A 57,671-nucleotide genomic window follows, 5' to 3' on the forward strand; every position below is an offset into this window, starting at 1 on the left:
CGGCCACGGCATGGACATGATGCGGCCCGATCCGTCGGCTGAGCGGCACCATGGCGAAAGCGGCGAGGAAGGCGACGGCATTGTAGAGCGCGCCCGCCTGGCCGGTGAGCAGCACCGCCTGGCGGAAGCCGCCGCTCGTCGGATCGGCGGTGTCGAAAATTGCACGGGCCAGCGCGAAACTGATGAACTGCCAATAGGCGAACATGGCGAACCATTGCAGCAGCATCGACAGGGCAAGCTGGCGCATGGCGACGGGCATGTCGCGCACAGCCGCCATGAAGTCGCGCAGCGCCGTGCCGAAGGACAAGCGCTCGCCGCTCATGCGTGCAATCTCCTCCGCCGGCAGCGGCAGTTCGGGCACGCGCAGCACGGACCACAGGATCGTCGAGATGGAAATGACCGCGCCGATCAGAAAGGCGATCCGGGTCACGTCCGGTATGCCGTTCGCATCGACCAGATCGGCATCGAAGCCCCACCACACCAGCAGCGTCGGCGCCAGATAGGACAGCGTCTGGGCGAGGCCGGTAAAGGCGCTCTGCGTCAGGAAGCCGACCGATCGCTGGCTCTCATTCAGTCGATCGCTGACATAGGCGCGATAGGGCTCCATGGTGATGTTGTTTGCCGCATCCAGCATCCAGAGCAGGCTGGCCGCAAACCAGAGCGTCGGGCTGTAGGGCATCATCAGCAGGCCTAGGCTGCACAATATGGCGCCGATCAGGAAGTAGGGCGTGCGCCGCCCCCAGCGGCTGACCGTCCGGTCGCTTAATGCGCCCACGATCGGTTGCACGAGCAGGCCGGTAACCGGCCCCGCCAGCCAGAGCAGCGGCAAATGCGCCTCATCCGCGCCAAGATAGCGATAGATCGGCCCCATATTGGCCTGTTGCAGGCCAAAGGAGAATTGGATGCCGAGAAAACCGAGATTCATTTCGACGATGCGTGACAGATGCATTCGTGGTTTGCTGGCTCTGTCCCGCATAGATCCTCTCCGTCGCCCTTGCGACCTTTCTGTCGTCGATCATACAGAGTGATGATGAATATGCAAACGTTTGCTTAAGGAGGGCAAATCGACTAAGGGCGAGTGTGCGGCAGATAGATCGTCGGGATGGCCGACCTTCCGACCGGGCGTCAGCCGTCAATACCGATCGTCATGCCCGTAAGCGCTTGCAGTGCCGTGAGCAGGCGATCTCCATGATCGGCGCTAGCTGCGGGAACTGCCGGCTCTTCGCGCCGCATGGCATGCCAATAGCCACCACTGGTCCGCGCTGCCTCGTCGTTGCTTGCGGCGAGCCAGCTCTGCGTCGCCTGTCCGGTCGCGATGTCGACCGGCGCGGACGCGCCGCCCATGCGTGTGCGCACCCAGCCTGGATCGACGGCGTTGCTCAGCACGTCACGCCATCGCCGTGCTATCGCCATGGCAAACGCGACGATTTGAAGCTTGCTATCGGCGTAGGCCTGTTCCGGCTGCCAGCGACGCCGGGTCCAGTCGAGATCATCCACGCCGGCATTGCCGCCCCGGTGAAGCCCGCTGCTCATGTAGACAAGGCGCTCGGGCCGTTCGATGCAGGCGGTCAGGACATAAGGCGCCAGCAGATTGACCGCGGTCATAACACTGTGGCCGTCCGCCGTCCGACCGCTGCCACTCGCGCCATATAGTGCGGCATTGTGGATCACTGCGTCCATGCGACCGATTGCATTCACCGCATCGGCCAAATCTCGTGTTTCCGACAGCAGGCTGAGATCGCCGGTCACTATTGCCAAAGCTTGCGGCATTTGCGCTGCCAGAGCCGCAGCCCGTTCGGCATTGCGGGCGTGGAGAACGACATCATGTCCGCCGGCAAGCAACGACTGCGCAGCGGCCAGCCCAAGGCCGGTCGAACTGCCAGTGATGAAAATTCTCGCCATATCGACTCCTTGCTCGGCGCATGGCCAGCGCCCAGAGGGCCAAAACGCATCGGGTCTATCTACGCTGCCAACTATCGCGTTCGGCGAAGATCCTCTGCATTTCCACCATATTCTCGGTGCCCCAGCTGCATAAAGGCTCGAGCGCCTGAGCGAGGCTTTGGCCGAGGGGTGTCAGCGTATAGTCCACGCGCGGCGGCACTTCCTTGTAATCAGTGCGCAGCAGAATCCCATCTGCTTCCAGTTCCTTCAACTGCTGGATCAGAACCTTGTCGCTCACGTCGCGGATCGCGCGTTTGAGCGCGCCGTAGCGATTGGGCCCCTGGAGCAGGAAGTAGAGGATCAACGGCTTCCACTTGCCGGCAATGACCTTGAGCGTCGCATCGAGGCCGCAGGTGAAATTAGGAGCAACGGTTCCAACTGAACACGCCCCTGCAGGCGTCGGAGCATCAAACAGGGATTTGGGCTCTGCAGACATTTTCGATACTTACCAAAAGGTGCATACTTGCCGATAGGTAGGTACGCCTCCAGCTACGTGCAACCTTAGTTTGGAGGAATTCATGAAAAGACTGGAAGGCAAGACTGCCATCATCACCGGCGGCGGTACAGGCATCGGCCTAGCATCAGCCCGGCGCTTCATCGCAGAAGGCGCGTTCGTCTATATTTTCGGACGTCGACAGGAAAAACTCGATGCTGCCCTAAGCGAACTAGGGGCAAACGCCCGCGCAGTGGCGGGTTCGGTTGCCGATCCTGCCGATCTCGATCGCCTGTTCGAGACAGTGAAGGCAGAGCGCGGATCGATAGACATCCTTTTCGCCAATGCCGGAACAGGCGCGCTGGTGCCGCTGCCGGACATTACTGCCGACCATTATGTTGAAACCTTCGACGTCAATGTGAAGGGCACGATCCTCACAGTGCAAAAGGGACTGAAGCTCATGGACACAGGCGGCTCGATCATTCTGACCGGGTCGACCACGGGTGTGATGGGGACACCGGCCTTCAGTATTTACAGCGCCTCCAAGGCTGCCGTGCGCAATCTTGCGCGCAGTTGGGCGCAGGATCTGCGGGGCACGGGAATCCGCATCAATGTGCTTTCACCCGGGCCAACGCTGACCGAACTGGCGGCCGAGGTCGTCGGCAAGGAGGCGATGATCGAAATGGGGGCAACTACACCGATCGGTCATGTCGGTGATCCATCCGAAGTGGCGGCAGCCGCTGCCTTCCTTGCCTCATCCGACAGCAGCTTCATGACCGGAAGCGAGCTGTTCACCGATGGCGGACTGGCGCAAATCTAAGCTGCATGCTGTTCGTTACGCGCCGACTTGCTTTAGGGCAAGCCGGCGCGAAGTCGCTGATAGGTGGATGATGCACAGACTGCCAGTCCACCTGCATTATGACCGTTAGCGCATCCTGTTCAGAATGGTTTTTGGACTGAACGTTTGACACAGCTAACATGCGATAACGAAGAGACCGAAGTTGGGTCCAGCAAATGGTCCGCTAAATGGTAAAAATAGGTCACGACCGCTGATGGCCCCGCGCAGCGACCGGCAGCTTTCGCACCTTAACCTCTCCGAGCGCGACATTCGTCTTGCCGTTGGCTACCGTGGTGAGGTGCGGAAATTTCGATTAACCGAAACAACTACACGTCTCATCACATATTGATCTTTATGGGGGTACTGCAGGGGGATCATTCAGCAACTTTCGAAACAATATAACGCAAAATCATTGCCTTAGATCGATGCTTAGGTCTGTGTGAGATCCTACTCCCGCAACCATACACACCAGCACCGCACACACGCCGCCTCGGATCATTCCCAAGGCGGCTCTTTTGCGTCCAAACAACATCAACGCCCTCAATCTCAGTGAAAATCCCGCGATTTTGGCAGGATGCGCACGTCGCGGGGGTGACGGGCGGCGGGGGCGGCCTGTTTCGGCGGTCCGGATTGCGACAATCGGTTGAGGTCGGCGGTGCGGTCATGGATGCGGCTCGCCATCAGATGGACGACGCCCTCCTTGCTGCGCTGCACCTCGCCCTCGACCAGCATCAGACGGCTGGCCATGACCGGGCGGCGCTGCAACTCGAACAGACGCGCCCAAAGCAGAATATTGGCGATGCCGGTCTCATCCTCAATGGTGAGGAAAACCGCATTGCACGCGCAAAAGGCCCGGCAAAACGCCGGGCCTTTTGCGTTGGAAAACATTTGCGCGATCAAGGGGCAGCCCATCCGTCATCGCAGGCGCGCGACCGCGATCCGTGCGCATGCCTCGTCCAGTCCCTGAACGCCGACAGACGCGCGCCAAGGCCAATTGGCGGGCTTTCCCGCTGCCGACAAGGGCTGTCGGCAACAGGAAAGCGCGCCTGTCGACAGGCTCCGGTCAGGCCTCAAAGGCCGCCATCTGCCTGTCGCTGCGAAGACCTCATGGTAGCGTAGAGGCCTCCGCATTCTCGATCGTCATGATGCCCGGTGGCATGCCGCGCTCGGCCTTCTGCCGGGCGACCATGGCGCGGATTTCCGCCCGCAACGCCTTTGCATCATAGATGATGCCGTCCTTGATCGTGTAATCGACGCCGCCGACCCGATCGACCTTGCCGGTCGCGTCATTGAGCCTGATCGATCCGGTGCCGAACAGCAGCCTCATGTTGGCCAGCGGGTTGCCCTTGATGACCACCAGGTCCGCCTTGCGGCCGACGCGGATGGTGCCGATCTGGTCCTCATGGCCGAGCAGCCGCGCGCCTTCCTGCGTCGCGGCGTGTATCACCTCCAGCGGGCTGAAGCCGGCCTCGCGCAGCAACTCCATCTCCTGGATATAGCCGAAACCGTAGAGATTGTAGATATAGCCGGCATCGCTGCCCACGGTGACGCGGCCGCCACGGTTCTTGTACTCGTTCACGAACCGCATCCAGCGGCGATAATTGTCCTTCCACGCCATTTCATGCTCGGTGGTCCAGTCGAACCAGTAGGCGCCATGATTGGTGCGGCTGGGGCGATAATAGTCCCACAGCGCCGGCATGGTGTAATCGGCATGCCATTGTGCCCGGCTCATCCGCATGAAGTCCCGGCTGGTGAGATAGGCGGTGAAGGTGGGGTCGAGGGTGAAGCCGCGTTCCAGCAGCCTGTCCATCACCTTGTTCCACTGGTCTGACCCCGGTTCGGCCGCCTGCGCCCACAGCCGCCCGGCTTCGCCAAAGCGCATCTGCTCGTCATTGTTGATGAAGTCGGTGGGGAAGGCCTGGATGCGCTGGTTGGTGAACATCGCCTCGGGCAGGCCATACCAATGTTCCATGCTTTCCAGGCCCGCGCCCGACGTACCGAGCACATTGGCATAGGCGACCAGTTGCTGGGCATGGTGCATGGTGCTGTGCAGGCCGAGCTTCTTCGTCTCGTCGAGCGCGGCATAGAGCACATCCTCCGGCGCGCCGCCGATGAACTTGATGCCGTCGGCGCCGCGCTTCTTGGCTTCCTGTATCACCGCGCGGGCGGTGGCGGCGTCGTTCACCGGGCCGCGTATCTGGTGGAACATCGGGTAGATGTCGATGCGCGGGGCGACGATCTCGTTGCGGGCGCTGCGCGCCTTGATGTCGGCCAGCCATTCGATCGGATGGCCGCTGCCCAGATCGCGCACGGAGGTGATGCCATGCGCCATCCAGAGCTTGAGAATATAGTCGGACGGCACTTTCTGTGCGTCGCTCAGCGAATGAAGATGGACATGGGCATCGACGAAGCCCGGCATGACATAGGCACCGGCCAGGTCGATCTCATGGTCGCCGGGCGCCGCGCGCAACGCCGGATTGATCGCGCCGGGCGCGCCGATCGACTTGATCTCGGCGATGCGGTCGTTCGACAGGACGATGTCGAACGGCCCCTGGGCCGGGGCACCGGTGCCGTCGATCATATAGACATGGCGCAGCACCGTGCGCTGGAACGGCCCTACGCCCTGGTTGCGGGCGGGAATGGGATCGGCCGCCTGTGTCGCCGGCGCACGGGATGCTTCTGGTGCCGCGAGCGCGCTGCCGCTCAGGAGCAGCGCGGCCAGGGCGAGAATGGGACGGGACCGGACGGCCATGCGGCGCTCTCCTTTATCGCTGTTGTGAAAGGCGGGCCGGAGCATCACTGCCCCGGCCCGCCTGCACGTCGGATCAGAACTTCATCCGCGCGCCGATGAAGTAGCGGCGACCCAGCGTGTCATAGAGCGACACGTCGGTATTGGCGTCGCCGACCAGCGTCGTGCCCAGGATCGGCGGTTGCCGGTCGAGCAGATTGTTGACCCCGCCGAAGAAGGAGAAGGTCTCCGTCGCGTCGATCGAGAAGCTGGTGTCGAGATACCAGACCGGGTCCACCGACTTCACCACATTGGTCGCGGTCGGATAGAGTTTCAGGTCGCCGATCATCCGGCCCTGCAGGCGGAAGCTTAAGGGGCCGCTGGCATAGGTGGCGCCCAGGTTCAGCTTGAAGTCCGGGGTGATGAAGCCGCCGGTGCCGACCGAACAGCCCGCGCCATAATAGCCGGCGCAATCCTGCGGGGCGGAGGTGGCGAGCACCTGCGTCGTGCGCTCGAACAGCCAGCTGGCGATCGCCTGCAGCGACAGGCTGGCATCGTCGCCCAGCGACAGAGCGCCGGGCAGCGGCACGCGATAATCGACCTGCGCGTCGATGCCGTTGACCTTGAGCGAGCCGATATTGTTGCTCGACACGCTGACATAGTCGAGCTGGCCATTGCCCAGGCGCGTGATCGCCCGGCAGGTGGCGCTGCCGGCATCCATCATCGTGTAGCAGTCATTCATCGTCTGCTGCGCGTTGACGGTCATGATCGCGTCGTCGACCTTCACGTTGAAATAGTCGACCGTGATGTTGAGGCGCGGGATGAAGGGCGGCGAGATCACGGCGCCGATCGTGTAGGTCTTCGACTTTTCCTCATGCAGGTTCGGGTTGCCGCCGCTGTCCTGGTTGAGGCCCAGCGTCGCCTGGGTGAAGTTGGCGATTTCGCCCGCCGGTACGCCGGTGGCGACGCAGAAACTCTTGAGCGCGTCGCTGCGATTGTCCCCGCCCGAGGTCGGGATGGCGCAGGGATCGGTGCCGCTGGAATAGCCGCGCGTCACAGCCGTATAGAGTTCGGCGATATTGGGGGCGCGGATCGCGCTGTTATAGGCGCCACGGATGCGGATCCAGCTGACCGGGGCATATTCGCCACCCAGCTTCCAGGTAAAGACCTTGCCGACCGAGCTGTAATCCGAATAGCGGGCCGCGCCCTCGATCGCCAGCGTCTCGAAGAACGGTATGTCTGCGAGGATCGGGATGCGCAGTTCGCCGAACAGTTCCTTGACGTCATAGGCACCGGCCAGTGCCTTCTGCGACACCGCGCCATATTCATTGGCCAGGTCGAGCGGACTGGGGCTGAACGTATATTTGTCCTTGCGATATTCGGCACCCAGCGCGACCGACACCGGGCCGGCGGGCAGTTCGAACAGGGTGCCGGCAATGCTGGCGCCCGCCACCTGGCGGGTGAAGATGTCATGGCTTTCGCGCACCGGGGTCAGGAAGGCGCCGGCTGCCGGACTGATCGAATTGAGGCCCAGGATCGACACGGGAACGCAGCCCAGCGACTGGTTGCGACAGACGACATTGCCTGAGGAATCGATGACCGCGTCCAGACCCATCGACAGGCGGGTCTGCGAGATCAGGCCCTCGTTTCGGGTGTCGGTGCGGTTGCGCATATATTGGTAGAAGGCGTCCCACTTCCAATCGCTGCCCAGCAGCGATACGTCACCGCGCAGGCCGGTGGTGATCTGGTAGGATTGCCGTTCATAGCGATAGTTGCGCGTGCCCAGTTCGTCCGCGCGACGGCCGCCGCCGACGATTTCCGCCGTGCCGTCGCCATTGGTGTCGAAGATGGCGGCATTGTTGGCGAAGAACTGGCGCAGGCTTTCGGGCAGTACCGGGTTGCTGGCATAATTGGGGATCAGCAATGTCGAGGAGGCGGCACCGGGCGTCAGCGGTGTAAAGCTGTCGGGCGCCAGGATCATGTCATTCTTGGCGTTGACGAAATAGGCCTCGGCATAGGCGGTGATCTTGTCAGCCACCTCATAATGGGCGTTGGCAGCGACGTTGAACCGATCGAGCGGGCGCTGTAGCAGATTATAGGGCGCGTAGTTGTAAGTATCTTCGGGCTGGCAATAGGGCAGCACGGCCCCATTCTCGCCAAAACGAATGCCGGTGACGGACGTACAGCTGCCGCCGGGGGTCAGGTTGACGCCGGTCAGGGCTGCGCGCTGCGCCGCACTCAGCGGGACGCGGGTGCCGGGGATGCTGCCCGAACCCGAATAGACCAGCTTGCCATTGACTTCGCCCAGCGGCGTTCGGCTGAAGCCACGGTCATTCTGGGTGATCGACGACTGGCGCGTCCAGCTGCCCGACAGGGTGACATTGCCCCGGCCATCGGCGGTGCTGGTGCCAAAGGTCAGGTCGAGCTTCTTCGATTCGGCGTCGCCGCGATCAGAAATGCCATATTGGGCGCTGGCTTCGACGCCCTCGAACTTGTCGTCGAGGATGAAGTTGACCGCGCCGGCGATCGCATCGGAGCCATAGACGGCCGACGCACCACCGGTGATGATCTCGACCCGCTTGATCAGGGCGTCGGGAATGGAGGCAAGGTCGACATTGCCGTTGGAATCGGCGGGGATGAAGCGGCGACCGTTGACCAGCACCAGCGTGCGGGTGTTGCCAAGGCCGCGCAGATTGGCGGTCAGCACGCCCGACCCGCCGCCATTATTGACGGTGGAGGTGTTGCCCGACGCCAGCTGCGGCATCTCGTTCAGGGTCTTTTCCAGCGTGACGTTGCCCGACAGCTTCACATCCTCGCTGCCCATGACCGAGATCGGGCTGGGCGCGGTCAAATCGGTGCGGACGAGGCGCGACCCGGTGACGACGATATCGGTGGGCGGCTGTATGTGCTCCTGGGCCTCCTGCGCGTGGGCGACCGAACCAAAGGCGGCGCCGGCCAGGATGGTCGACAGCAACAAACGGCTATTGCGGCGGCCATATAGGCCAGCCGGTCGGATCGTCATCATTAGTCTATCCCCTTGTAATCGCTAGGATTCAATTCATTCGACACAGATTATGATTGTGTGCGCGCACCGTGATGGATGCTGCGCCGATGTCGGCTCCTGCGTGCCCGACCGGCTGACGGCCGCCCGAACGGGTTTTCAGCTCCTCTCTCTGTCTTTGCGGCTCTTTGACCGCTTCAATGTATATTGAATATCGTATACTTTAATCATGCTGAGACCGCATGGCGCTGTCAAGATTGCAGTTAAATGTCAGTCCGCAGAGGCCCGGAAAAACCGTCAAAAGGGGAGTTAGTGATATGAAAACAATGGAAAAGATTGTTCGCTCTCTGCTGCTTTCCGCAGCATTTTCAGGGCTGTTCCTGCCGAGAAATGTTGCGGCTGAAACAATATGGATACGCGACGTAACCATCATCGACGGCACCGGGGCCGCAGCAAAGGCGGGGCAGGACGTGCTCATCGCGGATGGGAAGGTTGCAGCGGTCGGCGCAAAGCTGAAGGCGCCGGCGTCGGCCAGGCAGGTCGATGGCCGCGGGCATTATCTGCTGCCCGGCTTCATCGACTCCAATGTTCATGCGACCGTCTATGGCAACCCGGCGCGCCGCGACACCTCATCGCGCTATGCGGATCGGAATGAGGAACTGGCGCTCGAATTTGCCCAGCGCCAGTTGCGCGCGGGCGTCACCACCATGCGCGACAGCTATGGCGTGCTGCCGCCGCTGCTGGCGGTGCGTGATCGGATCGCCAGCGGCCAGGCGATCGGCGCGCGCATGCTGGTGGCGGGCAATATATTGGGCTGGGGCGGCCCATTTTCGCTGACCTATTCACTGACCGGCGATCGCGACCTGACCCTGTTCCAGGAACAGTGGAACGACATGCTGGCCCAGGGCATGGGTGAGGAACTGATGGACATGACGCCGGAACAATTGCGCGCCGCTGTCAGCGCCTATCTCGATCGGGGCGTTGATTTCCTCAAATATGGCGGCACCAGCCATTTCATGATGCCCTCGCTGATCGGCTTTTCGCCGCGCCAGCAGGCGGTGATCGTGGCGGAGGCGCACAGGCGTGGCAAGATGGCCGAAACCCATGCCACCAGTTCGGAAGGGCTGCGCCTGGCGGTCGAGGCGGGAATCGACCTGATCCAGCATCCCGAGATATTGAGCCGCGACTATCCCGACGATCTGATCGCCCTGATCCTGTCAAAGGGAACGCTGTGCGCGATGCGCTCCAACATGGTCACCGGCGCGGTGCGACAGAAGCAGATTGCCAGGCGAACCAAGGCGGTGGCGGACATTGCGCAGATGCCGCCGGCGCTGACCAGCACCGAACTGCGTCGCCGGGCAGCGATGCGCGGCGACGATGCGGAGATCGAGCGGCGCAATGCCGAGCGGCTGGTCGCGGCCGGATGCCCCGTCACGATCGCGACCGACAATTATCTGGGCGATGCGCCCGAGTTTCGCCGCGGCCCCAAATCGCCGGAGCAGGAGCCGGGCGAGGGGAGCCTGTTGGCGATCGAGGGGCTGGTGGAACTGGGCATGACGCCGATGCAGGCGATCGTCGCGGCAACCCGCAACGGGGCACGGGCGGCCGGGCGACTACAGGATCTGGGCACGGTGGAGCCGGGCAAGATCGCCGACCTGCTGCTGCTCGATGCCGATCCGCTGGCCGACATTCATAATATCCGCCGCCTCGGCCGGCTGTTCGTCGGGGGCAAGGAGGTCGATCTTCAGGCCCTGCCGCAGACGCACCTGTTCGTGGTGGATCAGCCAATGCCCTGAGGACGTTACCTGCCGTCTGCAAGCGGCCAAAGCCGGATGTTCATTCCTCCCCTGCAAGGGGAGGGGGACCGGCGAAGCCGGTGGAGGGGTGTTCCGCTATCGAATGGGTGACGCCCCTCGGCCAGGCGCTGGCAGGGAGGATGATAGGCAGACCATCCCCCCGTCCTGCCGCCTATTCCGTCGCGCTGTCGTAGAAGGCCAGCAGGTCGCGGCGCAGGCCCTTCATGGACTCCGGGTGGATGTAGATCATGTGCCCGGATTCATAATAGCGATAGCTGATATTGGCCTGCAGCGCCTTGTCGAGCTGCATGTGCTTCAGGTCATATTCGGCGCCGGCAAAGGGTGTCGCCATGTCATAATAGCCGTTGAGCGACAGCACTTTCAAATGGCTGTTGGTGCGTATCGCGCGGGCCAGGTCCAGCGCGGTGTCGGCCGCCGGCATCGGCCGGCCGCCGCCGCCCGGTGCGCGATGGCGCTGGTCCCAGGCCGGGCTGATCTCCTTGTAGAAATTCGGGCGGTAGCTGAGCGGCGTCTTGTAGCCGAGCGTGCCGAACAGATAGGAATTGAGCGCCGCGATATAGGCGCCGCTGATCGACGTGTCGGCCGCGTCAAATTCGGGATCGGCGGCGCTGTCGTCGACATCGATGCCGACGAAGCGCGAATCCAGCCGGCCGACGGTGCGGCTGCTGTCGCGCATCAGCTCCTTGCGGAACCGGCCGAGGTCGATGCGCAGCTTGTTCTGCAGGATGAAGCCCTTGGACAGGCTGGTATAGGCGGCGAGTTGGGTCGCGATCGCATCGCGCTCGCCATCGGGCAGGTCGTCGCCCTTGGCCAGCGCAGAGAGATAGGGGCCCAGGGCAAAGGCGCGCACTTCGCTCAGGAACGGCTCCAGCGTCGCCGGCCGGTTGGGCAGGCGGTTATGATACCAGGCGGTGGCCGCATAGCTGGGCAGATAGGTGACGTTGATCTGGTCATAGCCCGGATTGCGGATGCCATAGTTCAGGATCGACGACAGCAGCACCACGCCGTTCATCTGCACGCCGCGTTCCTGCAACGTGTTGACCAGGCCCGCGGCGCGCAGCGTGCCATAGCTTTCGCCGAGCAGGAATTTGGGCGCATTCCAGCGATTGTTGATCGTCAGATAGCGCTGGATGGCGCTGGCAAAGGCATCGATGTCCGGATCGACGCCCCAGAAATCCTTGCCCTGCGCCTTGCCGAGCGGGCGCGACAGGCCAGTGCCGATCGCGTCGATGAAGACCAGGTCGCTGCGGTCGATCAGGCTGTCGGGATTGGGTCCGATGGCGAAGGGGGCGGGGCGGGCAGTATCGGGCGTCGGCGTATCCACCCGGACGGGGCCAAAGGAGCCGATGTGCAGCCACATGGTCGACGAACCCGGACCGCCGTTGAACAGGAAGGTGACGGGGCGTTCCTTCGCGCCCTTGGCCCGATCGGCGACATAGGCGGTGTAGAACATGCTCGCGATCGGCTCGCCGGCATCGTTGCGGATCGTCAGTGTGCCGGGCGTCGCGCTATAGTGGATTAGCTTGCCGGCGACCGTCACCGACGCGCGGCTGGGCATCGCCTGTTCCTCGACCGGGGCGACGGCGCTATCGTCTTTCTTGGCCTCTTCCTTCTCCGCCGGGACAGGCTTGTCGGCGGCGATCGACGGCGCAGCCAGTGCCGCCAGCAGCAGGGGAAGGGCGGAATATGCGATGTTTTTCGGGATCATGACTCTGCCTGTTGCCTAAATTTGCGGCAAACCGTACATCGTATACCAAATCTGTCAAATGCGCATAGGCGTCATCTTCGTAAAGTTCCAAGGGAGGACCAGATATATGAAAAACCGTTGGCCCCGGCTCGCCGCCGCTGCCGCACTGCTGCTCGCCACGCCGGCACTGGCGCAGGGCTTCGATGCCGCGCAGGTCAAGCAGGGCGACCATGTCATCCGCGACTTCGCCTTTCGCTCCGGTGAGACGCTGCCGGAACTGCGGATGCATTATCGCACCATCGGCACGCCGCATCGTGATGCCAAGGGGCGGATCGACAATGCGGTGATGATCCTGCACGGCACCGGCGGATCAGGCGCGCAATTCCTGCAGCCGCAATTTGCCGACGAGTTGTACGGCCCCGGCCAGCCGCTGGACGTGCGCCGCTATTTCATCATCCTGCCCGACAATATCGGCCATGGCGATTCTTCCAAGCCCAGCGACGGCCTGCGCATGGCCTTCCCCCATTATGATTATGACGACATGGTCGAGGCGCAGCGCCGCATGCTGGTCGACGGGCTGAAGATCGATCATCTGCGGCTGACCTTCGGCACCTCGATGGGCTGCATGCACATCTTCGTCTGGGGCGAGAAGCATCCCGGCTTTGCCAGTGCGCTGATGCCGATGGCGTGCCAGGCGGCGCCGATCGCCGGGCGCAACCGGATGTGGCGCAAGGCAGCGATGGACGGCATCCGCGCCGATCCCGCCTGGCAGGATGGCAACTACAAGGCGCAGCCGCTGCTGGGTCTGCGCACCGCATCCAGCCTGTCGCAGATCGCCGGTGCCGCCGCCTGGTACATGCAGGTGCAATTCCCCACGCGCGATGCGGTCGACGCCTATTGGAAGGAGCGGTTCGATCGCGACATCGCCAGCCGCGACGCCAACGATTATCTCTATCAGCTCGATTCCTCGCGCGATTATGATCCCTCCGCCGACCTGGAGAAGATCAGCGCGCCGATGACGTGGATCAACTCCTCCGATGATTTCATCAATCCGCCGGAAATGGGCATGGCCGAAACGGCGGCCAAGCGCCTGAAGACCACGCGTTACAAGCTGATCCCCTATTCGCCCGAGACGCGGGGACACAGCACACACACTTGGGCGAAATTCTGGAAGGATGAACTGCTCGCGCTGCTGGAGCGGAGCTGATCCTTGATGCGCCCGCCGGCGCATGGGGGAGCGGGCCGGTAAGGAATGGAAATGCGCGCTTCCGCGCATTTCCCAAAAGACGCTATCGGCCGCCTTGCTTCATGAGGCGGCCGATCCACGGAGAAAGTGCCAGGACGGCAAGGCCGATCAGCATCGCAAGGCCGCCGATCCGGCCATAGGCGGCGAGCACCGTGCTGGCCTGATCTGCCCCCGCCGATGCGCCGATGGCGGCGGCGATCACGCCTGACATGAAATTGCCGCCCGCCGTCGCCAGGAACCAGGTGCCCATCATCAGCCCCAGCATATGGGGCGGCGACAGGCGCGACATCGCTGCCAGCCCGACCGGCGACAGGCATAGTTCGCCCATGGTGTGAAGCAGGTAGAGCAGCAGGATGAAGAGCATCGGCATCTTCGCCCCCGGCAGCATCATGCCCGCGCCGACCAGCAGCAGGAAGCCCGCGCCGACCTGAATGATGGCCATGCCGAACTTGGCGGGGGCGGATGGCTCCAGCCCGCGCCGACCGAGCTTCAGCCATAGCCAGGCGAAGAAGGGTGCGAGCAGGAAGATGGAGAAGGGACCGACCGCCTGGAACAGCGAGGCCGGCACCGTGATGCCGAATAGCGTGCGGTCGACATGGCGGTCGATGAACAGGTTGAGCGAGGAGCCGGTCTGTTCGAACAGGCCCCAAAAAACCGGCTGCACCACCAGCAGGAAGATCGCCACCAGCAACCGCCCGCGCGCCGCCGGATCGAGCTTCAGGCAGGCATAGGCGACCAGGCCGACGCCCATGGCAAAGCCGCTGGCGCTCAGCAGATAGCCGACCGAGGCGGGACTGGCGAGCAGGGCCATCATCGCCGCGGTGAAGGGCAGGGCGCTGGCATAGAGCCAATATTCGCGGGGAATGCCGAACAGCGGGCCTGCCAGCCAGGCCGGATCGGGCGCCTCGCCCTGGCCCTGCAACAATGGCCTGCCCATGACGAATACGATGATGCCCAGGATCATGCCCAGCGCCGCCGCGCCAAAGCCCCAGGACCAGCCGATCGTTTCACCCAGCAGGCCACAGACAAGCGGGCCGAGTGCGCCGCCAAGATTAATCCCCATGTAGAAGATGGTGTAGGCCGGGTCGCGGCGCATGTCGTCGCGCGGATAGAGCTGGCCGACCAGCACCGAGACATTGGCCTTGAGGAAGCCGGTGCCGACCACGATTACCGCCATGCCGGCGAGGAAGATGCGGGTCGCGCTCTCACGGTCGCCGCCCAGCGCATCGAGACCGAGCAGGATATGGCCGCAGGCGATCACGATGCCGCCGAACAGCACCGCCTTGCGCGCGCCGAGGTAGCGATCGGCCAGCCAGCCGCCGACCAGCGGGCTGACGAACACCAGCGCGATATAGGCGCCATAGAGCATGCCGGCGCGCTCGTCGGAGAAGAGGAACTGCTTGGTCAGGTAGAAGATCAGCAGCGCCCGCATGCCGTAGAAGGAGAAACGCTCCCACAATTCGGTAAAGAAGAGGATGAACAGGCCGCGCGGATGGCCGAGGAAGGTGGCGGGGACGTGATGATCGGCTGGGGGCATGGCGCTCATTGGCAATAGGCTGGGTGGGTCGCGTCCGGCTCGAACGCCGACACATGGTTGAGGGCGATCACCCAGCGGCCCTCGACCTTGCGCATCAGCCGCGTATTGATGCCGGACTGGCCGGGTTTGGCGGCAAGGTGGAAGCGGCTGATCAGCTGGGCTGCGTCGGGCGCCAGCATCTCGATCCTGATGTCGCAGAAATGGAGCGTGCCGCGCGTCTCGGGCGAGGCGCCATAGTCGCGGACATAATGGTCGAGCGTTCCCTGCCAGTCGCGCTGGAACTGGCCGCGCGACACGAAGGTGACGCCAGGGTTGAGGAAGCCCGCCATATAGCCGTGAAAATCACCCCGGTTCCAGGCAGCTTCCATGTCGGCAATCACCTGGCGGATCGCCGCCTTATCCGTCTCCGCCGAAGGGGGGATCGGCGCGGCGCCCATGCAGAGCGCCGCGCCGATCAAGGGGAGGAGAATGCGCTTACTGCGCCGCACCGGACGCCCCGGCTGCGGCCTTGGCCTTTTCCGCCTGGATGAAGGTGTCGAGTTCCGCCTCCATCACCGGCAGCGGCACCGACCCCATGGTCAGCAGCGTGTCGTGGAACGGGCGCTGGTCGAACTTGTCGCCCAGCTCCGCCTCGGCCTTGGCGCGCATCTTGCGGATCGACAATTCGCCCAGCTTGTAGGCCAGCGCCTGCGCCGGCCAGGCGATATAGCGATCGACCTCATTGGTGATGTCGAGCTTCGCGAGCGCGGTGTGGCTGGCCATATAGTCGATCGCCTGCTGCCGCGTCCAACCCATGGAGTGCATGCCGGTGTCGATCACCAGCCGCACCGCGCGCCACATTTCGAACGTCTCGCGGCCGAATTCCTCATAGGGCGTCTCATACATGCCCAGCTTCGTGCCCAGCCATTCGGTATAGAGGCCCCAGCCCTCGCCATAGCCCGAGAAATAGGTCTGGCCGCGGAAGGCCGGGCGGTTGGGGGCTTCCAGCGCATAGGCGGCCTGGAAGCTGTGGCCCGGATTGCATTCGTGCAGCGTCAGCGCGGTCAGATTGTAGAGCGGGCGCGAGGGCAGGTCATAGGTGTTCATCAGGCAGGATTCGAGCCCGCCCCGCCCCGAGGTGTAGATGGGAGCGATCTCGTCCGGCACCGGCAGGATGGTGAAGCGATAGCGCGGCAGATTGTTGAACGTGTCCTTCAGCTTGCCGTCCATCTTCTTGGTGACATAGGCGGAATAGGACAGCAGCTCGCGCGGGGTCTTGGCATAGAATTGCGGATCGGTGCGCATGAATTCCAGGAACTCGGCGAAGCTGCCCTGGAACTTGGCATCCGCCATCGTCTTCTTCATGTCCGCGTCGATGCGCGCGACTTCCTTCAGGCCGATCTCGTGGATCTGCTGCGGCGTCAGGTCCAGCGTGGTATATTCACGGATCTGGTCCTGGTAGAAAGCCTTGCCGTCGGGCAGCGAATAGGCGTCGATCGTCTTGCGCGCCTTGGGCATATATTCGCCACGCATGAAGGTCAGCAGCTTCTGATAGCTGGGGGCGATGGCGTCGCGGATCAGTGCCTGGGCCTGGGCCTGCATCGCCTGGCGCTGGTCGGCCGGGATGGTGTCCGGCATCGCGGCAAACGCCTTGTAGAAGGGATTGTCGGTGCCGGCGGCCAGGAAGGGTTCGATCGTCTTGTCACGCCCCTCGATCGACACGCGCGGCACGGTATAGCCGCGCTTAAGGCCCGCCTGCATATTCGCGATCTGCTCGTCGAAATAGCGCGGGATGTCCTTCATCCGGCCGAGATAGCGGCGATAATTGTCGGCGCTGGAAAAGGGCGTGCGCGGGTTGAGGCCGGTCCAGAAGAAGGTGTCGCTGTTGAACGGCGCCTCATAGGTCTTGTACTTGATCTTGGTCGCATTCTCCCAGACCGAGGTCTTGAACACCGCCTTGTTGATGTACTCCTCATGCGACAGCTGGGCGTCGGGGATCTGGTCGAGCTGTTTGAGAATGTCGCTCCAATAGGCATAGCGGCGCTGCTGGGTGGCGGCCGTCACGCTGGGCAGATGATCGTCGGCGCCGCCTTCGGTCCGGCCGCTGCCGGGCAGCCGGGCAAATTCCTTCTGGCGCCAGGTCCATTCGGCGTCATACAGCGCCTTGAGCTTCAGGTCGGCGGCGGTCGGCTGTGCGGTCGGTGCATTGGTGGCCGGCGCCGTCTGGGCGAGGACAACCGGGGCCGTGCCGGCGAGCCAGGCGATGGCGAGCAAGGATGCGGCATGGGGCATTTTCATGAATGTCTCTCTTCCCTGTTCGGCGAAGCGATCCGGCGCCCCGCTCCTATCAATAATGTATACGATATACCTTGATTAAGGCGGGTCAAGTGCGCGTTTCGCCTGCGGGCGTGAAAATGCGCGCGCCGAACATCGGGCCGGCCCGCGTCATGCCGGGGGCCGGCTGGACACGGATTATCACCGTGCTCTTGCCGCGCGTCAGTGCTTCGGGAATGGCGTAGGTGACGTCGAAAAATTCGCCGGGCCGGTCGGCATCCAGCTTCTGCGTCGCGATCTTCTGGTCGTCGACCAATATGTCGAACAGCCGGTTTCGCTCCTCGCCCCAATAAGTGGCCTGCAGGATCAGCGGGCCGGGCTTCACCTTCATGCGGAACTGGAAATGGCCGTCGGTGCGCGCATCGCGCCCATGCCGTCCGCGATAGGTGGTGGTGTAGGAGAGTTTGGCTTCCAGCCCATGGTCGCGCTCGGGCTGCATCTCGCCCAGATGCATGACATCGACGGAGCGCCGCTCCAGGTCGCGAAGCCGCGCCTGCTCGACGGCAAAGGTCTGCTGCTCGACGCCCCATTCCTGCTGGGTGAAGCGTTTGAAATAGACGGCGGTGCGGCGATCGCGCTGCTGGAAGAAGGGCGCGAAACTGAGGTCGGCGGGCTTGCCGATGCCGGCGGTGCGATAGGCGGGGATGGTGCCGGGTGTGACGGTAAAGCCCTGCGTCACATCGGCGGCGACCAGCGCCGGTGCGGGGCCGTCGAAGGGCCGGTCGGCCGCGCCCAGATCGGCGGCCAGCACGACCGGGCCATGCAGCAGTGCGATGGTGCGGGCATCGTCGGGCGTTGCTTCGACCCGCAATGCCATCGGCAGGTCCAGCGTCACCTGGTCGCCGGCCTTCCACTTGCGATCGATCAGCGCATAGCCGTCGGCGATGCGCGGGGCGGGCAGGGGCGTGCCGTTGACGGCGATACGCGCGCCCTGGCACCAGCCGGGGATGCGCAGCGCCAGGGTGAAGCGGCCGGCCCGCGCCAGTTTCGGGATCGACATCGCGATGTGCCCGTCGAACGGATAGCCGGTGTCGATCCGCAGCTTTGCGCCCCGCGCCGCCCAGTCGGCTTCGCTGGGGATATAGAGATTGGCGATCAGCATGTCGGCCGGCCGGTCGGCATCTTCCCACCAGATGGATTCGCCATGCTTGGCATGGCTTTCCATGCCGCTGCCCACGCAGCACCAGAAATCGTCGAACGGTTCCGACCAGACGCGGTGCGACCCCGACATCAGCGGCACCATATAGGCGAACATACCGGTGGCCGGGTTCTGATGCGCCAGGATATGGTTGATATGGGCGCGCTCATAATAGTCGAACAGGCGCGCTTCGGGCTTCCAGGCATAGAGATGCCGGGTCAGCTTCAGCATGTTGTAGCTGTTGCAGCTTTCGCAGATCTGTTCGGTGATATGCTTGGAAATGGTGCCGGGATCAGGGAAATATTCCCGGTCGGCATTGCCACCGATGACATAGCTATATTGGCCGACCACGGTCTCCCAGAAGAAGTTGGCGGCGATCGCGTCGGCGGCATTGCCGGTGATCTCGTGCAGGCGGGCAAGGCCGATCAGCTTGGGGATCTGGGTATTGGCGTGGATCCAGGGCAGGCTGTTCTGCCGCTGGGCCAGCGGATCGAGCACCTTGCGATGGCGCAGGCGCGTGGCCAGCGCCAGCCAGCGCGGATCGCCGGTGCGGGCGTGCAGTTCGGCGAAGCTCTCGTTGATGCCACCATGCTCGCAGTCCAGCACCTGCTGCATCTGCGCATCGTCCAGTTTCGCGAACACGCCGTCGATATAGGCGGCCAGGGCCAGCGCGACGCCGCGCGCCTGGCTGTTGCCCAGATGGGTTTCGGCGTCGAACAGGCCGGCGAACAGCTTGTGCCAATTGTAAAAGGGCACCCAGCAGCCGTTGAGGTCAAAGCCGGCCGATCGGATGTCGCCGCGCATGATCTCCGGAAAGATCAGCCTGCCATCCTCGATCACATCGTCGCGGCGACGGGTGAAGCCCGCGACATAGCCGTCGCCGGCTGCCGCCTGACAGGCGGCCAGTTCGTCGATGATATAGGCGGCGCGGCGGGCGCATTCGGCGTCGCCGGTCTGGGCGTGCATCAGCGCCAGCGCGGTCAGATAATGGCCCAGCGTATGGCCGGCGATGGTATCATTTTCCCAGCCGCCATAAATGGCGCCCTTGGGCGTCAGGCCGGCATGTTTGCGGAAATTGTGCAACAGCCGGTCCGGCTCCAGCCGCAGCAGATAGAGGCGATTGCCCTCGACCGCGTCGGCAAAGGGGGAGGGGAGAAGCCGGGTCGCCTGCAGTGGCAAGGCGCGCGCCGATTCTGGGAGGGCGCTGCTGGTCGCAGCATGGGCGACGCTGCTCCATTCTTGCCAGACGGGGGCGGTTACGGCGGCGGTCGCGGCCAGCAGCATGGCCCTGCGGCTGAGGGGCGTGTGACAGTGGGACATGGCGGCTCCGGCTTGTCTGCAATCGTTATACCGTATACGATATTGCGATTATGGTTCGGGATCAAGACGGAGGACGCATGTCTATCTTCAAAGCCGCGGCATGGGCAATAAAGGCATGAGCGCCGACGAAAGCGTCACGCTGACGCTGCAGCAGGTCGCGGATCTGGCCCATGCCGTGCTGCGCCGCCATGGTCTGGCGGAGGCACATGTTGGCCTGGTTGCCGCGACAATCATCGCCGGCGAGCGCGACGAATGCGCATCGCATGGCGTTTATCGTCTGCTCAACTGCGTCCATACGCTGAATAGCGGCAAGGTTGTGCCGGACGCGGTGCCGGTGGTCGATCACGTCACGCCCGCGCTGCTGCGCGTGGATGCGGCCGGCGGCTTTGCCCAACTGGCCTTTGCCACGGGCTTGCCTTTGCTGGTGGCAAAGGCGCGGACGATGGGCATCGCCGCCATGGGCATCAATCGCTGCGTCCATTTCGCCGCGCTCTGGCCGGAGATCGAGGCGCTGACCGATCAGGGGCTGGTCGCCTTCGCCTGTACCCCCAGCCATGCCTGGGTCGCGCCGGCCGGCGGCACCTCGCCGCTGTTCGGCACCAACCCGATCGCCTTTGGCTGGCCGCGTCCCGGCGGCGATCCCTTTGTCTTCGATTTCGCCACCAGCGCGGTCGCGCGCGGCGAGATCGAACTGCATCGCCGCGCCGGCAAGCCGATCCCGGAAGGCTGGACGATCGATGCCCAGGGCCATCCGACAACAGATGCGGAAGCGGGTCTCGCCGGCGCGCTGCTGACCTTTGGCGGGCATAAGGGATCGGCCCTGTCGGCGATGGTCGAACTGATCGCCGGGCCGCTGATCGGCGACATGACCAGTGCGGAATCACTGGCGCATGACGATGGCGCGAAGGCGTCGCCCTATGGTGGTGAACTCATCATCGCCATCGATCCCGCCGGTTTCCTGGGCGCGGCGGCCGCCGAGCATATGCAGCGGGCCGAAGCGCTGTTCGACGGCATTACCGGTCAGGGCGCGCGCCTGCCATCGCAGCGGCGCTTCGCGGCGCGTCGTCGCACCCCCGATCAGGGCTGCCGCATTCCCCGCGCGCTCTATGAGGAACTGGCGGCACTCTGCTGAGCGCCGCCAGCGACTTCAGGCAAAAGGCTGGTCGATCGCGACCGAGGGCGGGGTGAACCAGGCCGCTCCGGTCTCGGTCACGTAAAAATGATCCTCCAGCCGCACGCCGAAGCGATCCGGCACGACGATCATCGGCTCGTTGGAGAAGCACATACCCGGCTCCAGCGGGGTCATGTCGCCGCGCACCAGATAGGGCGCCTCATGGATCGACAGGCCGATGCCATGGCCGGTGCGATGGGGCAGGCCCGGCAGGCGATAGTCGGGGCCAAGGCCCGCCGCCTCCAGCACGCGCCGCGCCGCCGCATCGATCGCGCCACAGGCGACGCCGGGCTTGACCGCATCGAACGCGGCCTGCTGCGCCGCCTTCTCCAAGGCCCAGATGCGCCGCTGCTCGGCATCGGCCTCGCCATAGACATAGGATCGGGTGATGTCGCTATGATAGCCGCCGATGGTGCAGCCGGTATCGATCAGCACCATCTCGCCCTCGGCCAGCACGCTCTCGCCCGGCAGGCCGTGGGGATAGGCGGTCGATCGGCCGAACTGGACGATGCAGAAGCTGCTGCCCGATGCGCCGAGCGCCCGGTGCGCGGCCTCGATGAAGCGGCGCACCTCGGTCGCGGTGATGCCGGGGCGCAGGATGCGGGCGGCACGGCGATGCACCTCCAGCGTCATCGACTTGGCCTGCTGCATCAGCGCCAGTTCGGCGGCCGACTTGCGGCTGCGGCAACCGTCGATCACGGCCGAGGCGGCAACCAGTGTCACGTCCGGCGCGGCGGCGCGAATGCGCTCGACGAACAGGAAGGCCATGGCCGGGTCGATCCCCAGCCGGGCGACGCCCAGCGTCCGGAGCGCATCGGCGACGAGCGCCGACGGGCTTTCATCCTCTTCCCATAGGCGCAGGTCGCTGGCGTCGATCTTGAGGTCGGCTTCCAGTGATCCGCGCTCGAAGCGCGGGCAGGTCAGGATCGGCTCGCCGGTGAGGGGCAGCAGCATCGCCACCAGGCGCTCGCTCGCGCCCCAGGGCACGCCAGCAAAATAGGCGAGGCTGGTCCCGGCATCGATCAACAGCGCGTCGAGCCCTTCCTGCGCCATCAGGGTGCGGGCCCTGGCAATGCGCGCCTGATATTCGGACGCCGTGATAGCCGGCGCACGATCGGACCAGGGGGCAAGCCCGGCCAGTTCGGTGGCGGTGTCGGAACCGCCGATCTGCTGTGTCATACTCTATCCTTCAAAGCGGCGGAGCGAAAAGGGCGTGGCATCGACCGGCGGCGGTGTGCCGGTGGCCAGCGCGGCGATGATTTCCCCGGTCAGCGGTCCCAATGTCAGCCCCAGATGCTGGTGGCCGAACGCATAGAGCAGGTTGTCCGCCCGGTCACTCCGGCCGATCGCCGGCAGATAATCGGGCAGGGTCGGGCGCGCGCCGATCCAGGGCCTGGCATCCGCCTCGAACGGCAGGCCCAGCGCGGCGGCATGGGCGCGCAGCCTTTGCCATTTGCGCGGGTCCGGCGGGGCGGAAAGGCTGGAAAATTCGACGAAGCTCGCCGCGCGCAGGCTGCTTTCGAACCGGGTGACGATCATCGATCGATCCTCGAACACCACCGGCGGCATGTCCATCGGCCAGCCTTCGGGCGCGGTCGGCGTCTGCAGATGATAGCCGCGTTCGGCGATGATCGGCACCTTGTGGCCCAGCGGGCGCAGCAGTGCGTCCGATGCAGCGCCGGTCGCGACGATCATATGGTCCGCGTCCAGCGTCCGGCCGTCGGCCAGTTGCACCTGCGCCTTTCCATCACGCGTGGGAAGGGCGGTGACATCTGCCTTTTCGATCCGCCCGCCTGCCGCCAGCAGCGCATCCCTCAGATCCTGTGCCAGCCGAGACGGGTCGGCGATGCGGCCGCTGCCCTCACAGCGAATCGCGCCGATGATCGGATGGGGGAACAGGGCTTCGAGCAGGGCCATCTCGCGCGCCGTCGCGTCGCGGAAGCGCGCCGTGCCGCAATCGGCCGCCATCCAGGCGCGGCGTCCGGCCAATGCACTAGCCTCGCTTTCCCAGGCGATGAAATGCCCGTCCTCGATCAGGCGGCTCGGCCCCGCGCACAGCCCATCGATCCGGCGCCAGGCCGGCATCGCCTCGCCCAGCAGCGCCTTTAACGCGGCGCGTCCGGCCGCAAAGCGCGACGGGCGCGCGGCACTCAACAGGCGTAGTGAGAACGGCAGCCAGCGGCCGATATCACGCCAGGGCAGGCCGAGCGCGCCGCCGCGCCAGAACAGGCGCCGGGGAAAGCTGCGGACCGTTGCCATCGACGCGAGCGGATCGATCTGCTCCACCGCGACATGGCCGGCATTGCCCCAGGACGCGCCGCGCAGCGGGTTTTCCCGTTCGATCAGCAACGTTGAAATTCCCTGTTCCTGCAATCGGATAGCGCAGGATGTTCCGACGATACCGCCGCCGATGATGATCGCGTTTTGGGTCAATTGATTTCTTTTCACTTGGCGTTGACGATTAGATACCGTATACGATCTTCAGTTTCAACGGAGGCTTATGTGAATTCCTCAAAATTGACGTGGCGTGGTGTCTACCCTGCCGCCACCACCCAGTTCACCCCCGATCTGGACGTTGATATTGCCGCAACCCAGGCTGTCCTGGATGCGCTGGTAAAGGATGGCGTCGACGGCCTCATCATCGCCGGCACCTGCGGTGAGAACAACTCGCTGGAACCCGAAGAAAAACGTGCTGTCGTCAAGGCGGCGGTCGAGGTCGTGGACGGCCGCGTGCCAATCCTGGTCGGCGTGTCCGAATTCACCACGCGCCGCGCCGTCGCCTTCGCGCAGGACGCCGAAAAGCTGGGCGTCGACGGGCTGATGCTGCTGCCCGCCATGGTCTATGTGCCGACCGTGGGCGAGCTTTGCACCCATTTCGAGACAGTTGCCAAGGCGACGTCGCTGCCGATCATGCTCTACAATAATCCGCCGGCCTATCGGGTGAATATCGGCATCGACGCGCTCACCCGCCTCGCCGACACGCCCAACATCGTTGCTGTCAAGGAAAGCGCGCCCGATCCGCGTCGCTTCACCGACCTGATCAACGCCTTTGGCGACCGCTATATCCTGATGGCGGGCCTGGACGATGTTGCGTTCGAAGGCCTGTTGCTCGGCGCGCATGGCTGGATTTCCGGCCTGACCAGCGCCTTCCCGCGCGAATCCGTGGCGCTGGTGGCGGCGATCAACCGGGGCGATCTGGAAGAGGCACTGCGCATCTATCGCTGGTTCATGCCGCTGCTGCATCTGGATGCCGATCATGATCTGGTCCAGTCGATCAAGCTGGCCGAAAACATCATGGGACGCGGCACCGAGCATGTCCGCCTGCCGCGCATGCCGCTGGAAGGCCAGCGCCGCGCCGACGTCATCCGCTGGGTCGAGCAGTGCGCTGCCACCCAGCCCAGCCTGACGGCGGTCTGATGTCCGCGGTGCGCCACACCTTCTTCTGCATAGACGGCCATACGGCGGGCAATCCCGTCCGTCTGGTCGCGGGCGGCGCGCCGCTGCTCAAGGGAAAGTCCATGGCGGAACGCCGCCTGGACTTTCTCGACCGCTTCGACTGGATCCGCACCAGTCTCTGCTTCGAACCGCGCGGCCATGACATGATGTCGGGCGGCTTCCTCTATCCGCCGACGCGCGACGATACCGACATCGGCATCCTCTTCATCGAGACTAGCGGATGCTTGCCGATGTGTGGCCATGGCACCATCGGCATGGTGACGTTCGGGCTGGAAAACGGCCTGATCCAGCCGGCGACGCCGGGCAAGCTGCGGGTCGAAGTGCCGGCCGGTGTCATCGACATCGACTATGCGACCGACGGCAAGCGCGTCACATCGGTCAAGATCCGCAACGTTCCCGCCTATCTGGCGGCGGAGGGGATCGCAATCGAGGTGCCGGGCTTCGGCCCGCTCAGCGTCGATGTCTCCTATGGCGGCAATTATTATGCGATCGTCGAACCGCAGGGCGCCTATACCGGCCTCGACGATCTCGGCGCATCGCGCATCGTCGAACTCAGCCGCACGATCCGCGAACTGGTGCGCGAGAAATATCAGCCGGTTCATCCGCTCGAACCCAGCATCAAGGGGGTCAGCCATGTCCTGTGGGCCGACCAGCCCAAGGGCGAGGGGGCCGATGGCCGCAATGCCGTCTTCTATGGCGAGCGGGCGATCGACCGCAGCCCCTGCGGCACCGGCACGTCGGCGCGGCTGGCGCATCTGGCGGCCAAGGGGCGGCTAAAGGTCGGCGACCGGTTCGTGCATGAAAGCTATATCTGCAGCCGCTTCATCGGCCGGGTCGAAGCGGAGACGATGATCGGCGATCAGAAGGCGATCATCCCCTCGATCGAGGGATCGGCGATCGCCACCGGCTTCAACACCATCTGGGTCGATCGCGAAGACCCGTTCTGGGCCGGTTTCACGGTCGTATGAGGCAGCCAGTACGGAGCGAGTGGGCGCGATCGTCCATCATATACGAAGTTGTATTCCGCCGTTCGCTCTGTGCTATGTTCACCGCATGAGCCTAGTCATCCGAAACCTGTCCGACCAGCTGGTCGACCTTGTCCGCGAACGCATATTGTCCGGCCGGGTGCCGCCCGACGGGCCGATCCGCCAGGACGCGCTGGCGGCCGAACTGGGGATCAGCAAGATCCCGCTGCGCGAGGCGCTGGCCCGACTGGAACAGGAAGGACTGCTCAAGTCGCAGGCCAATCGCGGCTTCTTCGTGCGCAGCCTCAATCGGGTCGAGGCGGATGAAGTCTATGCGCTGCGGCTGAAGCTGGAGCCGGACGTCATGGCGCTGGCGGCGGAGCGGGCCGAGGTGGCGGACCATGACATCGCGATCAAGACGCTCGATACCCTCTATCAGGTCACCGACAAGCATGGCGATGGCGTGGGCGCGTTCAACCGCGCCTTCCATATGGCGCTGCTGCGGCCCAGCGCCCAGCCCTTGACGGTCAATATATTGGAACGGCTCCATATCCTGTCGGAACGCTATGTCCGCAAGCATCTGGAGCCATTGGGTCGCGACGACCGGGCGAATGACGAACATCGCCAGATGCTGGCCGCCTGGCTTGCCCGCGACGGCCAACTGATCCGCGAACTCACGGTCGCACATATCCGCAAAACCATGGACGATCTCATGGTTCAGCTCGACGCCGACGACTGAGCCATTCCCGTGCAACCGGAACGTCCATAAGAACAGGGAAGGAAATTTCGGTTGAGCACTGGATTTTGGGGACCGATCAAGCCGATCGGCGCCGGTCATCACGCGCAGCATCAGCAGTTGCGCAAGACATTGTCCTGGCCGCATCTGATCGCGCTGGGGGTCGGGGCGATCGTCGGCACCGGCATCTATACGCTGACCGGCGTGGGCGCTGATCGGGCGGGGCCGGCGGTGATCCTGGCCTTCGCCATTGCCGGCGCCGTGTGTGCCTGCGCGGCGCTGGCCTATGCCGAACTGGCCACGCTGATCCCGACCGCGGGCAGCGCCTATACCTACACCTATTCGGTGCTGGGGGAGACGCTGGCCTGGGTCGTGGGGTGGAGCCTGATCCTCGAATATTCGCTGGCGTGCAGCACCGTGGCGGTTGGCTGGTCGGGCTATCTGGTCGGCTGGGTCCAGCAGGCGGGGATCAGCCTGCCGCCGATGCTGCTTGCCGGGCCGCATGGCGGCGGCATCGTCAACCTGCCTGCCGTGCTGGTGGCACTGGCGATCGCAGGGATGCTGATCGCGGGCACGCGGGAAAGCGCGACGCTCAACATTGTCCTGGTCGTCATCAAGCTGACGGCGCTCGCCGCCTTCGTCGCGCTGGCGCTCCCCGCCTTCCAGTCCGACCATCTCCAGCCCTTCATGCCCTACGGCTTCGTCAGCCATGTGGAAGGTGGCATGACGCGCGGTGTGATGGCGGCGGCGGCGATCGTCTTCTTCGCCTTCTATGGCTTCGATGCGGTGGCGACCTCGGCCGAGGAAGCGCGCAATCCTGGCCGTGACCTCACCATCGGCATCATCGGATCAATGGCGGTCTGCACCCTCATCTACATGGCGGTCGCCGTCGCGGCGATCGGTGCGCTCGACTATCGGGCGCTGGCCGGTTCGTCCGAACCGCTGGCGCTGGTGCTGCGCACGTTGGAGCATCCGGTTGCCGCCTGGCTGGTGGCGGGCGCTGCGCTGGTCGCGCTGCCCTCGGTCATCCTGGTCATGATGTATGGCCAGAGCCGCATCTTCTTCGTCATGGCGCGCGACGGCCTGCTGCCGCGTTCACTCAGCAAAGTGTCGGAAAAGACCGGTTCGCCCGCCCGCATCACCGCGATCACCGGTGTCTTTGTAGCGGCCGTCGCCGGCTTCTTCCGCCTCGACGAGATCGCCGAACTGGCCAATGCCGGCACGCTGATCGCCTTCATCGCGGTCGCCGGCTGCATGATGGCGCTGCGCCGCAAGGCACCGGAAATGCAGCGCATCTTCCGTTGTCCGCAGCCCTATCTGGTCGGCGCGCTGGCGATCGTCGGCTGCCTCTATCTGCTGATCAGCCTGCCGGAAAAGACGCTGCTGCGTTTTGGCCTGTGGAACCTCGTCGGTCTGGCGCTCTATTTCGCCTATAGCCGGGGTCGCAGCCTGCTGCGCACCACCGGCCATGCAGCAAGCGAGGAAGGACTGCCGGGTTAAGGCGGACCAATAAGGGACCGGCTCGGAATCGGGCCGGTCCACCAATATCGGGTGGCAGCTATCTACCAGACCAAGGGCAATGTTTTCGGGCCGACCACGCCGCCTGGCCAATAGCTGATCGCAGCATCGGGCTGGACCGAAAAATCGGGTATGCGACGCAGCCATTCCTGCAACGCCACCTTGACTTCCAGCCGCGCGAGATGCGCACCGATGCAGCTATGCACGCCGCCGGCAAAGGCCAGGATCGGCTTGCGTGGACGGTTGAAGTCCACGCGCATCGGATCGGGAAAGATGTCCGGGTCGTAATTGCAGGCGGGCAGGATGCTGTTGAATTTGTCCCCCTTCTTCATCTGCACTCCGCGCATCTCCAGATCCTGGGTCAGGGTCCGGCCGGAGAAGGTGACGGAAAAGACCCGCAGCAATTCTTCTACCTGGGCATTGATCTGGTCGGGATGGGCGATGATCTCGCGGCGCCGATCGGGATTTTGCGCCAGCCACAGCCAGATATTGTTGAGCGTCGCGAACACCGTGTCGAGCCCGGCGATGAACAGGAAGAAGGTGAAGCCGAAAATCTCCCGCTCGGTCAGCGGTTCGCCGTCAGGGCGGGCCTGGATGATCGTGCTGATGACGCCCTCGTCAGGCTTGGCCGTCTTCTCGACGATCACCTGCGCCAGATAGGCCTCGATCCCCCGCATGGCGAGGCCGGCGGTCATGCGATCCTGCGAATGGAGCAGGTCGACCGCCCAGCCGACGAAGGTATCGCGCATCTCCTGCGGCAGGCCCATCAGGTCGAGGAAGATCGACACCGGCAGCGGCCGACCGAAGGCGGTGGTGAATTCCACTTCGCCCGCATCGATGAAGCTGTCGATCAGGTCGTTGGTAAGACGGCGCATGTAGGATTCGAGCCGCAGCACGCTTTGCGGCGAAAAGGTCGAATCGAGGATCGCGCGATATTTGCGATGATGCGGCGGATCGATCTCCAGCGGGATGAAATGGAAATAATTATTGGGATCGCGCGGGAAGGGCGTGGCCCCGGCGGTGGTGAAATATTCCGGATGGCGCAGCGCGAAGAAGGCATCCTCGTGCTTGATCGTACACCAGCTGTTCCCGATCAGCGGATTGACGCTGTAGAAGATCGGCGGATGCGTCTCGTGCAGCTTGGCCATGAAGGCATGGGGCGCGGCGAGAAATTCGGGACCGGTGGTGAGGCCGATCTCGCGCACCAGTTCGGGCGGGACATGGGCCGGAATGTCCATGACTGGCGTCGCTTGGGTGGTTGCCATGATCGGGCTCCTCAATATTGCGCGGCGGGCAGGTGGACGACCAACCCGTCGATCGCATCGCTGGCGATGATCTGACAGCTCAGGCGACTGCTCGGGCGGCGTTCGCTGGCGGTGCAGTCGAGCATATCCTGCTCAGTCTGCGCGGGCGCAGGCAGCCGATCGGCCCAGCCGTCATCGACATAGCAATGGCAGGTCGCGCAGGCGAGGCCGCCGCCGCATTCGCCGACCATGCCCTCCAGCCCCTCGTTGAGCGCCGCGCGCATCAGATTCTCGCCCGTCGGCACATCGATCCGATGTTCCGCACCGCTGGCCTCGACAAAGAGGACCGTCGCCATCTTACTCTCCCATATCTCTTTCGTGATGAGAACGACGTTCTCAATGCTGGCACTATAGTCGCGGGCTGCTAGATGGAAAGCGATTATTGCAGAGAGGATCGATGAGCATGTACCGGGCGCCGCAGACCGACGACGCGATCGCGGAAATGGACGATCGCAACCAGCAGATCGTGGCTGCCGCCTATGATCTGCTCGACGAGGAAGGGCTGGAAGGGCTGACCATTCGCGCGGTGCTGCAACGGACCGGACTTGCCCGCCGCGCCTTTTACGACCGGTTCGCCGGCAAGGATGATCTGGTCCTTGCGGTGTTTGCCCATACGCTGCGCCGCGCGGCCGAGCAGTTCGCCGAGCAGGTGCGCGGCCTGTCCGATCCGCTCGCGCGCCTCCATCATATCGTGGCCGGTATCGTTATCGGCCGGGCAGCGATGGGCGGGGAATGGCAAGGCGGCCAGCGCCGGAGCGCCGCGCTCAGCCGCGAGCATCTGCGCCTGGCGGAGGCGCGTCCGGTCGAACTGCAAAAGGCGGTAAGCCCGCTCATCGACCTGATTGCCACGATCCTGTCCGACGGCATGGCAGAGGGGCAGGTCCGCGCAGGACCGGCGTCGTGGATGGCGCTGCTTGTCTATAATCTGGTCTCGACCACCGTCCACAGCCAGTTGCTGGCGGAAGAGGCCGCGATTCCCGACCGCCAGCATCGCGAGGAACTGGCGGCCGAGATATGGGAATTTTGCCGTCGGGCGATCGCGGCCTAGCGCGCCAGCTTCAGCCGATTGCGGAAGAAGGCGGTCATGACGTCGAAGGCCTCGCGCGATTCCGGCAGGGCGGGATCGTAGAAAAAGGCATGGCCCAGCCCATCCCACATATGCAGGTCGGCATCGACCCCGGCCTTGACCAGTTCGCGATGGGTGTTGACGGTCGCGCTCATCTCGAAGGCGCGGGTGCCGGTGATCAGCAGCGTCGGTGGAAACAGTTTCAGCGTCGTGGGCGACAGCGCCGGAGACACCAGCGGATCGCTGCGATCGACACCCTTGAAATAGGCGCGGACATCGTCGCGTGGCGGCAGCGCCTGGAAGGGCCGGGCGAAGCTCTGGCTGTCGCCGCCCCAGCGCGCGTCGCCCGAGGCGCAGAAAATGCCGATCGCGCCGGGAAGCGGCAGCTTTTCATGGATGAACCAGGCGATCGCCTCGGCCGTCAGCAGCCCGCCGGCCGAACAGCCGAAGATGCCGATATCCTGCGGCTTGTAGGTCTTGAGCAGTTCGCGATAGACTTTGGTCACATCCTCGGTCGCGGCCGGCCAGATGGTTTCGGGCGCCTGGCGATAGGTGATGGAGAGGATCTCCACCCCGGCCAGCCCCGCAAGCGGGATCGATTCCATCATGCCGGTGCCGCCGGCGACCCCCATGATGAAGCCGCCGCCCGGCAGGTTGAGCAATATCTTCCTGCGGTTGCCCGCTGCCACGCCGGCCGCCGGGATCGCGCGCACGGCGGGAATGCCGGCGATCTGCTCGTCGCGCGTCACCACCTTGTACATTGCCTTGAGCGCATCGATGCGCGGCGCCACCAGTTGCGGCATGCGCTGGCGCAGCGCGCCGGCCTGCCCAGCGGAAACCGCGCGCATCATCGGTTCTTCCGGGTCGGTCGGCGTGCGCGGCAGCGCCTTCTTCGCCGCCTCGCTCAGATAGATGGAGGGGGGCAGGCGAAAGCCGGGAACATTGACCGTGCCATCCGGCTCGATCGTGCCGGAAGCCGCCGGGCTATCGGGCGGTGGTGTCTGGGCCGGTGCCGTCCCGGCCAGGGCCAGCAGGACAAACGGCAAGGCGAATCGCATCGTCATGACTTTCGTTCCTCTCCATCTTATGTTATGATATATAACATACAGGCTTGAGCCTGCACGGCAAGGGGGCTAGACCGGCGCGGTGACGATCGATCCCGACAGCGCCTTCACCGACCCGCTCGACGCGATGCTGGGCTTTCATCTGCGCCGCACGGCGGCGGCGGTCACCGGCGCGCTTGCCGAGGCGATGGCGCCGCTTGGCCTCAATCCGGGCGAAGCGACCTTGCTGCGGCTGATCGGTGCCAATCCGGGCTGTACCCAGAGCGACATTGCCCGTGCGCTGCGCGCCCAGCCGGCCAATCTGGTGCCGCTCATCAACAAGCTGGCGCTGTCTGGCCTATTGGCAAAGGGGGCGGGCAAGGGCCGCGCGATCCCGCTATCGCTGACGACGGAGGGGCTGGTGCTGCACGACAGGGTCTGTGCGGCGTTCGACGCGCATGAGGCGCGGATCGGTCGCTCCATCCCGGTCGAACAGCATCGCGACGTCATCGCCCTGTTGCGCCAGATCTGCCTCGACGCCTGCTGCGGCCCGGCCTAATCGGCCTCCGCTTCCATCCATAGCGGGTGCCGCACCATGGCTTGAGCGAACAGCTCGGATTCCAGATGCCCGGCCAGCCAGCCGCGCAACGCGGCCCAGGGCTGCGCGGCAAACCAGTCCGGCTCGACCGCCGCGAACTGCCGCACGAACGGAAAGATCGCCATGTCGGCCAATGTCCGCCGCGCGCCGCAAAGCTGGGCCTGATCGCGTAACCGTGCCTCCAATGCCTCCAGCAAACCGGCCGCCTCGGTCCGATGCGCGATCGGGTCGCTGCCATGGCGCTCGGCATATTTGTAGCGATCGAGATGCCGTTTGAACGGCCCGTCATTGGCCGCGATCAGCGCCCCGTCGTCGTCCGCCAGCCACGCCTCTGGGTCATTCTGCCCCAGCGCCCAGCGCATGATCTCCAGACTCTCGTCGATCACCCGACCATCGGCCAGGACCAGCACCGGCACCGTCCCCTTGGGCGAGGCGGCCAACATCGCCGCCGGCTTGGCGCGCAGCAGGATTTCGCGATGCGCCACCGCCTGTCCGCTCACCAGCATCGCCAGCCGCGCCCGCATCGCATAGGGACAGCGGCGGAAGGAATAGAGGATCGGGACATCGGCCATGGCCCGCCCTAACCGAGCGGCGGGCCAAAGAGTAGCCTTACTCCGCCTCGACCCATTTCGTCGTCAGCGCGCGCGGCGAGAGATATTTGGTCGATGTCCAGCCGCCATCCACCACGATCGTCTGGCCGTTGATGAAGGCGGCGCCGGGCGAACAAAGGAAGGCGATGGTGCTGGCCACATCCTCTACCTCGCCCAGCCGCGGGAAGGGGGTGGTTTCCACATTCACCCGCTTGAACATCTCGTCCTCGAAGCGGTGGCGCACCATGTCGGTCATGGTGACGCCCGGCGCGACGCAATTGGCGCGGATGCCCTGCGGGCCGTAATCGCAGGCGATATGCTTGGTCAGCGCGTCCAGCCCGCCCTTGGCCGCCGAATAGGCGCCGCCGCGCCGCCCGCCGATCACCGCATAGGTGGAGGTGACGTTCACGATGCCGCAGCCCTCGCCCATATGGACGATCGCCTCGCGCGCCAGGCGGAAGGGTGCGCGCAGCATGAGGTCCAGGAACCCGTCCAGCGTGGCGTCGTCGGTCTCGTGCAGCGGCTTGGGGCTGCCCGCGCCGGCATTGTTGACCAGGAAATCGATGCGGCCGAAGCGGTCGAGCGCCAGCTGCACGATCTGCGCCGGCGCATCATCCTGCGTCACGTCGATGGACAGGGTGGCGACCCGCGCCGGATCGCCGATTTCGCTCTCCAGCGTCGCCAGCTTGGCCGGATCGCGACCGACGCCGACGATCGCCATGCCGGCATCATGCAGCATCTTCGCCGTGCAGAGCCCGATGCCGCTGCCCGCCCCGGTGATGATCGCTACCTGCATCTATCCTGTCCTCTGCTCTGTCCTGCCCCGCTCTTATCCGCTTCGCCGGGCATCGGCGAACCGCCGTGGCGATGCCTCGCCGCCCCGGCTTGAACCCGCGCGCGCGCCGCGTCACCCCTGCGCCATCATCTGCATAATCCAGCGAAAGGCCCGCTCATGTCCGAACTGCGCTACGACGATCGCGTCATCGTCATCACCGGTGCCGGGCGGGGGCTTGGCCGCGCCTATGCGGAACTGCTCGGCGCACGCGGGGCCAGGGTCGTGGTCAATGATCCGGGTAGCGCCGTGCGCGGCGAGGGGATCGATGCTGGCCCGGCGGCCGAAGTGGTCGCCGCGATCAAGGCGCAGGGCGGCGAAGCGATCGTCTCGACCGACAGCGTCGCCACGCCGGAGGGTGGCCGTGCCATCATAGAGGCGGCGCTCGACCATTATGGCCGGATCGACGGGCTGATCCACAATGCCGGCAATGTCCGCTACGGCTCGATGCAGGCGCTCAGCCAGGAAGATTTCGACGCCGTGCTGGACGTCCATCTGCGCGGCGCCTTCCATGTCGCCCGCGCTGCCTTCCCGCATATGTGCAAGGCGCGCTATGGCCGGATCGTCCTCACCAGCTCGATCGGCGGCCTCTATGGCAATCGCGATTGCGTCAATTATGGCATGTCCAAATCGGGCATGATCGGCCTCAACAATGTGCTGGCGCTGGAGGGGGAGGCCGAAGGGGTCAAATCCAACATCATCGTGCCCGGCGCCGTCACCCGCATGGCCGAGGGGCTGGATATCTCCCAATATCCGCCGATGGGGCCGGAACTGGTCTCGCCGGTCGTTGCCTGGCTGGCGCATGAAAGCTGCTCGGTCACGGGCGAGATGCTGGTGTCGATCGCCGGCCGCGTCGCCCGCGCGTTCATCGCCGAGAGCAAGGGCGTCTATCAGCCCAGCTGGACGCCGGAGGATGTCGGCGCCCGGATCGACGCGATCATGGACAGCCAGGATCCGCTGGTCTTCGGGCTGGAGGGCCATGTCGACCATATCCGCTACAGCTTCGGCCGCGCCGTCGCGGGGGAATAGCGCGCGCGGTCAGGTCGAACCCGGCCGGTCGAATCCGGCCAGTCGAATCCCGGCGGTCGATGCGCTATGGCTCGGGCATCCCCGTGCGGAGTCGCAATCCATGAAGGCGGAACGGATCGACGAGGCCAGCCTGCGCCATCTGGTCGAAAGCTTCTATGCCCGCGTCCGCGCGGACGACCGGCTTGGTCCGATCTTCAACGATGCCGTGGACGACTGGCCGGCGCATATCGACCGGCTGGTCGATTTCTGGTCGTCGGTGATGCTGTCATCGGGCCGCTACAAGGGGCAGCCCGTCCCGGTGCATATGGCGCATCGCGACCGGATCACGCCCGCCCTGTTCGACCATTGGCTGAATCTCTGGTCGCAGACGACCGATGCCGTCATGGGTCCGGCGGCGGCCGCCGCCTTGCAGGACAAGGCGCAGCGTATTGCGGAAAGCCTGCAACTCGCGCTGTTTTTCCGGCTGGGGCAGCCGCCGGCGGCGGGGGCATGAAGGGCGCGCCGATACGCGCCCCTGTCCGCCTTATTCGATCGTCACGCCGACCACGCGCCAGGCGCCATTTTCGCGATCCAGCGTCACCGTCTCGATCGCCTGTGCCTGATTGGCGTAGCTGGCGCGAAACTTCACCACTTCATAGCCATGGGGCGGGGCCGGCAGTTCCTCCTGGCTCAGCAGGCTGCGGGACTGGAGGGTGCCGAACCGGCCGCGCATCGTCTGCGACACCTCCGTCCAGACCTGCACCGTATTGAGTTTCTGGAAAGCGCTGCCGGTGCCGCGATAGCTTTCGGCCCATTTATCCTGGTCGATCAGCGCCAGCCATTGGCGTGCGGCGTCGACGACCTCGGCATTATGCGCCTGGGCGGCGGCCGGCATCGCTTGCGGTGTGGGGGCGGCATCGGGCAGGGCGGCGAGCGCCAGCAGGCCAAGGACAAAAGTCATGAGAAGCACTCCAGGAAGGATCGGGCGCCGGCGATCGGCCGGCCTCACGCCGACGACCGGCGCCTCGTCCTGATCCGCTTCGACCGGGGCGGCGTCTGCCCCCAATAGCCTGTCCCCCAGAAAATCGGGGGGTGATGCCTCGGGCGTGCCTTCGGCTTCCAGCAACAGCCGGGCGGCCTCGCGGCTGCTCGACACTGCCATCTTGCGCCGGGCATCGCGCAGCCGTTCGTTGATGGTATGGACCGACAGGTCCAGGCTGCGCGCGATCGATTTCGCGTCATGGCCCCGGACCATCAGGCGCAGCGTCTGCTTTTCCTTCTCGGTCAGCGCCCAAAGGCCGTCTGTCATCCCGCTGGTCATGGCGCCAGATGTACGAAGCCGCCGGTGCGCCAGCTACCCCCAAAAATTCGTATCTTTGGCGGGGCCGGTCAGTCCGACAGGCTGCGCAGATAGGCGATCAGGTCGGCGCGCGCGAGCGGGTCGGGGATGCCGCTGAACTGCATCTTGGTGCCGGGCACGAAGCGCTGCGGATTGGCGATCCAGGCGTCGAGTGCCTTGTCGTCCCAAACGCCGCCCTTGGCGCGCAACGCGGCGGTATAGCCGAACCGGGCGCTGTGCTGGCCGATCGGCTGGCCGTAAATGCCGTGCAGATTGGGTCCGCCCGTATCGGGGCCGCCGGCGCTGCTGGTGTGGCAGGCGGCGCAGGTGCCGAACAGCCGGGCGCCGGCCTTGGCGTCAGCCACCGTCATCAGCTTTTCCAGCGTCGGATTGGGGCCGGCCGCCTTCAACCGCTCGGCGCGGCGATCGTCGGCACAGCCGATCAGGCTCAGGGTCAGCAGCAGGGCGGCGGAGGCGGGACGCAACATGGCGCGCCCATGCCCGATCGGCGGGCGCGCGGCCAGCGGACCAATTGTCCTACGACGTTGCCGGTGCGGCCTCTTCCACCAGCCGTGCGCGGATCTGCTGCTTCAGCACCTTGCCGGCGTCATTCTTGGGCAGCGCGTCCCACAGCGCCACCGCCTCGGGATATTTGAAGCGGGCGACGCCATGGCCGGCCAGATGCGCGGCCAGCGCGGCGACGTCGGGCGTGGCGCCGGGGCGCGGCACGATCACCGCCACCGCCCGCTCGCCGGTGCGCGCGTCGGGGACGCCGACGATCGCGATCTCGGCAATGGCGTCATGGCCCACCAGCAGGTCCTCGATCTCCTTGGGCGCGATATTCTCCCCATTGCGGATGATCAGATCCTTGATCCGGCCGGTCACTACCAGATGGTCGCCATCGACCCAGGCACCCTGGTCGCCGCTGCGATAATAGCCGTCCGGATCGAAGCTCGCGGCCTCATCCGCCTTGTGGATATAGCCGACCATCATCTGCGGCCCGCGCGCGCGAATCTCGCCATCCGGCGCGATGCGGACGATGGCGATGCCGGGGCGGCCGTCGGTCTCGGCGGCATGGGTGACATCGGCCCGGTCGATCACGCCGACGGTCGTGACCGGCAATTCGGTCGATCCATAGACGCGGCTGACCACCGCCTGCTCGAAATAGCTGGTCGCTTCGCGGATCAGCGCCGGCGGCACCGACGCCCCGCCACAGATGAACAATTTGAGCGCGGGCAGCCGCGTATCCGCCGCGCGCGCCGCCGCCAGCAGATGCTGCAGGAAGGGGGTGGCCCCGGCCATATGGGTGCAATCGGCCTCGGCCATGATCCGCACCGCGTCATCCGGGTTCCACTGCTCCATCAGGATCGCCGTCGCGCCCAGCAGCAGCGGCGTCTCGAACGCATAGATCGACCCGCCGATATGGCTGATCGGCGACGGCACCAGGAAACGGTCGCCTGGTTCGACCAGCCAGTGGCGGCCGATCTGGCGGATCAGCGCATTGATCGAATTATGGCTGTGCATCACCCCCTTGGGCCGGCCGGTGGTGCCGCTGGTATACATCACCATCCGCACCTCGTCGGCGTCCAGCGCGGGCAGCGGCTGGCCGGCCGGAGCCGAAGACAACAGGGCGTCATACGCGCAAACTTTGCCATCTTCCGCCCGAACGATGACGATCTCCGGCGGCCTTTCCATCTCCGTCGCCACCCGTTCCAGCATCGCGCCATAATCATGACCGCGGAAGCGTTCCGGCACAAAGATCATCCGGCTGTCCACATCCGCCAGGATGAAGCGCAGATCATGGTCGCGCAGCGACGGCAGGATCGGATTGGCGACCATGCCGGCGAGCGTCGCGCCCATGTAGATGACCGCCGCCTCCTGCCAGTTGGGCAGCATGAAGGATATGACGCTGGCGACCGGGAAGCGCGCCAGCAAGGCCTGCGCCAGACGCTGTGCCTGATCGTGCAGGCCCGCAGCGGTCAGGCAATGATCGCCGTCGATCAGCAGGATGCGGTCGGGCGTATCGCGGGCGGCGTTCGCCAACGCATCGGCGGCGGTGTCCGAACGCCACCAGCCATCGGCATAGGCCTGCGCTGCCTGATCGGCGTCCCAGCGTATATCCCATCCTGCGGCGGTGATCCGCCGTCCTGCTCCTGTCCCGGCCATGCTCGCTCCGCTGTCGATGAACGAGCCATGCGAAAGAAGCGCCGACCGGGCAAGCGCAGCGCCGATCCACCGTCCCCGCGATCAAATCGGCTGGCCGGTTCCGACCCTTCCGATCCTCCTTTATGGCCGACCCGATCCGTTTCGAGAGGGCAGCATGCGCATAGTCGACAATTTCACCGGGGGGCAGCATCGCGCATCGGCGTCGACGCGCCTGGGCGACATCTTCAACCCCGCCACCGGCCAGGTGCAGGCGCAGGTCCGCCTGTCCGCACCCAGCGAACTGGATGAAGCGGTCGCCAATGCGCAGGCCGCGCAACCCGCCTGGGCGGCGATGAACCCGCAGCGCCGCGCCCGCGTGATGTTCAACCTCAAGGCGCTGATCGAACAGCATATGGACGAGCTGGCCGAACTGCTGTCTGTCGAGCATGGCAAGGTCCATTCCGATGCCAAGGGTGATATCCAGCGCGGCCTCGACGTGGTCGAATTTGCCTGTGGCATCCCGCATCTGCTGAAGGGCGAATATACTGAGGGGGCAGGTCCGGGCATCGACGTCTATTCGCTGCGTCAGCCGATCGGCATCGCGGCCGGCATCACCCCGTTCAACTTCCCGGCGATGATCCCGATGTGGATGTTCGCCCCGGCAATCGCCTGCGGCAATGCCTTCATCCTGAAGCCCAGCGAGCGCAATCCCTCTGTCCCGGTCCGTCTTGCCGAACTGGCGATGGAGGCGGGGCTGCCGGCCGGTATTCTGAACGTCGTCCATGGCGACAAGCAGGTGGTGGACGCGATCCTCGATCATCCCGCGATCAAGGCGGTCAGCTTCGTCGGCTCGTCCGACATCGCCCAATATGTCTATGGCCGTGGCGCTTCGAACGGCAAGCGGATGCAGTGCATGGGCGGCGCCAAGAATCACGGCATCGTCATGCCCGACGCCGATCTGGATCAGGCGGTCGCCGACATTCTCGGTGCGGCCTATGGTTCGGCGGGCGAGCGTTGCATGGCGCTGCCGGTGGTGGTGCCGGTGGGCGAGCAGACCGCGGTGGCGCTGCGTGCCAAGCTGGAGGCGGGTATCGCCGGGCTGCGCGTCGGCGTGCCGAGCGATCCCGATGCCCATTATGGCCCGGTGGTCAGCGCCGCGCACAAGGCGCGGATCGAAAATTATATCCAGATGGCGGTCGATGAAGGCTCCGAACTGGTGATCGACGGCCGCGGCTTCGCGCTGCAGGGCTATGAGGATGGCTTCTTCCTCGCCCCGACCCTGCTCGACCGCGTAACGCCGCAGATGAAAAGCTATCAGGAAGAGATTTTCGGTCCCGTCCTGCAGATGGTCCGTGCCGAGACCTTCGAGGAAGCGATCAGCTATCCGACCAAACATCAATATGGCAACGGCGTCGCGCTCTTCACCCGCAATGGCGATTTCGCGCGCCGCTTCTGCGCCAATGTCGAAGTCGGCATGGTCGGGATCAACGTGCCGATCCCGGTACCGGTCAGCTATCACAGCTTTGGCGGCTGGAAGCGCTCGGGCTTCGGCGACATGAACCAATATGGCATGGACGGCGTGCGTTTCTACACGCGGGTCAAGACCGTGACCCAGCGCTGGCCGAGCGGCGGCGCGGTGCTGGATCAGAGCTTCGTCATCCCGACCATGGGCTGACGCGTCTCCTGGGGAGGAGAGGGCAAGGGCGGGCCGGGCAACCGGACCCGCCCTTGGTCCTTTTGCCGCGTGGTGAAACACGCGTCGGCCGCTATATGTCAGGGATCGACCACAGGAGAGAGGCGATCCATGACCCCAAAGGGCGATCAGGCATTATATCAGCAGACACGGCGTTCGGCGCAGGAGGCGGCGGCGCTGATCCCGTCGGGCGCCAAGATCTGCATGGCATTGGGGACGGGCCAGCCGCCCGCTTTGCTTGCCGCCCTGGCTGAGCGCGCCCGGTCCGGTTCTGTCGCCGATCTGCGTATCTATTATATGCTCTGCACCGGGATCGCCGGGGCCAGTGTGTTCGACTTCGCGCTGCGCGACCGGATCACGCCGATGAGCCTGTTCCATGGCGGCGTCGAACGGATGCTGGATCGCCAGCATGGCGAGGCGCATCTGCCGATGGTCGATTTCCTGCCCTGTCATTTCAGCCAGGTACCGCGCGCCATGGTCGAGCATGTCGGCGTCGACACGCTGATCGCGACGGTCGCGCCGATGGATGCCGACGGCAATTTCAGCCTGGGAACCGATGTCGACTATGCGCTGGCGGTGGCGCGCAAGCCCGGCACCCGGATCATCCTAGAGGTGAATGCGCATATGCCCTATGTCCAGGGCGACTGCATGATCCCCCTGTCGGCGGTAACCGCGCTGGTCGAGCATGATGGCGCATTGCCGACGCTGCCGGCCATCACCCGCACGGCGATCGACGACGCGATCGGCGCTACCGTCGCCGGTCTGATCCGCGATGGCGATTGCCTGCAGATGGGGATCGGCGCGCTGCCTGAGGCGGTGTGCGCGGGGTTGGCCAATCATCGGCATTTGGGCATCCATACCGAGATGATGACCACGGGCCTTGCCGGACTGATGCAGTCGGGCGTGGTCGACAATAGCCGCAAGCAGATCCACGCTGGGAAGGCGATCTACACCTTCGCGCTCGGCGATCAGGCGCTCTATGATTTCCTGCACGACAATCCTGCGGTCGAGGCGCATCCGGTCGATTATGTGAATAATCCGTCCGTGATCGCGCGCAACGACAATATGGTGTCGGTGAACGCGACGCTGCAGGTCGATTTCCATGGCGCCTGCAATTCCGAATTCGTCAACGGGCGACAGTTCAGCGGCACCGGCGGACAGGTGGATTTCGTACGCGGCGCCTATGCTTCGCGTGGTGGACGATCGATCATCGCCTGTCATTCCACTGCCGCCAAGGGCACGATTTCCCGCATTACCCCGCGTCTCGACGGACCGGTCACGACGCCGCGCATGGACACGCATCTGATCGTCACCGAATATGGCCTGGCCGACCTCAAGGGCAAGTCGGTGGGGCAGCGGGCCAAGGCCTTGATCGCCATCGCCCATCCCGACTTCCGCGAACAACTGGATCGCGCCGCATTCGAGGCAGGATTGTTCGCCGGCTGATCAGCGCGGGCGGATCGTCAGCCATTGCGAGACGGTGCCCAGCGGCCCATTCCGGTCGTGCAGAATGGTGTGGGTCAGGCCGATGCCATCGGCGCCAAAGGAGACGGAGACATCAAAGCCTACCCACTCGCCTGCTGGCGCGCGAAAGATATGGGCGGTCAGGTCGAGATTGGGGAAGGCGGCGTCGGCAGTCGATACCAGGGGCGCCAGGCCATTGGCGGTATCGACCAGCCCCATGGCGCGGGCGAGCGGCGATACCGCTTCATCCTCGATCAGCGCATGGGGCGTGCGAATCCAGCCGATGGCGCGGCCGGGTGCGGTAGACTGGCGATGGGCGTCAATGCTGGCAATGAAACCGCCGGGCCATTCGCCGGTGCCGTCCCATGGCGCCATGGTTTCGGGACCGGGAATGGGTGACAAGCCAGTGCCTGCGATCGCTGCGGTGTCATAGGCAGCGGCGAGCCAGGCACGCAGGATGATGGCGGGTCGGTCGTTCTGGACCAGGCGCGCTTCCACCAGTTCGATCGTTCGGCCGGGGCGAAGCAGGGTGACGTCGATACGCACCGGGGCCAGGTTGATGGTTCCCAATATGTCATAGGATAGACGGCCAAGTTGCAACGGGTCGGCGCGCCGCAGATGGCCGTCGCGTTCAATCGCATGGGCCAACAAACCGAAGGCGGGGGCAACATGCTGTTCCGCGATATTCCAGGCACCGCCAACATGTTCGGTTGGTACAAAATGGCGGTCATCGATCCGCTGGAAATAGGCCATTTATGTCCCTCATGCCTGTCCGTCGCAGGCGTCTCCCTACCAGTCTCGGCTTTGTCCCGGCAAGCTGGACAGCGAAGATGACAATGGATTCATCTGCCAGAGTGATGCCGTCATGACTTCAACCCGACGCGGATATATGTGCGGCAAAAGAGTGTGCGAACAGCATTCGCGCGGGCATGTTTGATCAGCTCCGCCCTACAAATGCGAAAATTTCAGCCGTGTTGCGCGATTGCTGCGCTGTTGTAACGCTAATGAGATTGACTCGCATTCTTGTGGGGCATAACGCGCGGCGCTGAGAGATCGTAATTGGGGAATCGAAATGCGCTCGTCCTTGCGCCACCTCCTGTTGAGCAGCAGCTTTGTGCTTGTTGCCTTGCCGCATGTCGCCCGCGCGGCAGCAGCGGACAATGCCGCAGAGGACGCGTCGCGGATCGTCGTGACAGCCGCCAACCAGCCGTCCAGCTCCGCCACTGCCCTGTCACTGTCGGTGCGAGAGACACCGCAGTCGGTGACGATCATCAACCGCGAGCGGATCGAGGATTTCGCGATCACCAACGTCAACGACCTGCTCGACCAGACGATCGGCATCAATGTCGAGCGGGTCGAGACGGACCGCACCTATTTCAACTCGCGCGGCTTCGATGTTTCCAATTTCCAGGTCGACGGTGTCGGCCTGCCGCTGGCCTGGGGTATCCAGTTCGGCGACCTCGACACCGCCCTGTTCGAGAATGTCGAGGCGGTGCGCGGCGCCAATGCGATCATGACCGGCATCGGCAACCCGTCGGCGACGATCAACTATGTCCGCAAGCGGCCGCTCGACGAGTTCCAGGCCAAGGGCACGGCCCAGGTCGGTTCGCGCGACCTGTGGCGCGTGGAAGGCGACGTCAATGTCCCGGTGACCGATACAGTGTCGGCGCGCTTCATCTATGCGCATGAGGATCGCGACACCCATCTGGACTATAACCATATCAATCGCGACGTTTATGGCGCGATCGTCGCTTGGCAGGTTACGCCCGATCTCAAGGCGACGGTCGGTTATACGCGCCAGGAAAATGACGCCGACGGCGTGCTGTGGGGGGCGATGCCGCTAGTCTTCACCGACGGCACCCGGATCGATTATGCGCGCTCGGCAACCACCTCGGCCGACTGGACCTATTGGAACACGAAGGACCAGAATAGTTTTGGCGAACTGGTCTATACGATGGGCCAATGGACGCTGAGCGGCATGTTCACCTACAAGCGCTTCCAGGAGAATGCGAAGCTGCTCTATGCCTATGGCTATCCCGACAAGGAAACCGGCGAGGGCGTCTATGGCATGGCGGGCATCTACCCGTCCGACTATAAGCAATATCTGGGCGATTTCAGCGCCACCGGCCCGTTCAGCCTGTTCGGCCGCGAGCACAAGCTGGTGCTGGGCCTCTCCTACGCCAAGTCGAACGCCAAGGAGTGGGAGAATTTCGCCGAGGACACGGCGCTGGTCTATCCGTCGGTCTATGACTGGGGCAGCGCGCAGGTGACCCAGCCGGATTATCCGGGCGAATATCTGGCCGCCAAATATAGCGACGAGTTGACACGCCTCTATGGTGCGGCGCATCTCAACTTCACCGACCAGCTGAAGGGCGTGGTCGGCGCCAGCGCGATGTGGATCAAGTCGTCCGGCTATTCCTATGGCACCGATCAGGCGCGCGACGACCACAAGATCAGCCCCTATCTCGGCCTGCTCTATGACGTGACGCCCAACGTCACCCTCTATGCCAGCTATACCGACATCTATAATCCGCAGGCGGAGGTCGACGCGAATAATCGCAAGCTGGATCCGGCCAAGGGCACCAGCATCGAGGGCGGCATCAAGAGCAGCTGGTTCGGCGATCGCCTCTATGCCACCGCCACCGTGTTCCGCGCCAAGCAGAAGGGGCTGGCCGACTATGCCGGCACCTTCGACGAAAATGGTCCGGGCAAGGCCGGCGGCAGCTATTATGCCGGCGTCGATACCACCTCGACCGGTTTCGAACTGGAAGTGGCGGGCAAGATCACCGACCGGTGGACGCTGAGCGGCGGCTATACCCAATATGATATCGAGGATGACGAGGGCAACGACACCCGCACCTGGCTGCCGACCAAGTCGCTGAAACTAGCCACCACCTATCAGGTGCCACAGCTCAACGACCTGAAGCTGGGCGCGCAGATGCGCTGGCAGAACGCGATCAAGACGACGCTGACCGATGTCTATGATGGCGATGTTTACATGGGCGATGTCGTCGTTAAGCAGAAGAGCTATGCCGTGCTCGACCTGATGGCGGGTATCCGGGTGGTCGATCATCTGCGGGCGAGCGTGAACGTGAAGAATGTCACCAACACCAAATATCTGGGCAGCCTGATGTGGGGCCAGGCCTTCTATGCCGCACCGCGCACGACGGTATTCACGCTGAGCGTCGACTATTGACGAAGGTGGCGGCTTTGCGCGCCCGTAGCGGCTGGCGTTATCGCGGTAATGTCGCGCTGCGTACGCTTGCGGGCACGGTGGGCGCCTATGCGGTGGCGGCGCTGGCGGCGATGCTGCTGGCCCGTACCCTGCCGATGGGCCGGCTGGAGGCGGTGACGGTCGCGACCATGTTCTCCTATCTGTTTGCGCCAGCGGTCAGCGTCTGGGCCTTTCTGGCGCGTGGGCCCTGGGTGGCGCTCGGCGGCGTTGTGCTGCTGTCTACATTGTTGGCCGGACTGGTCTGGACCAGCGGAGGCTTTGCATGAGCGGGGCATCGGCGATGGTGCGCGACGGCGTGCGGCAGGCGATGGCCTGGCTGCATGGTTGGACCGGGCTGCTGCTGGGCTATGTGCTGTTCGTCATGTGCCTCGCCGGGACGCTCAGCGTCTTCAAGCCGGAGATCGGCCGCTGGATGCGGCCCGAAGTGACGGCGCAGGCGGATAGCAAGAGCGCGATCGTCGCGGCGACCGGCTGGCTGTCGAAAAATGCGCCCGGTTCCACCGGCTGGTATCTGACCGCGCCTGACGGCCGGGCCAATACGGTCGAGGCATCCTATGATCAGGGCAGCGACTATCATTATCGCGCGCTCGATCCGGTGACCGGCGCGCCGGTCGCGCGCGAGACGCTGGGCGGCGAATTTTTCTACCGCCTCCATTTCGAGCTGGAGATTCCCTATCCCTGGGGCCGGCTTCTCGCCTCGCTGGCGGCGATGGTGATGCTGGTCGCACTGGTCACCGGCATCATCGCGCACAAGCGCATCTTCAAGGACTTCTTCACCTTCCGCCCGGCCAAGGGCCAGCGGTCCTGGCTCGACGGACATAATGCGACCGGCGTGCTGGCCATGCCCTTCCACCTGATGATCACCTTCACCGGGCTGCTGACGCTGGCGTCGCTCAACATGCCCTGGCCGATCAGTGCCGGCTATGGTGACAAGGTGATGGAGATGTACGAGGCGCTGGCGCCGGGTTCGGTGACCCGTCCGGCGGCCGGAAAGCCCGCGTCGCTGGCGCCGATCGCACCGATGCTGACGGCGGCCGAGCGCGCATTTGGCGGCGGCCATGTCGGCCGCGTCTATGTGTTCAATCCCGGCGACGCGGCATCGGTCGTCACCGTCTATCAGTCCGATGCCGACACGATCGGCTATATGCGGGGGCAGGCGAGCTTTGACGGCGCGACGGGCCGGCTGCTCAAAAGCTGGGTCGAGCGGCGGCCGGCGATGCGGACCTATCAGGTCATCTATGGCCTGCACATGGCGCGCTTCGCGCCGATGGCGACGCGCTGGCTCTATGTGCTGGGCGGGGCGATGCTGACGCTGGCGATCTCGACCGGCATGGTGCTGTGGATCGCCAAACGACGCGAGCGCCAGCCGCTCTCGATCGGCAATCGCATCCTTGAACGGCTGAATGTCGGTGTGATCATTGGCGTCCCGCTGGGCGCGGTCGCCTATTTCATCGCCAATCGCCTGTTGCCGATCGGCATGGCGGGCCGACCGGAAGCGGAAGTGTCCGTGGCCTTGTGGACGGCGGCGGCGGCCGTGCTGGCCGGGCTGGCGCTGCGTCCGGCCATCGGCTGGCCGCTGATGATGGGGCTGCTGACCTTTGCCTGCGTACTGGCGGCGGTGCTTGGGCCGGTCTGGTCGACCGAACCGATCCTGCTGACCGGCAATCTTCTGTTCCTGGCCATGGCCGGCGCGCTCGCGCTGATCGTGCGTCGGCAGGTGCGGCGGCGCAATGCGCCGACTCCGGCGCGTCGGCGGATGCGGGAGCAGCCGGCATGATCGTCGCGGGGCTGCTCTATATCGGCTTCTTCGCATTGGCGGCGGCGATGACGCGGCATGGACCGGCACTGCTCGGCCCATGGCAGCACCATGGGCTGGCCCGGCATCTGCCGCTGCTCGGCTGGGGCGCGATTGCCCTGTCGCTGCTCGGCGCGATCCTGGCCGGCGCCGACGGGATCGGCATTGTCACCTGGTGCGGGCTGCTGCCGCTGATGGCGGGGGCGGTGCTGCTGGCGCTGACCTATGGCCCCCGGCTGGCGCGCGGGGGACTGCTGGTGGCATTGGCGCTGATGGTCGTCGGCGCGGTTTAGGCCGCCTTCATCTCGATACTGGCGATCAGGCCGCCATCGGGCGCATTGCGCAGCGCGACGATCGCACCGAAGCTGAGGCCCAGCGACCGGGCGATGGTAAGACCGATGCCGGTGCCGTGCCGGCCGCCCGGCTGGCTGCTGGCGCCGCGGGTGAAGGGTTCGAACATCTGGTCCAGATCCTGCGGCGGGATGCCGGGGCCATGGTCGCGTATCTCGATCGTGACATGGCCGGGCGTGCGCAGGCAGCTGATCTCCGCGCATCCGCCATATTTGACGGCATTGTCGACCAGATTACTCATGCAGCGGGTCAGCGCATTGGGCTTGACCCGGACCGACGCGCCGCAGCCGGCGGCGAACTGGACCGGGGCGCCCAGTTCCTGCGCATCCTCTGCCATGCTGGCGAGCAGGGAGTCGAGATCGATCACCGACCAATCCTCATGCGTCTCGGTGCTGGCGGCAAGGTCCAGCCCTTCGCGCACCAGCCGTTGCATCGCCTCATGATCCTGCAACAGGCGGGCGCGCAGTTCCTCATTCTCGACCAGTTCCAGTCGCAGCCGCAGCCGGGTGAGCGGGGTCTGGAGATCATGGCTGATCGCCGCCAGCAACTGGGTCCGCTCGGTGAAACCGGCGCGGACGCGGCGCTGCATCAGGTTGAAGGTGGAGAGGGCGGCGCGCACCTCCTCCGGCCCGCGCTCGGGAATCTCCTCCGGGTCGCGGGAGACGGAAAAGGCCTCGGCGGCCTGGGACAGGCGGCGCAGCGGCTTGGCGGCGATCCGGCCGATCAGGATGGAGAGGCCGGCGGCCGAGAGCAGGATGACGACCAGATAGGCGGGGCTGAACAGGGAACTGGGCGGCCGGGCGAGGCGCGGGAAGGTGAGCGCCATGCCACGGCGCTGGCCGGTCGCATCGGTCATGCGCACGATCCAGCAATCGGGCCGGGGCGCATCGATCAGGCCGGCAGCTCGGCTGCGCCCGGCATCCTTGTCCGGGAAACAGAGGCCGAAGGGCACCTGTCCCGCCTCCGGCTGGGCGCGGGGGCCGAAACGCCGGGCGAGCGCGGCTTCGAGATCGGGATCGGGCTCGTTGATCGAGATGCCGTCAGGGGCGATGGAAGCGCCGACAATGCCGTGATTTTCCAGCATCTGCTGGACGCGCACCGGATCGCGGCGCAGCCGGTCGGCGACGTCGAAGGCACTGGCCAGCACGCGCTGGCGGCGGACGCGCTCGAAATCATGGCGGCGGCCCTGTTCCGACACGGCGAGCGCCAGGATGGCCGAGAGCGAGATGCCGACGGTCAGCAGCACGAAGATATGCCCCGCCATCGAGCGGAAGAAATCCCGCACGCGCTGCACCGGCTGGCCGATCATTCGTAGCGCACCGGGCTGGCGAGGACATAGCCTTCGCCGCGGACGGTCAGGATCAGGTCGGCGCCGCCGGTGGCGCCGGCCAGCTTCTGCCGCAGGCGGCTGACCTGCAGGTCGATGGTGCGGTCGAAGGCGGCGGTGGCGCGCCGTTCGGGCAGCAACGTCTCACGCGCCAGCACGACATTGGGTTCCTCGATGAAGCGGGAGAGCAGGCGGAATTCGGCCGAGGACAGCATCACCAGCCGGTCGTCCGGGGCGATCAGCCGGCGTTGCAGCAGATCGAGCCGCCAGGGACCGAAGACGGCATAGCGGGATTGGTCGGCGGGTGCCGGGGCCTCGACGCGGGGGCGGCGCAGCAGGTTGCGGATGCGCACCAGCAGCTCGCGCGGCTCGAACGGCTTGGTCAGATAATCGTCGGCGCCCAGTTCCAGCCCCAGCACCCGGTCGATCGCGCTGCCGCGCGCCGTCACCATGATGATCTGGATGCCCGATCCTTCGGCGCGCAATTCGCGGCACAGCGACAGGCCATCGCCATCGGGCAGGTTGAGATCGAGCACGATCAGGTCGACCGGTTGGTCGCGCAGGGCCTGGCGCAGTTCGGCCAGGTTCGATGCAGAAAGCAGCTCGTAATTTTCCTGCCGCAGCTGATCGACGATCAGACCGCGAATATCCGCGTCATCGTCGACGACGATGACGCTGTTGCGGCGAGGATCGGACAGGTCAGCCATGTTGCGCTTCTAGCGGCGGATATTGCAAAAGTCTGTGCCTCTACCGGGGATGATACAGGGCGATACAAAGCGATACGCGTTCGGATGTCACGCGACATGATGATGCGTCAGGATATCAACTTGGTCTAGCAGGATACGCCTCAAATCGCGATCAGGCGATCGTCGGCGCTGCCTGCCGGCGGTAACGATGTGAAGCCATGCCCATTTTCGCAGAGCTCCGGAGCCTCCGGGTCGCACCGATCGCATTATGCATCCTGATCACCGCTTGCGGACAGGAAAAGGCGCCAAAGAAAGGGCCTGTGGAAGTGGGCGTGGTGACGCTGGCGGCACAGAATGTGACCGTCTCGTCCGAATTGCCGGCGCGCACCGTGTCGACCATGCAGTCGGAAGTCCGGCCGCAGATCACCGGCGTGATCCAGAAAAGGCTGTTCACCGAAGGTTCGATGGTGACGGCCGGCCAGCCGCTCTACCAGATTGACGAGCGGCTCTATCGCGCGTCGCGCGACGAGGCGCAGGCGGCGCTGGTGAGCGCGCAGGCGACGGCGGTGGCGGCGCAGGCCAAGGCGCAGCGCTATCGCGGCCTGGGCGATACCGAGGCGGTGAGCGCGCAGGACCGCGACGATGTGATCGCGACGGCGCGCCAGGCAGCGGCCGCCGTGGGCCAGGCGCGCGCCTCGCTCGACACCGCCAATGTGAACCTGACCTTCACCCAGGTGCGTGCGCCGATCAGCGGCCGGATCGGCCGCACCCTCTTCACGCCCGGTGCGCTTGTAACCGCCAGCCAGACCGATCCGCTGACGACGATCCAGCAGCTCGACCCCATCTATGTCGACGTCACCCAGTCGAGCAGCCAGTTGCTGCAGCTGCGGCGATCGCTGGCGGCGGGCAAGACGCTGCCGGCCAGCGCGACGATCCGGTTGAAGCTGGACGACGGCACCGAATATCCGCTGGAAGGGCGGATCGAATTTGCCGAGCCGATCGTCGATGTCGACAGCGGCACGGTGACGCTGCGCGCGCGCTTCCCCAATCCCGACGGCATGCTGCTGCCCGGCATGTTCGTGCGCGTCGTTGCGCCCCAGTCGGTCGTGCCCGGCGCGATCCTGGCGCCGCAGCAGGGCATCGCCCGCGACGCCAAGGGCAATGCGACCGCGCTGGTCGTGACCAATGACAACAAGGTCGAGCGCCGCACCGTCACCGCCGCGCAGGCAATCGGCGACAAATGGCTGATCACCGCAGGCCTGAAGGCCGGCGACCGGCTGATCGTCGAGGGCACCGACAAGGTCCAGCCCGACGACAAGGTAAAGCCCGTCGCCGTCGCGGCGAAGAAGTAGGAGAGGCCGGGTGCTGAGCCGCTTTTTCATCGACCGGCCGATCTTTGCCTGGGTCATCGCCATCGGCATCATGCTGGCGGGTCTGGGCGGCATGCTGTCGCTGCCGGTCGCCCAATATCCTGATATCGCGCCGCCGGGCGTCGGCATCAGCGCCACCTATCCGGGCGCGTCGGCCGAAACGGTCGAGACCAGCGTCACCCAGGTCATCGAGCAGCAGCTGACCGGCATCGACGGCCTCATGTATTTCTCCTCCTCGTCGACATCGACGGGGCAGTCGCGCATCACCGTCACCTTCCAGAAGGGCACCGATCCCGACACCGCGCAGGTGCAGGTGCAGAACCGGGTGCAGCAGGCGCTGAGCCGCCTGCCCAGCGCCGTGCAGCAGCAGGGCCTGTCGGTCACCAAGCAGCAGACCGACTTCCTGATGCTGGTGGGTCTCTATGACGAGACCGACAATGCCACCCAGGCGGACATTGCCGACTATCTGGTCAATAATTTCCAGGATTCGATCGCCCGTATCGACGGCATCGGCGCGACCCAGATCTTCGGGTCGCAATATGCGATGCGCATCTGGCTGGACCCCTATAAGCTGGCCGCGGTCAAGCTGATGCCGTCGGACGTCGAAACCGCGATCAAGGCGCAGAATATCGAAGTGTCGGCCGGCCAGATCGGCGCCGATCCGGCACCGGCGAACCAGCAGATCAACGCCACCGTTACGGCGCGTGCGCGCCTGGAAACGCCGGACCAGTTCCGCAACATCGTGGTGAAGACGCAGAGCGACGGGTCGGTCGTCCACCTGTCCGACGTTGCCCGCGTCGAACTGGGCAATGAAAGCTATACCACCAGTGCGCGCCTCAACGGCCATCCGGCATCGGGCATGGCGTTGCAGCTGGCGCCGGGCGCCGACGCGCTCAAGACCGCGGAGCTGGTGAAGGCGCGCGTCGCCGAACTGGGCGGCAACCTGCCGCACGGTTACAAGATCGTCTATCCGCGCGACACCACGCCCTTCATCAAGCTGTCGGTCGAGGAAGTCGTGCAGACGCTGATCGAGGCGGTCGTGCTGGTCGTCATCGTGATGTTCGTCTTCCTGCAGAGCTGGCGCGCGACGCTGGTGCCCGCGATCGCGGTGCCGGTCGTGCTGCTCGGCACGTTCGGCATCCTTGCCCTGTTCGGCTATTCGATCAACACGCTGACCCTGTTCGGCATGGTGCTGTCGATCGGCCTGCTGGTCGACGACGCGATCGTCGTGGTGGAAAATGTCGAGCGCATCATGGAGGAAGAGGGGCTGTCGCCCCGCGACGCCACGATCAAGTCGATGATGGAGATTGGCAGTGCGCTGGTCGGCATCGCGCTGGTGCTGTCGGCGGTGCTGCTGCCCATGGCCTTCTTCGGCGGATCGACCGGCGTCATCTATCGCCAATTCTCGATCACGATCGTGTCGTCGATGCTGTTGTCGGTCGTGGTCGCATTGATCCTGTCGCCGGCCCTGTGCGCCACCATCCTGAAGCCGATCGACAAGGCGCATCGCGAGAAGGGCTGGTTCGGCAAGTTCAACCGCTGGTTCGAGCGGCTGACCAATGGCTATGTCCGTCGCACCCAGGGCGTGATCGGCAAGCGGGGCATCTTCTGGGGCCTTTATGTGCTGGTGCTGGCGGTGCTGATCGTGCTGTTCATGCGCCTGCCCACCAGCTTCCTGCCGGTCGAGGATCAGGGCCAGGTGATGGTGCAGGTCACGCTGCCGTCCGGCGCCAAGTCGAGCCGCACCAATGCGGCGATCGACCAGGTGCAGAGCTATTTCCTCAATGACGAGAAGGATAATGTCGCCTTCGCCTTCATCATGACCGGCTTCAGCTTCCAGGGGCAGGGCGAGAATGTCGGCCAGGGCTTCATCAACCTGGCGCCATGGGACGACCGCAAGGGCAAGACGAACGAGGCCGGCACGATCGCCAACCGGGCGACCAAGCAGCTGGGCGCGATCCGTGATGCCAAGGTGCTGGCGATGACGCCGCCGGCAATCCGAGGCCTCGGCCAGTCCAACGGCTTCACCTTCGAACTGCTGAACAGCGGTGGCCTCAGCCGCGAGCGCTTCCTGGAGCTGCGCAACCAGCTGATCGCGTCTGCCCAGCAGGATCCGGTTCTGGCCGGCGTGCGGGCGGCCTCGCTGGAGGACACGCCGCAGCTCAAGATCGACATCGATACCGAGAAGCTGACCGTGCTCGGCCTGACCCAGGCCAATGTCGACGATGTGCTCAGCTCCGCCTGGGGCAGCACCTATGTCAACGACTTCGTCGATCGCGGCCGAGTGAAGCGCGTCTATATGCAGGCCGACGCCCCCTATCGCGCCTTGCCGAGCGATCTCGACAACTGGATGGTGCGGTCGAGCACGACCGGCGAGATGGTGCCCTTCTCCGCCTTTGCCACCAGCCACTGGGTGATGGGGCCGAGCAGCGTGCAGCGCTTCAACGGCCTGTCCTCCTTCGAGATCCAGGGCCAGTCGGCGCCGGGTGCCAGCTCGGGTGACGCGATGGACCGGATGGTGGCGCTGCAGAAGCAGTTGCCGGCCGGCACCAGCTATGCCTGGAGCGGCCTCAGCTATCAGGAGCAATTGTCCGGCGGACAGGCGCCCCTGCTCTATGGCCTGTCGGTGCTGGTGGTCTTCCTGTGCCTCGCGGCCCTTTATGAAAGCTGGTCGATCCCGCTGTCGGTGCTGCTGGTCATTCCGCTCGGCCTGATCGGTGCGGTGCTGGCGGTGACGCTGCGCGGGCTGGAGAATAATATCTTCTTCCAGGTCGGCCTGCTGACCACCATGGGTTTGGCGGCGAAGAATGCGATCCTGATCGTCGAGTTTGCCGAACTGGCGCATCGCAATGGTCGCAATGCGCTGGAAGCGGCGCTGGAGGCGGCGCGGCTGCGCTTCCGTCCGATCCTGATGACCAGCCTGGCCTTCATCGCGGGCGTCATTCCGCTCGCCATCGCCACCGGCGCGGGCGCGCAGAGCCGCGTCGCGATCGGCACGGCGGTGGTCGGCGGCATGGTGACGGCGACGGTGCTGGCGATCTTCTATGTGCCGCTCTTCTTCGTCTCGATCGCCCGCCTGTTCGGCATGGACAAGAAGAAGCCGGGTGGCGAGCCGCCGGCCCAGGAACCGCCCGTGGACGGAGTGCCCGCATGACCCGCGCTGCATGGATGATGATGCCGCTGTCGGCGCTGGTGCTGGCCGGGTGCGACATGGCGCCCAAATATGTCCGGCCGCAAACGCCAGTGGCGCCGGCCTTCCCCACGGGTGAGGCCTATGCCCCGGCCAGTGCCGAACCCGCCGGCCTGCCCTGGACCGCGCTGATCGGTGATACCCGGCTCAAGACCGTGATCGATCGGGCGCTGGCCAATAATCGCGACCTGCGCGTGGCGCTGGCCAATGTCCAGTCGGCGCGGGCGCAATATAAGGTCGAGCGGGCGGCGCAATTGCCGACGATCACGGGAGACGCGGCAGCGAGCTTCAGCCGCCAGAATGACAATCGGCAGAACAGCTATAGCGCCGATGTCGGCTTCAGCGCGTTCGAGATCGATCTGTTCGGCCGGGTCAAGAATCTGACCCGGTCGGCGCTGGAATCCTATCTGGCGACGCAGGAAGGGGTGCGGTCGACCCGCATCACCCTGATCGCCGAGACCGCGAACGTCTATGCGACGATGGCGGCGGACCAGGAATTGCTGGCGCTGTCGCGCCAGACGCTGGCGAGCGCCGAGCGTAGCCTGAAACTGACGCAGACGCTCAACACATCGGGTCTGGCCGGCAAGCTGGACGTGCATCAGGCCGAAACCACGGTCGAGCAGGCGCGCTCCGACATCGAGGCGAATCTCACCCAGGTGGCGCAGGATCGCAACGCGCTGGAACTGCTGGTCGGCGCGCCGGTCGAGGATGCGCTGTTGCCGCAATCGCTCGACAGCCTGTTGCAGTCGACCGCGAAGGTGCCTGCCGGTCTCTCCTCCGACGTGCTGTTGCAGCGACCCGATGTGTTGCAGGCGGAGCATCAGCTCAAAGCCGCCAATGCCGATATCGGCGCGGCGCGGGCGGCGATGTTCCCCAAGATCAGCCTGACCACGGCGATCGGCGTGGCCAGCTCTGCCCTGTCCTCGCTGTTCAGCGATGGCGGCTTTGCCTGGTCGGCGGCGCCATCCGCCAGCATGCCGATCTTTGGCGGGGCGGCGCGCGGCAATCTGGACTATAGCAAGGCGCAGCGCGACCTTTATGTCGCGCAATATGAGAAGGCGATCCAGACCGCCTTCCAGGAAGTGTCGGACGGGCTGGCGCGGGCCGGCACGATCGACCGGCAGCAGGCGGCACAGCAGGCGCTGGTGACGGCGAACCAGCGTTATTATGCGCTGGCGGACCAGCGCTATCGCGCGGGTATCGACACCTTCCTCAATTCGCTGACCAGCCAGCGTTCGCTTTACAGCGCGCAGCAGTCCGCGATCGCGACTGAGCTGGCGGCGGTGCAGAATCGCATCCTGCTCTACCGGGTGATCGGCGCCGACCAATAGGCGCCGATCCGCCCTCTTCTCCCGCTTTTCCATGCCCGCGAATCCTGTTATTCTGCGCGCATAAAGAAGAAGGAGAGGGCCATGGCATTTCTGGCTCGGTGTCTGGACTGGCTGTGCGGCATTTGTGCATCCGCCGCGCAGGATGAGTGCGTCATCAACCAGCTGATCTCCAGCGTGGCGCGATCCCGGCACACGCCCTGATCTTTTCGCACTCGCAACATAGTTCTTCACCTGCGCGCGCCGCCGTGTAGACTGGTGCTGCGGCACGATGCGCCGCAGGCTTGGGACATGGGGTGGCGCAGATGGCTCCCGACAGTCGTGATGCAGGCGATCGGCTCTGGTGGAAGGGCGCGGTCCTCTATCAAATCTATCCCCGCAGCTTTCAGGATTCGAACGGCGACGGCATTGGCGACCTGCCGGGCATCACCGCGCGGCTGGAGCATGTCGCCCGGCTGGGTGTCGACGCAATCTGGATTTCGCCCTTCTTTCCCTCGCCGATGCGCGATTTCGGCTATGATATCGCCGATTATTGCGGGGTGGACCCGATCTTCGGCACGCTCGCCGATTTCGACGCGCTGGTGGCGCGCGCGCATGAACTGGGGATCAAGGTCACGATCGACCAGGTCTATGCCCATAGTTCCGACCGGCACCCCTGGTTCGCGCAGAGCCGGCAGGACAGGGACAATGACAAGGCGGACTGGTTCGTCTGGGCCGACCCCAGGGCGGACGGCACCCCGCCCAACAACTGGCAGTCGGTGTTCGGCGGCCCGGCCTGGACCTGGGACGCGCGGCGCGGCCAATATTATATGCACCAGTTCCTGACCAGCCAGCCGCAGCTCAACGTCCATAATGTCGCAGTGCAGGATGCGCTGCTGGGCGCAATGCAATTCTGGCTGGACCGCGGCGTCGACGGCTTTCGCCTCGATGCGCTCAACCATGCGATGCACGACCCGGAATTGCGTGACAATCCACCCGCGCCCGAGGGGGAAGGGCCGCGCACCCGGCCGTTCGATTATCAGATTCGCCGCTACAGCCAGTCGCATCCCGGCGTGGTCGATTTCGTCGCGCGCATCCGCGACCTCACCGACCGTTATGGCGCGATCTTCACCGTGGCGGAGGTGGGCGGCGACCTCGCCGAGCAGGAGATGAAGGCCTATACGGCGGGCGAGGATCACCTCAACAGCGCCTATGGCTTCAACTTCCTCTATGCCCCGGCGCTGACCCCTGGCCTGATCGCCGATACGCTGGCGCGCTGGCCGGACGAACCGGGCATGGGCTGGCCGAGCTGGGCGTTCGAGAATCATGATGCGCCGCGCGCCTTGTCGCGCTGGTGCGCGCCGGAGGATCAGCCCGTCTTCGCCCGGCTCAAGATGCTGCTGCTGATGGCGCTGCGCGGCAATGTCATCCTCTATCAGGGCGAGGAACTGGGCATCACCCAGGTCGATATCCCGTTCGAGAAGTTGCAGGATCCCGAGGCGATCGCCAACTGGCCGCTGACCCTGTCGCGCGACGGTGCACGCACGCCGCTGCCCTGGTCGGTCGATGCGGCGCAGGCCGGCTTCACCGATGGCGAGCCCTGGTTGCCATTGGGCGCGGAGAATGTCGCGCGGGCGGTGGCGGCGCAGGAGGGCGACCCCGCCTCGCTGCTCCACTTCACCCGCGCGATGATCGCGCTGCGCAAGGCGAACCCGGCGTTGCGCCATGGGCGCCTGGATATCATGCGTGCCGACGACCAGTGCCTGGCCTTCCGCCGGGTGGCAGAGGATCAGGCCCTGACCTGCATCTTCAACCTGTCGCCGACGCCCGCGCCCTGGCCGATCGAGGTGGACGGGCGCGGCGATATTGTCGCGGCGATCGGCGATGCGGCGTCGGGGGTGGCATTGCCGCGCTATGCGGCACTGCTGCTCGCGCAGGATTAGGTCACACCTGCGCTCCACCGGGCAAAGTATATAGTGTCGTGCGGCAAAATGGGCCGAATGCGCCGCAAATGCCCCGGCAACGCCCCACCGACGCGACGATCGGGTCACATTCGGGTCAGGATGACGCCCCATTCGGGTCATGACGCCGCGCCGGATAAGCGACAGCCATGCACCGCCCACGCTTCGGTTGGGGCACGAATGCTCGGTGGGAATCAAGGGGGCAGTGGTGCGATCCATCGTCGAGGATAGATCAGAGACGCGGCGAGTAGGACAGGGCTATCGGAGAGGCGCCAATGGAAGCTGTCAATCTTGCCGACGGCGAAGGTGGTTTCCTCTATCCGAAATTGCGGGTGCCCGAATCCGCAGAAGATATAGCCACCCTGATCGAGCAGGTTGGTCAGATTACGAAACAGTGCGGCGCTACCCTGCTCTCGGTCGATCTGGACACAAGCCGCGATCCATCGACCTCCCGTTTTGCAGAAATCATCCGATATGATTGAGGGAGCGGTGCGGCCTCTCCCTCAAATTTCGCTTTAGCCTACCGGCGCGAGTTCCGGCGTGACGAAGCCGGCAAGGCGGCGTTGGATGATGGTGGTGGCGTCGTCGACGATGCGGGTGATGAGCTCCTGACAGGTCGGAATGTCGTGGATCAGGCCCTGAATCTGGCCGGCCCAGATCAGGCCGGCATCGAGATCGCCGGTTTCGAGCGCGACCCGGCCCTTGGCACCGGACACCAAAGGCTGGATGTCGGGGAAGACCGATCCTTCACGCAGCGAGATTTCGACCACCTCGTCCGACACGCTGTTCTTGGCGACGCGCCCGGTATTCTTGAACTTGCGGAAGATGAGGTTGGTGCCGCGCTCGTCATTGTCGACCAGGAACTGCTTCACATTCTGGTGGATCGGCGCCTCGACCGTGGCGCAGAAACGGGTGCCCATGTTGATGCCCTCGGCACCCAGCGCCAGCGCGGCGGCGAGACCGCGGCCGTCGCCGAAGCCGCCGCTGGCGATCATCGGGATGCTCAGCTTGTCGGCCGCCGCCGGGATCAGGATGAGGCCGGGAATATCGTCCTCGCCGGGATGGCCGGCGCATTCGAAACCGTCGATCGAGATGGCGTCGACGCCCATCCGCTCGGCCGAGAGGGCATGGCGGACGGCGGTGCATTTATGGACGACGATGATGCCATGCGCCTTGAAATCATCGACATGTTCCTGCGGCTTGTGGCCGGCGGTCTCGACGATCTTCACGCCGCTGTCGATGATCGCCTGGCGATATTCGGCATAGGGCGGCGGATTGACCGAGGGCAGGATGGTGAGGTTCACGCCGAACGGCTTGTCGGTCATCGTCCGGCAGCGGTCGATCTCGCGGCGCAGGTCGTCGGGCGTCGGTTGGGTGAGCGCGGTCAGGATGCCCAGGCCCCCGGCATTGGAGACGGCGGCGGCCAGTTCGGCGCGGCCGACCCACATCATGCCGCCCTGCACGATCGGATGCTCAATGCCGCACAATTCGGTGAAACGCGTCTTCAAAGCCATCACAGTGC

General features: G+C 65.0%; 48 protein-coding genes and 1 pseudogene (2 of these 49 cut by a window edge). 23 read left to right on the forward strand and 26 right to left on the reverse strand.

What is annotated here, in order from left to right; genetic code table 11:
• The 3 genes from N6H05_RS04940 to N6H05_RS04950 all read right to left on the reverse strand — a co-directional run.
• Window positions 1-949 carry the 5' portion of an MFS transporter gene (locus N6H05_RS04940; protein WP_279729632.1) on the reverse strand. Its footprint begins 338 nt before the window's first position, so 949 of the gene's 1,287 nt are visible here — the first part of the coding sequence; its start codon is at window positions 947-949; its stop codon lies beyond the left edge, outside the window.
• Between the two features lie 176 nt (window positions 950-1,125).
• Entirely contained in the window at window positions 1,126-1,902 is a 777-nt protein-coding gene (locus N6H05_RS04945; protein WP_284112912.1) for an SDR family NAD(P)-dependent oxidoreductase, read from the reverse strand.
• Between the two features lie 55 nt (window positions 1,903-1,957).
• Window positions 1,958-2,377, reverse strand: a complete 420-nt coding sequence (locus N6H05_RS04950; protein WP_278394104.1) for a winged helix-turn-helix transcriptional regulator — start codon at window positions 2,375-2,377, stop codon at window positions 1,958-1,960.
• An 82-nt stretch (window positions 2,378-2,459) separates the two neighbouring features.
• On the opposite strand from N6H05_RS04950, the gene N6H05_RS04955 reads away from it, so the two are divergent.
• Window positions 2,460-3,194 carry an SDR family NAD(P)-dependent oxidoreductase gene (locus N6H05_RS04955; RefSeq protein WP_063976521.1) on the forward strand — a complete coding sequence of 245 codons (735 nt, stop codon included), beginning with the start codon at window positions 2,460-2,462 and terminating at the stop codon, window positions 3,192-3,194.
• A 564-nt stretch (window positions 3,195-3,758) separates the two neighbouring features.
• On the opposite strand, the pseudogene N6H05_RS04960 reads toward N6H05_RS04955, so the two are convergent.
• From N6H05_RS04960 to N6H05_RS04970, 3 genes and pseudogenes are all read right to left on the reverse strand, one after another.
• Window positions 3,759-4,049, reverse strand: a pseudogene (locus N6H05_RS04960) (hypothetical protein); the annotation flags it as partial.
• Between the two features lie 268 nt (window positions 4,050-4,317).
• Window positions 4,318-5,964, reverse strand: a complete 1,647-nt coding sequence (locus N6H05_RS04965; RefSeq protein ID WP_284112914.1) for an amidohydrolase family protein — start codon at window positions 5,962-5,964, stop codon at window positions 4,318-4,320.
• Between the two features lie 73 nt (window positions 5,965-6,037).
• A complete protein-coding gene (locus N6H05_RS04970) occupies window positions 6,038-8,965 on the reverse strand; it encodes a TonB-dependent receptor domain-containing protein (RefSeq protein WP_284112916.1) in 2,928 nt (975 codons plus the stop codon).
• 446 nt (window positions 8,966-9,411) lie between these two features.
• Between N6H05_RS04970 and N6H05_RS04975 the strand changes: the two genes are divergently transcribed.
• Window positions 9,412-10,737, forward strand: a complete 1,326-nt coding sequence (locus N6H05_RS04975; RefSeq protein WP_284112917.1) for an amidohydrolase family protein — start codon at window positions 9,412-9,414, stop codon at window positions 10,735-10,737.
• Between the two features lie 172 nt (window positions 10,738-10,909).
• Here N6H05_RS04975 and N6H05_RS04980 read toward each other — a convergent pair whose 3' ends face one another.
• Complete coding sequence (locus N6H05_RS04980; RefSeq protein ID WP_284112918.1) at window positions 10,910-12,466, reverse strand: S10 family peptidase; 1,557 nt, start codon at window positions 12,464-12,466, stop codon at window positions 10,910-10,912.
• A 106-nt stretch (window positions 12,467-12,572) separates the two neighbouring features.
• Between N6H05_RS04980 and N6H05_RS04985 the strand changes: the two genes are divergently transcribed.
• Window positions 12,573-13,652 (forward strand): alpha/beta fold hydrolase, encoded by a 1,080-nt coding sequence (locus N6H05_RS04985; RefSeq protein ID WP_284112919.1) that lies wholly within the window; start codon window positions 12,573-12,575, stop codon window positions 13,650-13,652.
• An 82-nt stretch (window positions 13,653-13,734) separates the two neighbouring features.
• Here N6H05_RS04985 and N6H05_RS04990 read toward each other — a convergent pair whose 3' ends face one another.
• The 4 genes from N6H05_RS04990 to N6H05_RS05005 form a co-directional block, all read right to left on the reverse strand.
• Window positions 13,735-15,237, reverse strand: coding sequence for a peptide MFS transporter (locus N6H05_RS04990; protein ID WP_284112920.1), 1,503 nt, complete (start codon window positions 15,235-15,237; stop codon window positions 13,735-13,737).
• A complete protein-coding gene (locus N6H05_RS04995; protein WP_284114168.1) occupies window positions 15,234-15,665 on the reverse strand; it encodes a YybH family protein in 432 nt (143 codons plus the stop codon). The genes N6H05_RS04990 and N6H05_RS04995 overlap by 4 nt, the downstream gene beginning before the upstream one ends.
• Before the next feature lie 37 nt (window positions 15,666-15,702).
• Window positions 15,703-17,505 carry a DUF885 domain-containing protein gene (locus N6H05_RS05000; RefSeq protein WP_284112921.1) on the reverse strand — a complete coding sequence of 601 codons (1,803 nt, stop codon included), beginning with the start codon at window positions 17,503-17,505 and terminating at the stop codon, window positions 15,703-15,705.
• A gap of 85 nt (window positions 17,506-17,590) precedes the next feature.
• Entirely contained in the window at window positions 17,591-19,999 is a 2,409-nt protein-coding gene (locus tag N6H05_RS05005) for a glycoside hydrolase family 127 protein (protein WP_284112922.1), read from the reverse strand.
• A 115-nt stretch (window positions 20,000-20,114) separates the two neighbouring features.
• Here N6H05_RS05005 and N6H05_RS05010 point away from each other — a divergent pair, with 115 nt between their 5' ends.
• Window positions 20,115-21,131: an Ldh family oxidoreductase gene (locus tag N6H05_RS05010; RefSeq protein ID WP_284112923.1), complete on the forward strand. Its 1,017-nt coding sequence runs from the start codon at window positions 20,115-20,117 to the stop codon at window positions 21,129-21,131.
• 15 nt (window positions 21,132-21,146) lie between these two features.
• Here the strand turns inward: N6H05_RS05010 and N6H05_RS05015 are convergent, their stop codons facing one another.
• Window positions 21,147-22,349, reverse strand: coding sequence for a M24 family metallopeptidase (locus N6H05_RS05015; protein WP_284112924.1), 1,203 nt, complete (start codon window positions 22,347-22,349; stop codon window positions 21,147-21,149).
• 3 nt (window positions 22,350-22,352) lie between these two features.
• Complete coding sequence (locus N6H05_RS05020; protein WP_284112926.1) at window positions 22,353-23,603, reverse strand: NAD(P)/FAD-dependent oxidoreductase; 1,251 nt, start codon at window positions 23,601-23,603, stop codon at window positions 22,353-22,355.
• 69 nt (window positions 23,604-23,672) lie between these two features.
• Between N6H05_RS05020 and N6H05_RS05025 the strand changes: the two genes are divergently transcribed.
• The 4 genes from N6H05_RS05025 to N6H05_RS05040 all read left to right on the forward strand — a co-directional run bounded on the left by N6H05_RS05025 (window position 23,673) and on the right by N6H05_RS05040 (window position 27,827).
• Window positions 23,673-24,587, forward strand: coding sequence for a dihydrodipicolinate synthase family protein (locus tag N6H05_RS05025; RefSeq protein ID WP_284112927.1), 915 nt, complete (start codon window positions 23,673-23,675; stop codon window positions 24,585-24,587).
• The gene (locus N6H05_RS05030) at window positions 24,587-25,594 is read left to right on the forward strand and encodes a 4-hydroxyproline epimerase (protein ID WP_284112928.1); all 1,008 of its coding nucleotides are present in this window, start codon (window positions 24,587-24,589) and stop codon (window positions 25,592-25,594) included. Before N6H05_RS05025 ends, N6H05_RS05030 begins: the two co-directional genes overlap by 1 nt.
• Before the next feature lie 85 nt (window positions 25,595-25,679).
• Window positions 25,680-26,330 carry a GntR family transcriptional regulator gene (locus N6H05_RS05035; RefSeq protein ID WP_284112930.1) on the forward strand — a complete coding sequence of 217 codons (651 nt, stop codon included), beginning with the start codon at window positions 25,680-25,682 and terminating at the stop codon, window positions 26,328-26,330.
• A gap of 51 nt (window positions 26,331-26,381) precedes the next feature.
• On the forward strand, window positions 26,382-27,827 hold the full coding sequence (locus N6H05_RS05040; RefSeq protein WP_284112931.1) for an amino acid permease: 1,446 nt from the start codon (window positions 26,382-26,384) through the stop codon (window positions 27,825-27,827).
• Between the two features lie 62 nt (window positions 27,828-27,889).
• Here N6H05_RS05040 and N6H05_RS05045 read toward each other — a convergent pair whose 3' ends face one another.
• Together N6H05_RS05045 and N6H05_RS05050 are read right to left on the reverse strand one after the other, a co-directional pair.
• Window positions 27,890-29,110: a cytochrome P450 gene (locus N6H05_RS05045; RefSeq protein ID WP_284112932.1), complete on the reverse strand. Its 1,221-nt coding sequence runs from the start codon at window positions 29,108-29,110 to the stop codon at window positions 27,890-27,892.
• Between the two features lie 11 nt (window positions 29,111-29,121).
• Window positions 29,122-29,445 carry a 2Fe-2S iron-sulfur cluster-binding protein gene (locus N6H05_RS05050; RefSeq protein WP_284112933.1) on the reverse strand — a complete coding sequence of 108 codons (324 nt, stop codon included), beginning with the start codon at window positions 29,443-29,445 and terminating at the stop codon, window positions 29,122-29,124.
• Window positions 29,446-29,546: 101 nt separating this feature from the next.
• Between N6H05_RS05050 and N6H05_RS05055 the strand changes: the two genes are divergently transcribed.
• Entirely contained in the window at window positions 29,547-30,197 is a 651-nt protein-coding gene (locus N6H05_RS05055) for a TetR/AcrR family transcriptional regulator (RefSeq protein WP_284112934.1), read from the forward strand.
• Here N6H05_RS05055 and N6H05_RS05060 read toward each other — a convergent pair.
• Window positions 30,194-31,279, reverse strand: coding sequence for an alpha/beta hydrolase fold domain-containing protein (locus tag N6H05_RS05060; RefSeq protein ID WP_284112935.1), 1,086 nt, complete (start codon window positions 31,277-31,279; stop codon window positions 30,194-30,196). The two genes, N6H05_RS05055 and N6H05_RS05060, sit on opposite strands and share 4 nt — an antisense overlap.
• An 82-nt stretch (window positions 31,280-31,361) precedes the next feature.
• On the opposite strand from N6H05_RS05060, the gene N6H05_RS05065 reads away from it, so the two are divergent.
• Entirely contained in the window at window positions 31,362-31,817 is a 456-nt protein-coding gene (locus N6H05_RS05065; protein WP_284112936.1) for a MarR family winged helix-turn-helix transcriptional regulator, read from the forward strand.
• On the opposite strand, the gene N6H05_RS05070 is transcribed toward N6H05_RS05065, so the two are convergent.
• Together N6H05_RS05070 and N6H05_RS05075 are read right to left on the reverse strand one after the other, a co-directional pair.
• Window positions 31,814-32,428, reverse strand: coding sequence for a glutathione S-transferase (locus N6H05_RS05070; RefSeq protein ID WP_284112937.1), 615 nt, complete (start codon window positions 32,426-32,428; stop codon window positions 31,814-31,816). The two genes, N6H05_RS05065 and N6H05_RS05070, sit on opposite strands and share 4 nt — an antisense overlap.
• Before the next feature lie 37 nt (window positions 32,429-32,465).
• Window positions 32,466-33,242 carry an SDR family NAD(P)-dependent oxidoreductase gene (locus tag N6H05_RS05075; RefSeq protein WP_284112938.1) on the reverse strand — a complete coding sequence of 259 codons (777 nt, stop codon included), beginning with the start codon at window positions 33,240-33,242 and terminating at the stop codon, window positions 32,466-32,468.
• A gap of 156 nt (window positions 33,243-33,398) precedes the next feature.
• Here N6H05_RS05075 and N6H05_RS05080 point away from each other — a divergent pair, with 156 nt between their 5' ends.
• Together N6H05_RS05080 and N6H05_RS05085 are read left to right on the forward strand one after the other, a co-directional pair.
• Window positions 33,399-34,307 carry an SDR family NAD(P)-dependent oxidoreductase gene (locus N6H05_RS05080; protein ID WP_284112939.1) on the forward strand — a complete coding sequence of 303 codons (909 nt, stop codon included), beginning with the start codon at window positions 33,399-33,401 and terminating at the stop codon, window positions 34,305-34,307.
• A 100-nt stretch (window positions 34,308-34,407) separates the two neighbouring features.
• Window positions 34,408-34,800: a group III truncated hemoglobin gene (locus N6H05_RS05085; protein WP_284112940.1), complete on the forward strand. Its 393-nt coding sequence runs from the start codon at window positions 34,408-34,410 to the stop codon at window positions 34,798-34,800.
• Window positions 34,801-34,830: 30 nt separating this feature from the next.
• Here the strand turns inward: N6H05_RS05085 and N6H05_RS05090 are convergent, their stop codons facing one another.
• The 3 genes from N6H05_RS05090 to N6H05_RS05100 all read right to left on the reverse strand — a co-directional run bounded on the left by N6H05_RS05090 (window position 34,831) and on the right by N6H05_RS05100 (window position 37,791).
• Entirely contained in the window at window positions 34,831-35,607 is a 777-nt protein-coding gene (locus N6H05_RS05090) for a helix-turn-helix domain-containing protein (RefSeq protein ID WP_284112942.1), read from the reverse strand.
• 68 nt (window positions 35,608-35,675) lie between these two features.
• Window positions 35,676-36,113, reverse strand: coding sequence for a c-type cytochrome (locus N6H05_RS05095; protein WP_004209113.1), 438 nt, complete (start codon window positions 36,111-36,113; stop codon window positions 35,676-35,678).
• A 49-nt stretch (window positions 36,114-36,162) separates the two neighbouring features.
• Window positions 36,163-37,791, reverse strand: coding sequence for an AMP-binding protein (locus N6H05_RS05100; RefSeq protein ID WP_284112943.1), 1,629 nt, complete (start codon window positions 37,789-37,791; stop codon window positions 36,163-36,165).
• Window positions 37,792-37,945: 154 nt separating this feature from the next.
• Between N6H05_RS05100 and N6H05_RS05105 the strand changes: the two genes are divergently transcribed.
• Both N6H05_RS05105 and N6H05_RS05110 read left to right on the forward strand, forming a co-directional pair.
• Window positions 37,946-39,445: a CoA-acylating methylmalonate-semialdehyde dehydrogenase gene (locus N6H05_RS05105; protein ID WP_284112944.1), complete on the forward strand. Its 1,500-nt coding sequence runs from the start codon at window positions 37,946-37,948 to the stop codon at window positions 39,443-39,445.
• A gap of 129 nt (window positions 39,446-39,574) precedes the next feature.
• Window positions 39,575-40,909 carry an acetyl-CoA hydrolase/transferase family protein gene (locus N6H05_RS05110; protein ID WP_284112945.1) on the forward strand — a complete coding sequence of 445 codons (1,335 nt, stop codon included), beginning with the start codon at window positions 39,575-39,577 and terminating at the stop codon, window positions 40,907-40,909.
• On the opposite strand, the gene N6H05_RS05115 is transcribed toward N6H05_RS05110, so the two are convergent.
• Window positions 40,910-41,680 carry a thioesterase family protein gene (locus N6H05_RS05115; RefSeq protein WP_284112946.1) on the reverse strand — a complete coding sequence of 257 codons (771 nt, stop codon included), beginning with the start codon at window positions 41,678-41,680 and terminating at the stop codon, window positions 40,910-40,912. It lies immediately after the preceding gene.
• A 319-nt stretch (window positions 41,681-41,999) separates the two neighbouring features.
• On the opposite strand from N6H05_RS05115, the gene N6H05_RS05120 reads away from it, so the two are divergent.
• Genes N6H05_RS05120 through N6H05_RS05135 form a run of 4 tightly spaced genes read left to right on the forward strand, consistent with a single transcriptional unit; the run spans window position 42,000 to window position 46,250 of the window.
• Window positions 42,000-44,123 carry a TonB-dependent siderophore receptor gene (locus N6H05_RS05120; RefSeq protein ID WP_284112948.1) on the forward strand — a complete coding sequence of 708 codons (2,124 nt, stop codon included), beginning with the start codon at window positions 42,000-42,002 and terminating at the stop codon, window positions 44,121-44,123.
• Window positions 44,124-44,128: 5 nt separating this feature from the next.
• Window positions 44,129-44,428: a ketohydroxyglutarate aldolase gene (locus tag N6H05_RS05125; protein ID WP_284114170.1), complete on the forward strand. Its 300-nt coding sequence runs from the start codon at window positions 44,129-44,131 to the stop codon at window positions 44,426-44,428.
• Window positions 44,425-45,939 (forward strand): PepSY-associated TM helix domain-containing protein, encoded by a 1,515-nt coding sequence (locus tag N6H05_RS05130; protein WP_284112949.1) that lies wholly within the window; start codon window positions 44,425-44,427, stop codon window positions 45,937-45,939. The genes N6H05_RS05125 and N6H05_RS05130 overlap by 4 nt, the downstream gene beginning before the upstream one ends.
• Window positions 45,936-46,250: a DUF3325 domain-containing protein gene (locus N6H05_RS05135; protein ID WP_284112950.1), complete on the forward strand. Its 315-nt coding sequence runs from the start codon at window positions 45,936-45,938 to the stop codon at window positions 46,248-46,250. The genes N6H05_RS05130 and N6H05_RS05135 overlap by 4 nt, the downstream gene beginning before the upstream one ends.
• Here the strand turns inward: N6H05_RS05135 and N6H05_RS05140 are convergent.
• Both N6H05_RS05140 and N6H05_RS05145 read right to left on the reverse strand, forming a co-directional pair.
• Window positions 46,247-47,617, reverse strand: a complete 1,371-nt coding sequence (locus N6H05_RS05140) for an ATP-binding protein (protein WP_004209099.1) — start codon at window positions 47,615-47,617, stop codon at window positions 46,247-46,249. The genes N6H05_RS05135 and N6H05_RS05140 overlap by 4 nt on opposite strands.
• Window positions 47,614-48,342 carry a response regulator gene (locus tag N6H05_RS05145; protein ID WP_284112952.1) on the reverse strand — a complete coding sequence of 243 codons (729 nt, stop codon included), beginning with the start codon at window positions 48,340-48,342 and terminating at the stop codon, window positions 47,614-47,616. Before N6H05_RS05145 ends, N6H05_RS05140 begins: the two co-directional genes overlap by 4 nt.
• 197 nt (window positions 48,343-48,539) lie before the next feature.
• Between N6H05_RS05145 and N6H05_RS05150 the strand changes: the two genes are divergently transcribed.
• From N6H05_RS05150 to N6H05_RS05170, 5 genes are all read left to right on the forward strand, one after another.
• Complete coding sequence (locus N6H05_RS05150) at window positions 48,540-49,673, forward strand: efflux RND transporter periplasmic adaptor subunit (RefSeq protein ID WP_284112953.1); 1,134 nt, start codon at window positions 48,540-48,542, stop codon at window positions 49,671-49,673.
• A gap of 10 nt (window positions 49,674-49,683) precedes the next feature.
• Window positions 49,684-52,845, forward strand: a complete 3,162-nt coding sequence (locus N6H05_RS05155; RefSeq protein WP_284112954.1) for an efflux RND transporter permease subunit — start codon at window positions 49,684-49,686, stop codon at window positions 52,843-52,845.
• Window positions 52,842-54,212, forward strand: a complete 1,371-nt coding sequence (locus tag N6H05_RS05160) for an efflux transporter outer membrane subunit (protein WP_284112955.1) — start codon at window positions 52,842-52,844, stop codon at window positions 54,210-54,212. Before N6H05_RS05155 ends, N6H05_RS05160 begins: the two co-directional genes overlap by 4 nt.
• Window positions 54,213-54,514: 302 nt before the next feature.
• Window positions 54,515-56,131: an alpha-amylase family glycosyl hydrolase gene (locus N6H05_RS05165; RefSeq protein ID WP_284112956.1), complete on the forward strand. Its 1,617-nt coding sequence runs from the start codon at window positions 54,515-54,517 to the stop codon at window positions 56,129-56,131.
• Between the two features lie 293 nt (window positions 56,132-56,424).
• A complete protein-coding gene (locus N6H05_RS05170; protein WP_284112957.1) occupies window positions 56,425-56,631 on the forward strand; it encodes a hypothetical protein in 207 nt (68 codons plus the stop codon).
• 33 nt (window positions 56,632-56,664) lie between these two features.
• Here N6H05_RS05170 and N6H05_RS05175 read toward each other — a convergent pair whose 3' ends face one another.
• On the reverse strand, window positions 56,665-57,663 hold the full coding sequence (locus N6H05_RS05175) for an NAD(P)H-dependent flavin oxidoreductase (protein ID WP_284112958.1): 999 nt from the start codon (window positions 57,661-57,663) through the stop codon (window positions 56,665-56,667).
• Window positions 57,663-57,671 carry the end of an acetyl-CoA C-acetyltransferase gene (locus tag N6H05_RS05180; protein ID WP_284112959.1) on the reverse strand. It continues 1,155 nt past the right edge of the window, so only the last 9 of its 1,164 coding nucleotides appear in the window; its start codon lies beyond the right edge, outside the window — the gene reads right to left on this strand; its stop codon occupies window positions 57,663-57,665. Before N6H05_RS05180 ends, N6H05_RS05175 begins: the two co-directional genes overlap by 1 nt.

It is taken from the genome of Sphingobium sp. WTD-1, assembly GCF_030128825.1.
GTDB lineage: Bacteria > Pseudomonadota > Alphaproteobacteria > Sphingomonadales > Sphingomonadaceae > Sphingobium.

Coding starts and splice junctions, on each gene's coding strand:
- N6H05_RS04945 (WP_284112912.1), bottom strand. CDS start 1,902: ATGGCGAGAATTTTCATCACTGGCAGTTCGACCGGCCTTGGGCTGGCC.
- N6H05_RS04950 (WP_278394104.1), bottom strand. CDS start 2,377: ATGTCTGCAGAGCCCAAATCCCTGTTTGATGCTCCGACGCCTGCAGGG.
- N6H05_RS04955 (WP_063976521.1), top strand. CDS start 2,460: ATGAAAAGACTGGAAGGCAAGACTGCCATCATCACCGGCGGCGGTACA.
- N6H05_RS04965 (WP_284112914.1), bottom strand. CDS start 5,964: ATGGCCGTCCGGTCCCGTCCCATTCTCGCCCTGGCCGCGCTGCTCCTG.
- N6H05_RS04970 (WP_284112916.1), bottom strand. CDS start 8,965: ATGATGACGATCCGACCGGCTGGCCTATATGGCCGCCGCAATAGCCGT.
- N6H05_RS04980 (WP_284112918.1), bottom strand. CDS start 12,466: ATGATCCCGAAAAACATCGCATATTCCGCCCTTCCCCTGCTGCTGGCG.
- N6H05_RS04985 (WP_284112919.1), top strand. CDS start 12,573: ATGAAAAACCGTTGGCCCCGGCTCGCCGCCGCTGCCGCACTGCTGCTC.
- N6H05_RS04990 (WP_284112920.1), bottom strand. CDS start 15,237: ATGAGCGCCATGCCCCCAGCCGATCATCACGTCCCCGCCACCTTCCTC.
- N6H05_RS04995 (WP_284114168.1), bottom strand. CDS start 15,665: ATGGGCGCCGCGCCGATCCCCCCTTCGGCGGAGACGGATAAGGCGGCG.
- N6H05_RS05000 (WP_284112921.1), bottom strand. CDS start 17,505: ATGAAAATGCCCCATGCCGCATCCTTGCTCGCCATCGCCTGGCTCGCC.
- N6H05_RS05005 (WP_284112922.1), bottom strand. CDS start 19,999: ATGTCCCACTGTCACACGCCCCTCAGCCGCAGGGCCATGCTGCTGGCC.
- N6H05_RS05010 (WP_284112923.1), top strand. CDS start 20,115: ATGAGCGCCGACGAAAGCGTCACGCTGACGCTGCAGCAGGTCGCGGAT.
- N6H05_RS05015 (WP_284112924.1), bottom strand. CDS start 22,349: ATGACACAGCAGATCGGCGGTTCCGACACCGCCACCGAACTGGCCGGG.
- N6H05_RS05030 (WP_284112928.1), top strand. CDS start 24,587: ATGTCCGCGGTGCGCCACACCTTCTTCTGCATAGACGGCCATACGGCG.
- N6H05_RS05035 (WP_284112930.1), top strand. CDS start 25,680: ATGAGCCTAGTCATCCGAAACCTGTCCGACCAGCTGGTCGACCTTGTC.
- N6H05_RS05045 (WP_284112932.1), bottom strand. CDS start 29,110: ATGGCAACCACCCAAGCGACGCCAGTCATGGACATTCCGGCCCATGTC.
- N6H05_RS05050 (WP_284112933.1), bottom strand. CDS start 29,445: ATGGCGACGGTCCTCTTTGTCGAGGCCAGCGGTGCGGAACATCGGATC.
- N6H05_RS05055 (WP_284112934.1), top strand. CDS start 29,547: ATGAGCATGTACCGGGCGCCGCAGACCGACGACGCGATCGCGGAAATG.
- N6H05_RS05060 (WP_284112935.1), bottom strand. CDS start 31,279: ATGACGATGCGATTCGCCTTGCCGTTTGTCCTGCTGGCCCTGGCCGGG.
- N6H05_RS05070 (WP_284112937.1), bottom strand. CDS start 32,428: ATGGCCGATGTCCCGATCCTCTATTCCTTCCGCCGCTGTCCCTATGCG.
- N6H05_RS05075 (WP_284112938.1), bottom strand. CDS start 33,242: ATGCAGGTAGCGATCATCACCGGGGCGGGCAGCGGCATCGGGCTCTGC.
- N6H05_RS05080 (WP_284112939.1), top strand. CDS start 33,399: ATGTCCGAACTGCGCTACGACGATCGCGTCATCGTCATCACCGGTGCC.
- N6H05_RS05085 (WP_284112940.1), top strand. CDS start 34,408: ATGAAGGCGGAACGGATCGACGAGGCCAGCCTGCGCCATCTGGTCGAA.
- N6H05_RS05090 (WP_284112942.1), bottom strand. CDS start 35,607: ATGACCAGCGGGATGACAGACGGCCTTTGGGCGCTGACCGAGAAGGAA.
- N6H05_RS05095 (WP_004209113.1), bottom strand. CDS start 36,113: ATGTTGCGTCCCGCCTCCGCCGCCCTGCTGCTGACCCTGAGCCTGATC.
- N6H05_RS05100 (WP_284112943.1), bottom strand. CDS start 37,791: ATGGCCGGGACAGGAGCAGGACGGCGGATCACCGCCGCAGGATGGGAT.
- N6H05_RS05105 (WP_284112944.1), top strand. CDS start 37,946: ATGCGCATAGTCGACAATTTCACCGGGGGGCAGCATCGCGCATCGGCG.
- N6H05_RS05110 (WP_284112945.1), top strand. CDS start 39,575: ATGACCCCAAAGGGCGATCAGGCATTATATCAGCAGACACGGCGTTCG.
- N6H05_RS05115 (WP_284112946.1), bottom strand. CDS start 41,680: ATGGCCTATTTCCAGCGGATCGATGACCGCCATTTTGTACCAACCGAA.
- N6H05_RS05120 (WP_284112948.1), top strand. CDS start 42,000: ATGCGCTCGTCCTTGCGCCACCTCCTGTTGAGCAGCAGCTTTGTGCTT.
- N6H05_RS05130 (WP_284112949.1), top strand. CDS start 44,425: ATGAGCGGGGCATCGGCGATGGTGCGCGACGGCGTGCGGCAGGCGATG.
- N6H05_RS05135 (WP_284112950.1), top strand. CDS start 45,936: ATGATCGTCGCGGGGCTGCTCTATATCGGCTTCTTCGCATTGGCGGCG.
- N6H05_RS05140 (WP_004209099.1), bottom strand. CDS start 47,617: ATGATCGGCCAGCCGGTGCAGCGCGTGCGGGATTTCTTCCGCTCGATG.
- N6H05_RS05145 (WP_284112952.1), bottom strand. CDS start 48,342: ATGGCTGACCTGTCCGATCCTCGCCGCAACAGCGTCATCGTCGTCGAC.
- N6H05_RS05150 (WP_284112953.1), top strand. CDS start 48,540: ATGCCCATTTTCGCAGAGCTCCGGAGCCTCCGGGTCGCACCGATCGCA.
- N6H05_RS05160 (WP_284112955.1), top strand. CDS start 52,842: ATGACCCGCGCTGCATGGATGATGATGCCGCTGTCGGCGCTGGTGCTG.
- N6H05_RS05165 (WP_284112956.1), top strand. CDS start 54,515: ATGGCTCCCGACAGTCGTGATGCAGGCGATCGGCTCTGGTGGAAGGGC.
- N6H05_RS05170 (WP_284112957.1), top strand. CDS start 56,425: ATGGAAGCTGTCAATCTTGCCGACGGCGAAGGTGGTTTCCTCTATCCG.
- N6H05_RS05175 (WP_284112958.1), bottom strand. CDS start 57,663: ATGGCTTTGAAGACGCGTTTCACCGAATTGTGCGGCATTGAGCATCCG.